The sequence below is a fragment of the Wolbachia endosymbiont (group B) of Camptogramma bilineatum genome (assembly GCF_947251825.1).
Taxonomy (GTDB): domain Bacteria; phylum Pseudomonadota; class Alphaproteobacteria; order Rickettsiales; family Anaplasmataceae; genus Wolbachia.
Window position 1 is genome coordinate 172352 of record NZ_OX366391.1, and the last position, 57671, is coordinate 230022.

Annotated in this window: 44 protein-coding genes, 2 tRNA genes and 2 pseudogenes (2 of these 48 running past the window's edge); 24 read left to right on the forward strand and 24 right to left on the reverse strand. The window is 34.6% G+C overall.

Features of this window, described 5'->3' with window-relative positions; genetic code table 11:
* A protein-coding gene (dapE, locus tag OPR44_RS00960; RefSeq protein ID WP_264377444.1) for a succinyl-diaminopimelate desuccinylase crosses the window boundary here: on the reverse strand, positions 1 to 303 show its start. The gene continues 894 nt to the left of window position 1, outside the view; 303 of the gene's 1197 nt are visible here — the first part of the coding sequence; its start codon is at positions 301 to 303; the stop codon falls past the left edge of the window.
* Positions 304 to 345: 42 nt separating this feature from the next.
* Between dapE and OPR44_RS00970 the strand changes: the two are divergent.
* Positions 346 to 1610 (forward strand): annotated as a pseudogene (locus tag OPR44_RS00970) (iron-containing alcohol dehydrogenase).
* A 554-nt stretch (positions 1611 to 2164) separates the two neighbouring features.
* Here the strand turns inward: OPR44_RS00970 and OPR44_RS00975 are convergent.
* The 6 genes from OPR44_RS00975 to dnaE form a co-directional block, all read right to left on the reverse strand.
* Positions 2165 to 2236 (reverse strand) — tRNA-Met (locus tag OPR44_RS00975).
* The gene (gene purB / locus OPR44_RS00980) at positions 2227 to 3528 is read right to left on the reverse strand and encodes an adenylosuccinate lyase (RefSeq protein ID WP_264375056.1); all 1302 of its coding nucleotides are present in this window, start codon (positions 3526 to 3528) and stop codon (positions 2227 to 2229) included. Before purB ends, OPR44_RS00975 begins: the two co-directional genes overlap by 10 nt.
* A gap of 112 nt (positions 3529 to 3640) precedes the next feature.
* A complete protein-coding gene (gene rplI / locus OPR44_RS00985; RefSeq protein WP_265015062.1) occupies positions 3641 to 4165 on the reverse strand; it encodes a 50S ribosomal protein L9 in 525 nt (174 codons plus the stop codon).
* A gap of 3 nt (positions 4166 to 4168) precedes the next feature.
* Positions 4169 to 4447: a 30S ribosomal protein S18 gene (gene rpsR, locus OPR44_RS00990; protein WP_010402759.1), complete on the reverse strand. Its 279-nt coding sequence runs from the start codon at positions 4445 to 4447 to the stop codon at positions 4169 to 4171.
* Positions 4447 to 5220 carry a 30S ribosomal protein S6 gene (gene rpsF, locus OPR44_RS00995; RefSeq protein WP_264377443.1) on the reverse strand — a complete coding sequence of 258 codons (774 nt, stop codon included), beginning with the start codon at positions 5218 to 5220 and terminating at the stop codon, positions 4447 to 4449. The genes rpsR and rpsF overlap by 1 nt, the downstream gene beginning before the upstream one ends.
* 48 nt (positions 5221 to 5268) lie before the next feature.
* Positions 5269 to 8598 carry a DNA polymerase III subunit alpha gene (dnaE, locus tag OPR44_RS01000; RefSeq protein WP_265015063.1) on the reverse strand — a complete coding sequence of 1110 codons (3330 nt, stop codon included), beginning with the start codon at positions 8596 to 8598 and terminating at the stop codon, positions 5269 to 5271.
* A gap of 200 nt (positions 8599 to 8798) precedes the next feature.
* Between dnaE and OPR44_RS01005 the strand changes: the two genes are divergently transcribed.
* Entirely contained in the window at positions 8799 to 10205 is a 1407-nt protein-coding gene (locus OPR44_RS01005) for an ankyrin repeat domain-containing protein (protein ID WP_265015064.1), read from the forward strand.
* Between the two features lie 198 nt (positions 10206 to 10403).
* Here the strand turns inward: OPR44_RS01005 and OPR44_RS01010 are convergent, their stop codons facing one another.
* Positions 10404 to 11372 carry an LD-carboxypeptidase gene (locus OPR44_RS01010; protein WP_265015065.1) on the reverse strand — a complete coding sequence of 323 codons (969 nt, stop codon included), beginning with the start codon at positions 11370 to 11372 and terminating at the stop codon, positions 10404 to 10406.
* Positions 11372 to 11989: a lipoyl(octanoyl) transferase LipB gene (gene lipB, locus OPR44_RS01015; protein WP_264685298.1), complete on the reverse strand. Its 618-nt coding sequence runs from the start codon at positions 11987 to 11989 to the stop codon at positions 11372 to 11374. The genes OPR44_RS01010 and lipB overlap by 1 nt, the downstream gene beginning before the upstream one ends.
* Before the next feature lie 298 nt (positions 11990 to 12287).
* Here lipB and OPR44_RS01020 point away from each other — a divergent pair.
* From OPR44_RS01020 to OPR44_RS01030, 3 genes and pseudogenes are all read left to right on the forward strand, one after another.
* Positions 12288 to 13462: pseudogene (locus OPR44_RS01020) on the forward strand (phage portal protein).
* Between the two features lie 52 nt (positions 13463 to 13514).
* On the forward strand, positions 13515 to 14507 hold the full coding sequence (locus tag OPR44_RS01025) for an ankyrin repeat domain-containing protein (RefSeq protein ID WP_264375047.1): 993 nt from the start codon (positions 13515 to 13517) through the stop codon (positions 14505 to 14507).
* A gap of 129 nt (positions 14508 to 14636) precedes the next feature.
* The gene (locus tag OPR44_RS01030; protein WP_265015066.1) at positions 14637 to 15068 is read left to right on the forward strand and encodes an ankyrin repeat domain-containing protein; all 432 of its coding nucleotides are present in this window, start codon (positions 14637 to 14639) and stop codon (positions 15066 to 15068) included.
* Positions 15069 to 15137: 69 nt separating this feature from the next.
* On the opposite strand, the gene OPR44_RS01035 is transcribed toward OPR44_RS01030, so the two are convergent.
* Both OPR44_RS01035 and murJ read right to left on the reverse strand, forming a co-directional pair.
* Positions 15138 to 17618, reverse strand: a complete 2481-nt coding sequence (locus OPR44_RS01035) for an AsmA-like C-terminal region-containing protein (protein WP_265015067.1) — start codon at positions 17616 to 17618, stop codon at positions 15138 to 15140.
* 396 nt (positions 17619 to 18014) lie between these two features.
* Positions 18015 to 19511: a murein biosynthesis integral membrane protein MurJ gene (gene murJ, locus OPR44_RS01040; protein WP_026092648.1), complete on the reverse strand. Its 1497-nt coding sequence runs from the start codon at positions 19509 to 19511 to the stop codon at positions 18015 to 18017.
* A 144-nt stretch (positions 19512 to 19655) separates the two neighbouring features.
* On the opposite strand from murJ, the gene OPR44_RS01045 reads away from it, so the two are divergent.
* From OPR44_RS01045 to OPR44_RS01085, 9 genes are all read left to right on the forward strand, one after another.
* Positions 19656 to 19731 (forward strand) — tRNA-His (locus OPR44_RS01045).
* A 160-nt stretch (positions 19732 to 19891) separates the two neighbouring features.
* Positions 19892 to 20452 (forward strand): hypothetical protein, encoded by a 561-nt coding sequence (locus OPR44_RS01050; RefSeq protein WP_265015068.1) that lies wholly within the window; start codon positions 19892 to 19894, stop codon positions 20450 to 20452.
* Between the two features lie 89 nt (positions 20453 to 20541).
* On the forward strand, positions 20542 to 22590 hold the full coding sequence (gene mnmG, locus OPR44_RS01055) for a tRNA uridine-5-carboxymethylaminomethyl(34) synthesis enzyme MnmG (RefSeq protein WP_265015069.1): 2049 nt from the start codon (positions 20542 to 20544) through the stop codon (positions 22588 to 22590).
* A gap of 1 nt (position 22591) precedes the next feature.
* Complete coding sequence (locus OPR44_RS01060) at positions 22592 to 24388, forward strand: aminopeptidase P family protein (protein ID WP_264377437.1); 1797 nt, start codon at positions 22592 to 22594, stop codon at positions 24386 to 24388.
* A gap of 94 nt (positions 24389 to 24482) precedes the next feature.
* Positions 24483 to 24848, forward strand: a complete 366-nt coding sequence (locus OPR44_RS01065) for a hypothetical protein (RefSeq protein WP_213863964.1) — start codon at positions 24483 to 24485, stop codon at positions 24846 to 24848.
* Positions 24849 to 24945: 97 nt separating this feature from the next.
* Positions 24946 to 25590: an alpha/beta hydrolase gene (locus tag OPR44_RS01070; protein WP_213863965.1), complete on the forward strand. Its 645-nt coding sequence runs from the start codon at positions 24946 to 24948 to the stop codon at positions 25588 to 25590.
* A 5-nt stretch (positions 25591 to 25595) separates the two neighbouring features.
* Positions 25596 to 26375 (forward strand): SDR family oxidoreductase, encoded by a 780-nt coding sequence (locus OPR44_RS01075; RefSeq protein WP_213863966.1) that lies wholly within the window; start codon positions 25596 to 25598, stop codon positions 26373 to 26375.
* A gap of 90 nt (positions 26376 to 26465) precedes the next feature.
* Positions 26466 to 27332 carry an ankyrin repeat domain-containing protein gene (locus tag OPR44_RS01080; protein ID WP_265015070.1) on the forward strand — a complete coding sequence of 289 codons (867 nt, stop codon included), beginning with the start codon at positions 26466 to 26468 and terminating at the stop codon, positions 27330 to 27332.
* Between the two features lie 50 nt (positions 27333 to 27382).
* Positions 27383 to 27538, forward strand: coding sequence for a hypothetical protein (locus tag OPR44_RS01085; RefSeq protein WP_265015071.1), 156 nt, complete (start codon positions 27383 to 27385; stop codon positions 27536 to 27538).
* A 254-nt stretch (positions 27539 to 27792) separates the two neighbouring features.
* Here OPR44_RS01085 and OPR44_RS01090 read toward each other — a convergent pair whose 3' ends face one another.
* The 8 genes from OPR44_RS01090 to OPR44_RS01125 form a co-directional block, all read right to left on the reverse strand.
* Positions 27793 to 30657: a hypothetical protein gene (locus OPR44_RS01090; RefSeq protein ID WP_265015072.1), complete on the reverse strand. Its 2865-nt coding sequence runs from the start codon at positions 30655 to 30657 to the stop codon at positions 27793 to 27795.
* Positions 30638 to 32992, reverse strand: a complete 2355-nt coding sequence (locus tag OPR44_RS01095; protein ID WP_265015073.1) for a VirB4 family type IV secretion/conjugal transfer ATPase — start codon at positions 32990 to 32992, stop codon at positions 30638 to 30640. Before OPR44_RS01095 ends, OPR44_RS01090 begins: the two co-directional genes overlap by 20 nt.
* A gap of 51 nt (positions 32993 to 33043) precedes the next feature.
* Positions 33044 to 33409, reverse strand: a complete 366-nt coding sequence (locus tag OPR44_RS01100; RefSeq protein ID WP_226079535.1) for a hypothetical protein — start codon at positions 33407 to 33409, stop codon at positions 33044 to 33046.
* A gap of 104 nt (positions 33410 to 33513) precedes the next feature.
* Positions 33514 to 34122 carry a DUF350 domain-containing protein gene (locus OPR44_RS01105; protein ID WP_265015074.1) on the reverse strand — a complete coding sequence of 203 codons (609 nt, stop codon included), beginning with the start codon at positions 34120 to 34122 and terminating at the stop codon, positions 33514 to 33516.
* Positions 34123 to 34146: 24 nt separating this feature from the next.
* The gene (locus OPR44_RS01110; protein ID WP_265015075.1) at positions 34147 to 34719 is read right to left on the reverse strand and encodes a hypothetical protein; all 573 of its coding nucleotides are present in this window, start codon (positions 34717 to 34719) and stop codon (positions 34147 to 34149) included.
* Positions 34720 to 34754: 35 nt separating this feature from the next.
* Complete coding sequence (locus OPR44_RS01115; RefSeq protein ID WP_265015076.1) at positions 34755 to 34964, reverse strand: hypothetical protein; 210 nt, start codon at positions 34962 to 34964, stop codon at positions 34755 to 34757.
* Positions 34965 to 35096: 132 nt separating this feature from the next.
* Complete coding sequence (locus tag OPR44_RS01120) at positions 35097 to 36092, reverse strand: NAD(P)H-dependent flavin oxidoreductase (protein ID WP_265015077.1); 996 nt, start codon at positions 36090 to 36092, stop codon at positions 35097 to 35099.
* Positions 36093 to 36097: 5 nt separating this feature from the next.
* Positions 36098 to 36619 (reverse strand): cytochrome b, encoded by a 522-nt coding sequence (locus OPR44_RS01125; protein WP_213863969.1) that lies wholly within the window; start codon positions 36617 to 36619, stop codon positions 36098 to 36100.
* A gap of 264 nt (positions 36620 to 36883) precedes the next feature.
* Here OPR44_RS01125 and OPR44_RS01130 point away from each other — a divergent pair, with 264 nt between their 5' ends.
* Entirely contained in the window at positions 36884 to 38056 is a 1173-nt protein-coding gene (locus OPR44_RS01130) for an NADH-quinone oxidoreductase subunit D (RefSeq protein ID WP_265015078.1), read from the forward strand.
* 18 nt (positions 38057 to 38074) lie between these two features.
* Here the strand turns inward: OPR44_RS01130 and recJ are convergent, their stop codons facing one another.
* On the reverse strand, positions 38075 to 39811 hold the full coding sequence (gene recJ / locus OPR44_RS01135) for a single-stranded-DNA-specific exonuclease RecJ (RefSeq protein ID WP_264375035.1): 1737 nt from the start codon (positions 39809 to 39811) through the stop codon (positions 38075 to 38077).
* A 660-nt stretch (positions 39812 to 40471) separates the two neighbouring features.
* Here recJ and miaB point away from each other — a divergent pair.
* Positions 40472 to 41794 (forward strand): tRNA (N6-isopentenyl adenosine(37)-C2)-methylthiotransferase MiaB, encoded by a 1323-nt coding sequence (miaB, locus tag OPR44_RS01140; RefSeq protein ID WP_265015079.1) that lies wholly within the window; start codon positions 40472 to 40474, stop codon positions 41792 to 41794.
* Between the two features lie 64 nt (positions 41795 to 41858).
* On the opposite strand, the gene OPR44_RS01145 is transcribed toward miaB, so the two are convergent.
* Positions 41859 to 42092 (reverse strand): hypothetical protein, encoded by a 234-nt coding sequence (locus OPR44_RS01145; protein WP_010402600.1) that lies wholly within the window; start codon positions 42090 to 42092, stop codon positions 41859 to 41861.
* Positions 42093 to 42230: 138 nt separating this feature from the next.
* Between OPR44_RS01145 and ileS the strand changes: the two genes are divergently transcribed.
* Together ileS and OPR44_RS01155 are read left to right on the forward strand one after the other, a co-directional pair.
* Positions 42231 to 45401: an isoleucine--tRNA ligase gene (gene ileS / locus OPR44_RS01150; protein ID WP_265015080.1), complete on the forward strand. Its 3171-nt coding sequence runs from the start codon at positions 42231 to 42233 to the stop codon at positions 45399 to 45401.
* A 44-nt stretch (positions 45402 to 45445) separates the two neighbouring features.
* Positions 45446 to 48466, forward strand: coding sequence for a hypothetical protein (locus OPR44_RS01155; RefSeq protein ID WP_265015081.1), 3021 nt, complete (start codon positions 45446 to 45448; stop codon positions 48464 to 48466).
* On the opposite strand, the gene pheT is transcribed toward OPR44_RS01155, so the two are convergent.
* Positions 48463 to 50802, reverse strand: coding sequence for a phenylalanine--tRNA ligase subunit beta (gene pheT / locus OPR44_RS01160; RefSeq protein ID WP_265015082.1), 2340 nt, complete (start codon positions 50800 to 50802; stop codon positions 48463 to 48465). The two genes, OPR44_RS01155 and pheT, sit on opposite strands and share 4 nt — an antisense overlap.
* 112 nt (positions 50803 to 50914) lie before the next feature.
* The gene (locus OPR44_RS01165; RefSeq protein ID WP_010402566.1) at positions 50915 to 51184 is read right to left on the reverse strand and encodes a hypothetical protein; all 270 of its coding nucleotides are present in this window, start codon (positions 51182 to 51184) and stop codon (positions 50915 to 50917) included.
* Between the two features lie 216 nt (positions 51185 to 51400).
* On the opposite strand from OPR44_RS01165, the gene OPR44_RS01170 reads away from it, so the two are divergent.
* The 6 genes from OPR44_RS01170 to OPR44_RS01195 are packed head-to-tail and all read left to right on the forward strand — an operon-like array spanning position 51401 to position 55946.
* On the forward strand, positions 51401 to 52126 hold the full coding sequence (locus tag OPR44_RS01170) for a F0F1 ATP synthase subunit A (RefSeq protein WP_265015083.1): 726 nt from the start codon (positions 51401 to 51403) through the stop codon (positions 52124 to 52126).
* Positions 52127 to 52185: 59 nt separating this feature from the next.
* Positions 52186 to 52413 (forward strand): F0F1 ATP synthase subunit C, encoded by a 228-nt coding sequence (locus OPR44_RS01175; RefSeq protein WP_006014985.1) that lies wholly within the window; start codon positions 52186 to 52188, stop codon positions 52411 to 52413.
* 3 nt (positions 52414 to 52416) lie between these two features.
* Positions 52417 to 52896 (forward strand): F0F1 ATP synthase subunit B family protein, encoded by a 480-nt coding sequence (locus OPR44_RS01180; RefSeq protein ID WP_007302046.1) that lies wholly within the window; start codon positions 52417 to 52419, stop codon positions 52894 to 52896.
* Between the two features lie 7 nt (positions 52897 to 52903).
* On the forward strand, positions 52904 to 53380 hold the full coding sequence (locus tag OPR44_RS01185; RefSeq protein WP_264377429.1) for a F0F1 ATP synthase subunit B family protein: 477 nt from the start codon (positions 52904 to 52906) through the stop codon (positions 53378 to 53380).
* Positions 53381 to 53385: 5 nt separating this feature from the next.
* A complete protein-coding gene (locus OPR44_RS01190) occupies positions 53386 to 54969 on the forward strand; it encodes a glycosyltransferase family 2 protein (protein WP_320157100.1) in 1584 nt (527 codons plus the stop codon).
* A complete protein-coding gene (locus OPR44_RS01195; protein ID WP_265015085.1) occupies positions 54951 to 55946 on the forward strand; it encodes a COX15/CtaA family protein in 996 nt (331 codons plus the stop codon). Before OPR44_RS01190 ends, OPR44_RS01195 begins: the two co-directional genes overlap by 19 nt.
* Here the strand turns inward: OPR44_RS01195 and OPR44_RS01200 are convergent.
* Positions 55929 to 57671: the 3' portion of an ATP-binding protein gene (locus OPR44_RS01200; protein ID WP_265015086.1), read on the reverse strand. 237 nt of this gene lie beyond the right edge of the window; the window shows 1743 of its 1980 coding nt (coding positions 238-1980); its start codon lies beyond the right edge, outside the window — the gene reads right to left on this strand; the stop codon is at positions 55929 to 55931. The genes OPR44_RS01195 and OPR44_RS01200 overlap by 18 nt on opposite strands.

Sequence of the window (57671 nt, forward strand, 5' to 3'; positions counted from 1 at the left end):
ATCAGCTGCTCCTCTTCCATATAGCATTCCATCTCTAATTTCTGGCTTAAATGGATCAGATATCCAATCTTTTAACTCACCTGGTGGTACAACATCAACATGTCCAGCAAAACACAAGTTTGGTACTCCATTTATATATTTCGCATAAAGATTTTTAACTTTATCACCAAACTCTAAAATCTCACATTCAAAACCACTTTTCTTGAGAATGGCTGCTATATGCTCTATTGCCCCATCGTCTTTTGGTGTTATACTTTTAAAAGAAATTAATTTCTTAGTTAGTTCTACAGGGTCAATCTTCATACCAATCTTGAAATACTAACATTACCGTATTGTAAACATTCTATGCGATATTTAAAACAAATATTACAGCACACAGAACAAGTTCTTATTAGGGAAGTAACAGTACTTGCTGATAATATCTATAAAATATGTAGACAATATGGAAATGACATTTTTCTGATTGCAGATGAAAATACAGCAAAACTTTTAAACAAAAACATACTTAATAAAGTTTCTCATTTAATTATTCCAGCCACACCTGTCATTCCAGCGCGTGACTATGATGGATCGCAGTGTCACGCTACTTGGATGACACCAAATAGACTGAACAGAGCTGCTTCCCTCCAAGCTGTAAACCTAGTTAGAAATAAAGCAAAAGATAGTGACTTAATGGTTGCATTTGCAGTGGCACTGTTAATGATATCTGTAAGTACGCAAGCTATTTAGAAGGCAAAGACTACATATCCTTTCCAACAGCTGCTTCCATGAATGGATACAGCTCTGCAAACGCTTCAATATTAGTTGATGGATATAAAAAATCGTTCGGAGCACATCTTCCAAAGGCAATATACATTGATACCGATATAATTGCCAACGCACCACCACGCCTCACATTAAGTGGATTTGCAGATTTCATCTGCCGTTCAACAGTACAAGCCGATTGGCTATTATCTCATCTATTACTTGGCACAGAATATAATGAACTCCCCTTTAAACTTGTTCGCAATCTGGAGGAAATTTTGCTCAGAGAACACTTGGCACTTGCTAAAAAAGATAAAAGAGTAGTTTTATTACTTATGGAAGCCTTATTGATTTCAGGACTCGGAATGGTGATGTCAAAAGGCAGTTACTCTGCAAGTCAAGGAGAACATATGATAGCTCATGCAATTGAGATGGTAACACAGGATTATTCCTCCTCGTTACATGGGGAAAAAATTGCTGTGACAACGATTACCATGGCTAACTTGCAAGAGGAGATATTGTCAATACGAAACCCGATTACCAAACCGATCACTTTAGATGTAAAACATATAACTCAGTGCTTTGGTAATACCGAATTTATAAAAATTCTAAAGCAGAAGCAAATGATGCAGCAAAAAATTCAAGAGATTATTTGCAAAGAATGGAGTAATATTTCTAGTTTAATTAAGCAAAATTTACTATCTGCAAAACACCTGCAGAAAGTATTTGAAGATCTATCAATTCCGTACTTACCGGAGCATCTTAATTGGAACAAAGAGCAATATTGCAAGGTAGTCAATCTTACATTTGCAACAAGAGATAGATTCACCTTTCTTGACCTGGCTGGTTGTATAGAAAAAAGTTAGATTTTGTGTATTCGTTCAGTAGGGTAGCAAAATAAGATAGACAAAAACACAGTAACAAATGGTGTCATGCAAGTAGCTATCCAGCCTTTCTTAACAACAAAAACTTAGCATGACTTTTGTGCTCAAAAAACTTCTGGATTCCAGCATCAAGTGCTGGAATGACATGGTAAAATATTATTCAAGTAGCCTCTATCCCAGTACCTATTCGGTGTCATTCAAGTCAACTCTTTTCTTGTCATCCCAGTGCCTAGACACTGGGATCCAGAAAACTTCACTTTAAATGAGTGCATTAGATTGTCTTTATATAGATGCCAGTGTCAGCTACTCGGATGAAATTCATTTAGTTGTCTTTTCTCATCTACCTTACCACTTTCTTGAACGGATACCATTAGCCATTCCCCTGAATAGATACAACAAATGTTGTATCTTTATCACTTCACATACATTATTCCATATACTATATGAACAACTGAAAAAAAACTTCAGTTAATTGACAATGAATCACGTTATTTTGTCAAATGCGCTGCTATCGCCAAACCATAGCTTAGCTTGAGTGGCTGAGGAGGGATTTGAACCCCCGACCAAGAGATTATGATCCTCCTGCTCTACCACTGAGCTACTCAGCCTCATTAAAAACCTTGCTATATATATGATCTACATGTTTCGTATAATACTTCAAATCAAACAAAGATTCAAGTTTTTTAGAGTTAATAACTTCAAGTAAGGATTTATCTTGTTTCAGTTCGGCCAGAAAATCACTATTGTTTTGTTTCACTTTCATTGCATTGCTCTGAACAATTTTATACGCCTCTTCCCTCGCCAAACCACTATTTACCAACTCGAGTAATACTCGTTGTGAAAAAACCAAGCCTTTTGAAGAATTTAAGTTCTTTTCAATGTTTTCCTTATTGATCACCAATTTATCTATCAAATCTGTTAATCGTACTAAAGCAAAATCCATTGCTATACAAGCATCAGGAGCAATGCATCTTTCCACAGACGAGTGCGATATATCTCGTTCGTGCCATAATGCAACATTTTCTAATGCAGGAAAAACATAGCTGCGTATTAAGCGTGAGAGCCCAGTCAAATTCTCACTTAAAATAGGATTACACTTATGCGGCATAGCAGAACTTCCCTTCTGACCAGTGGAAAAATACTCAGAAATTTCTCCAACTTCAGTTCTTTGCAAGTGACGTATTTCAACGGCAATATTCTCTATTGAACTTGCAATCACTCCTAAAACTGAAAAGAATATTGCGTGTCTATCACGAGGAATGACTTGAGACGATATGGTTTCAGGTATAAGTCCCATTTCTTTCGCTACATACTCTTCAACAAACGGATCAACATTTGAAAAATTACCTACTGCACCTGATATTTTACAAATCGAGATCTCTGTTTTCGCGCTAATTAATCTCTGATAATTGCGTTTAAATTCAGCATAAAATCTAGCAAATTTTAATCCAAGAGTTGTTGATTCTGCATGCATTCCATGACTGCGCCCAACACAAACAATATTTTTATAGTCCTCAGCCTTTTTTTTTAGTGCTGAAAGTATATTTTTTAAATTTTCGAGCAAAATATCACATGATTCCTTTAACTGAACCGCAAGGCATGTATCTAAAACGTCAGAACTTGTCATTCCATAATGAAGATAACGAACATCAACTCCCGCTTCTTCAGCAACATATGTTAAAAAAGCTATAACATCATGTTTTACAATGGATTCAATTTCGTTAATACGTTCAATATCAAATTCAATAACATCAGAGAGCTTCTGAGCAACACTATTTGGAATCACTCCTAACTCTGCTTGAGCTTCACACGCTAATTTTTCTATTTTGAGCCATATATTAAACTTATTTTTTTCTTCCCAAATGGAAGACATTTCTTTGCGGCTATAGCGTGGGATCATTAGATGATCCCTGTCTTATCTTTGAACATGCTAGACCCCAGTGTGTAACACTGGGACGACAGAAAAAAAAAGCACTGGAATGACAAGAGTAGTTGAAATATTTTATTCACTGCTATTCGTTATTTGTATCTTCTTGTTGCTCAGATTTCTGATTTTGCAACTTTACTTGCCTCAATTCATGTGCATCTTTTTCAGATCTTACAACGTATATAGTAATTGGAACTATCACTTTACTATGTAATTCTATATTTACTTGATACTCGCCCAAATTTTTGATACTTATTCCACAAAAAGATAAACTATGATGACTTATATCATATCCTTCTTGTAATAAAGTTTTTGCAATTTTACGTGTGGTTACAGAGCCAAAAATCTTTCCATCCTCTGAAGCTTGCTTTATTAATATAATAAATTTATCATGCAGTGATGATGCAAGCACTTTTGCTGCATTTAATTTTTTGATATTTTCTTCTTCCAATAATAAACGCTGTTCCTCTAACTTTATTAAATTTTCCTTAGTGGCTTTCATCGCCTTTTTTTGTGGAAAAAGAAAATTACGGGCATAACCTGGCTTAACTTTGACAACTTCACCAAGCTTACCTAAAGTTGTTATATTTTCCTTTAAAATTATTAACATAAATTACCTAACTTTTTTAGTACAGTAAGGAGCAAGAGCTAAAAAGCGTGCTCTTATAATTGCTAAGCGCAACTTTCTTTGTTTTCTTGCGCACACACCTGTTAACCTTCTAGGTAATATTCTACCATAGTCAGAGGTGAATTTGGACAATAAATCTATATTCTTATAGTCTATGTCCTCATCTTTAGATGCAGTAAGAGGACAGACCTTAGGACGCCTAAAGCCAGTTCTGTTATTTACAGACACGTAAGAATTATTAAAACTATTTCGTCTTTTCATCATTATGCACTTTTCTCCTCAATTTGTTTATCCAGCATGTAAGATTTACCTTTAAAAAACTCATTAACCCGTACAGACAAGTGGCGAATAATATTCTCATTCAGTTTTACTTTACGCTCAAATTCATCCATAATGCTTGAAGTAAAACTTATACACATCATACAGTAATGACCACTTTTCATCTTATTTATTGGGTATGCAAAATCCAATAGACCCCAATATTCATATTTTATCAATCCTGAAGCTTCAATATTTTTCAAAAGCACTTCCAGCGTTTTACTCAATTGATTTGAGTCTACTATTTTTAAACTTTTTAAAACCTCTTGAAGGGGCTTTATTAGATGTTGTGAAATATTTTCCTTAAAAGCATTTACTACATTATAGATAAATGCACTTTTAGTGTTAGCTCCTGGAAGGTCCATAAAATTTTGTTTTATTCCCGTATCACTTAGTTCATTTTTCAATTCTTTATCGATTCTTGACTTTATTTCTTTTAAATTTGAAAAATCTTCTTCCAATTCAACCCATAAAATTTTTGTCAGAGTTTCCAAAAAATCAGAGTAAACAATCAGACTTTTTTTAATGCTTTCAGTACTTGCCTCTAGCTCTTGTTTTGTAACTGTGCTATGTTCTCTTTCTATGAGACCTTTAAACTCCTGAGAAATAACATCTGCTTTAATATTTTTTAACAAAATAGCCAATTCTTGGACCATTTCTTCTACTTCTTGCTGCAATAAGTTCGGTTGTGCTATAAAAGTAAATTCATAGAGATTCACTATATCTTCCTTTAATATCAATTAAACACTTTATTATATAAAACTTTTTTATATAAGCAAGTTATTTGTATTAATTTCTACGCCTTCAATCCAACTTAAGTGAGATATTTCATAAATAGCTTGGGGGGTGATTGAATATGTACCTGGCAACAAGATGCTGACTTTATGTTTTTTGAGAAGAAACTTTAGCATTATTTTGGTTTTGCCTCCATTTTTCAACACTGAATTCAACTCCTCAGCAACTTTTTGCGAGTCTGCACATACAGCAGTTAAAACTAATCCTTTCATTAGAGAAGTAACCTTTTCTGTAAATTCAGATATGTCCTTTCCTGATAGTCTCGTTGTGTTTTCTGAAATTTCAAGATCAATTATCACAAATGCTCCAGGTGAAAATAGATTCCTTTTTTCTTCTATTATTTCATTATTGTAGAATGCTATTTCAGAAACATTGTGGGGATCAGAAAGTGTTAGGATAACAAATCTTCCACGTTCTGAGGTTCTCATACGCACATTTAATATTACACCAGCAGTTTTTATCGTCTTACTCTCTCCGATAAACCCAATATTTAATTTTTTCAAGAGAGTTCTAAACTTTTCAAGTGGATGATTAGTTAAGTAAAATCCCAATGAAAATAACTCATGCTCTAATTTTTCCTCTTCATTAAAATCTTCCACGTTCTCAAGTTTTGGCTTCAGAATATCAAGATTACCAAATAAAGCAGCTTGATTTGACTGCCTATTTTTATTTGCAAAGTAAATCAATGTGTCTATTGACTCGTATAACTGCTTTCTATTTTTGTGCACACTATCGAATGTTCCAGATTTAATTAAACTTTCTAATGCCCTTTTATTTATTATATGCCCCAAATTTTGAATGAATTCCCATATGTCCTTATAAGAACTTGAGCGTGCATTTACTATTCCTTCTGCTATAGCAAAACCAACATTACGCAAAGCAGCAATTCCGTAGCGTATGTGCTCACCCTCTATTGAAAATTCAGCCTTAGATTTGCTGATATCAGGCGAAAGAACAGCAACTCCACTGAATTTTGCAGCATGATAAAACAAATTCAGTTTGTCTCTATCATCAATGTTGAGATTCATCAAGGCCGTAAAAAATTCTAGCGGGTAGTTAGCCTTAAGGTAAGCTGTTTGGTAAGATATAATCGCATATGCTGCAGCGTGGGATTTATTAAATCCATAACCAGCAAATTTTGCAACAAGATCAAAAATATAACTTGCCCTGTCGTAATCAACACCGTTTTTTGTTGCTCCTTGAACAAAAAGTTCACGTTGTTTATCCATCTCTGCCTTAATTTTCTTACCCATGGCACGTCTGAGTAAATCCGCCTCTGCTAAGCTATATCCAGAGAGAATACGCGCTATTTCCATTACCTGTTCTTGGTAGATTATTACTCCGAATGTTTCTTTTAACACCTCCTCAAGCAATGGATGAATGTAATCTGGCTTTTCAAGTCCATGCTTTCTTGCAACATAAGTTGGAATGTTATCCATAGGCCCTGGGCGATAAAGAGAAATTAAAGCGATGATATCTTCAATGCAGTCTGGTTTTAGTTTGATTAAAGCTTCTCTCATTCCCGAACTTTCAAGCTGAAACACTCCGATTGAATCACCTCTTGAGAGCATTTCATAGGTTCTTTGATCAATCAAAGAAACCGAGGAAATATCAATTTTTTTTTCATCACGATTAATTAAACGACATACATGATCTATTAGTGTTAGCGTACCAAGTCCAAGAAAATCAAATTTTATTAACCCAGCTTTCTCTACATATTTCATGCTGTATTGAGTGATTGGCAGAGCCGAATTTGGATCATAATAGACGGGAACAAAATTTTCTAATTTTTGATCGCATATTACAATTCCAGCAGCATGAGTTGAAACGTGACGATATATTCCTTCGAGCTTTAGTGATATATCAAGAAGCTTTGCAATTACCTCATCACTATCTCGTTCTTTCTGTAGGTTTTGATCAAGCTCTATCGCTTGCGATAAAGTTACAGGATTTACTGGATTAAATGGAACCATTTTAGATATTTTATCCACTTGAGAGTAAGGCATTTGCAATACTCTACCAACATCACGCAATACTGCCCTTGCTTGCAATTTTCCAAAAGTGATTATTTGAGCAACATAACCGTACTTTTTCTGAACATAATCAATAACCAGGTCCCTTTTCTCTTGGCAGAAATCGATATCAAAGTCAGGCATCGATACACGATCAGGATTTAAAAATCTTTCAAAGATCAGACCAAACTTTATTGGATCAAGATCTGTAATTTGTAAGCTCCAAGCAACAATCGATCCAGCACCAGAACCTCTTCCCGGTCCAACTGGAATGCCATTTGCTTTGCTCCAACGAATGAAATCAGAAACTATCAAAAAGTAGCCAGCGTAGTTCATCGAAGTTATTACGCTTAGTTCGTAATTCAGCCGATCGTAGTATTGTTTAAGGTCTATGTCCGTTTCATTTGCAATGCGGAATTCTAATCCTGCAACTGCCTGCTCCCTCAGTTCTTCATTCTCAGTTTTATTTTCTCGACAAGGAAATTTAGGCAAGATAGGCTGCCTGCTTCTTGGCATGTAAGAGCACCGCTTAGCTATCACTAAAGTGTTATAAATTGCTTCGGGAATGTCGCTGAACAGTTCCTCCATTTCTTCCACAGATTTGAAATAATGTTCAGTAGTTAGCTTCTTTCTGTTATTCTCGAGAGCATAACTGCCCTCCGATATGCACGTTAATATATCATAAGCTTCATAATCAGATCTATTTGAAAAAAACACATCATTCGTTGCAACTAGTGGTATATTGCGCTGATAAGCAAAATCTATTAAAGCTTCTTCAAGCTCTAGCTCTTTATTCAGCCCATGACGCTGCAATTCAACATATAAATGACCATCGAATGCTGAGAGCAGTCTTTTTATCGTTTCTTTATCTTGCTTCAATAACAGTTGAGCCAATATGCCGTCATATCCACCAGTTAAGGCGATTAGGCCTGAACTTAAATTTAATAGCTCATCAAAATCAACGTAAGGAATATCGCTGTTATTCTTGCGCTTTTTAAAAGACTCACTCACCAAGGTGACTAAATTAGTGTACCCTTGTTCATTTTTTGCAAGTAGGAGTATTGATAAATTTTGTTCTAAGTGTCGAACGATAATATTGCATCCTATTATTAGCTGTATTCCCCTACTTGCTGCATATTCTGCAAATTCAAGTGAGCCAAATAAGTTACCTGAGTCAGTAACTGCAACTGCCGGCATTTTGTTCTGCAAACAAAGACCAATCAGCTCCTCAATTTTAACCGAACTCTCAAGCAGAGAATAAACGCTATGAACACGCAAGTGTATGAACATAAAAAACTTTAGATTAGCAATAAAAGGATAACATTAATTTGCTCGTAGGGATATGAAAAGGTCTAACACTGAAATAACACCAAAGAGGCTATTTGAATCTAATTTACTATTCACAATCCCGGTTATTAGCTTGTTTTAATTGACTTTTTATCATAATCATGTAATAATTAAACATATAGTTTAATATTGAAGGTAAAATCATGACAGGAGAATATGAATTACTGAAAAAAGTACTAAGTACGATTGAGTTTAAGGAAGGCTTAAATAAAGATAATATAATTAAGGAATTAAAAACCAAACTAGAGAAACAGGATCAAGGTCTATATAAAGAGTGGGAGAAAGATGAATTTGATGTAAATCATGGATTTAGCTTAAATATTTCAGGGATAGAGTACTCAAAGCTTCCATTATTAATAATAGCTGCTCGGAATGGTTACACAAAGACAGTAGAGGTTTTACTCGGAGTAGGAGCAGATATTAATGAGAAAGATAGTTTTAGTTGCACTGCTTTGTGCCATGCTGCTTTGTTTGGTCGCAAAGAGATAGTAGAGTTTTTAATCTCAAAAGGAGCAGATGTTAATGCGAAAGGTATTTTTGGGTGCACTGTTTTGCACAATGCTGCTTTGTGTGGTTGCAAAGAGATAGTAGAGTTTTTAACCTCAAAAGGAGCAGATGTTGATGCGAAAGATGTTTTTGGGCGCACTGCTTTGCACTATGCTGCTTTGTGTGGTCGCAAAGAGATAGTAGAGTTTTTAATCTCAAAAAAAGCAGATGTTGATGCGAAAGATGTTTTTGGGCGCACTGCTTTGCACTATGCTGCTTTGTGTGGTCGCAAAGAGATAGTAGAGTTTTTAATCTCAAAAAAAGCAGATGTTGATGCGAAAGATAGTTCGAATCGCACTGCTTTGCACTATGCTGCTTTTGATGATCACACAAATATAACAAAGTCTTTATTAAGAATAGGAGCAGATTTTGATGTAGACGAACCTCTTCTTTATGCTGCTTTTGATGATCACACAAAGATAATAAAGGCTTTATTAAGAATAGGAGCAGATTTTGATGTAGACGAACCTCTTCTTTTACATAATGATGATAAGAATGGTCGCGTCGGTATAGTAGGGATTTTATTACAAGAAGGAACAAATGTTAATGCAGTAGATAAATATGGAAAGACTCCTTTACATCATGCTGCTAAGAATGGTCACGTAGATATAGTAAATGCTTTAATCAAAGCAGGAGCAGATGTTAATGCAGTAGATAAATATGGAAAGACTCCTTTAGATTATGCTAAGAATCAAGACGTAGTAAAAGCTCTATTAGACGCAGGAGGACGTTCTTTTGTGAAAGCACGTAATAAGGCAATGATTGCTGGTGGAGTGAATACATTATTAGGCACTGCTATAGCAGTGGCACTTTTTACAACTGGAATAATTACAGCTGAGTTGATACCTATCGTTATAGCAGTGGTTGCAGTTACAGCAGCAGCACTGGTAGTTGGTTGTGCTACATATGAATTACTAAAGCCTAGTACTAAAGTTGATGGAGCAGAGAAATCATCTGCCGCCTTAATAAATGGACAGCAGGGAGTTACTAGCATTCCTTCATAGTAGAGCGCGTGACGCAGGTTCCTGGATCCCAGTGTCTGGGCATTGGGATGACAACGAAGGGGCTGCTTGAATAACAACGAAGGGTTATTTGGATAATAGCCGTACTTGATCTGGATTCCAGTGTCTAGGCACTGGGATGACAAGGGGGATACTAGGATGACAACGAAGGTGCTTGAATGAAAGGAGTGTGAGATAAAGCTACTTGTATAACTGTTGCACATCCATAAACTCCTTCTCGTCTTGAACGCTAATGGTAGCGTGAGTGTTGAAAGGTAAAGGGTCATTTATATGTCCATGACCTACCCCTTTCATTGTAAATACAGGAAAGTTAACACTCTTTGCAAACCTTTCTTTTACAATTTCAACAAGATTATCATTATAACAGTTAACAAAGTCACCGAATATTACTGCATGTACTCCATCAAAAATATGAGCTTGTTTTAGGTGATCTAGACTGCGCTCAATTGAATATGGATAAACTCTTATGTCTTCTAAAAATAGAATTTTGTTTTTTGCGTTTATTTGCCAAGCAGTTCCTATACTGTTTTCAACCAAAGTCATATTACCACCGATGATTTTAGACTCTAATCTGCCATTTTTTAGTCTAACTCCATTATTTATCATCTTTAAGTTGTCAAATCTGATAGAGTTGCGTTGGTTAAGAATTAATTCTTTTAATTTTTTAACAGAGCTTTCAGCAACAGAGTTATTTACTATCATTTCCAACATGGTGCCGTGGAGGGTTTGCCAGTCGTATTTAACTTGCAGATAAATATGTAAAGCAGTGATATCACTATAGCCTATAAGAATTTTTTTATTTTGAGCAATTCTTTCTTTTTTATCATTGGGTAACTTTTCTAGATAGGGAATTAGCCGAGAAGCCCCTTCTCCTCCTCTGATACACCAAATTATTTTGCTATCATCAGTGAGCGCATTAACCAAATCATTCGCTCTAAACTCATCAGAGTTAGAATAAAATGGGTTGTCATTACTGTATATTTTCTCCGAAATGTGAGGATTAAAACCTAAAGTTTTTACGTATTCTCTTATAGTAGGCAGATCTGATTCTTTTCCTTTCGAAGAAGGAGCAATAATATCAACTTGATTGATTGTGTGTGCAGGATTAGTGAGTAAAAGGCATAGAAAATAAAGAATAAAGGAATACATTAAAATATCTTATGAAACTCTTGCTTTAATATATCATCTAATTCGCAAAGAGAAACTTTTACTCCTAGTTTTTCCATTGATGTAACGCCGTAATCTTTTAGTCCACAAGGAATAATACCCTTATAGTGGGAAAGGTTTGGAGAGACATTAAGTGCTATGCCATGATAAGTTACCCATTTTCTCAAGCGAATGCCAAAAGCTGCTATTTTTTCTTCTACTCCGTTGTTGTTCACCCAAATGCCTATTCTATCTTCCTTAAATTCCCCAAGTATATTAAAGTGTTTTAAAACATTTATGATCCAATTACTTAGGTCTCTGATATATAGTTTTATGTCACATTTGTTTCTTTTTTTAAGATTTAGCATTAAATATATAATGCGCTGCCCTGGTCCGTGATATGTATATTTACCACCCCTACCTGTTTTATATATAGGAAATAATTTTTCAATAATGTCATCATCTGTTGCACTGATTCCTGCAGTATAAAGTGGAGGGTGCTGGAGCAGCCATACTAGCTCGTCAGATAAATTATTGTAAATTTGTTGAATTTTTGCTTCCATGAATTCTACAGCATTGTTATAATCAATAAGTTGGTTAGATATTAGCCATTCCGTCATATTCAATTTCTTTAGGTCTATCAATGTCATTCCAGTCTGGAATCCAGAAATTTGATTGTAGATAGCACACTGAACTGGTAAGCATAGCTGTTTTACGCTAAAAGGAACGTATTTGACTAAATTGTATAAAAAGATGGATCCTAGTGTCAAGCTACTTGGATGACAAATATGGGCTACTTGAATGGCACTATCGCAAACGAACTAGTGTCAGCTACTCAGATGACATCATTCTTGTAACACTAATTGATATAATTCAACTACAATTTTAAATTTTTAACAAAATTTTCAGGAGGCACATATGAATTTTAACATTTTTCAAAGAAAGAAAAGCAGTGAATACTCTGCTTTGCAACTAATGATGGAACCAAGTTGGAGTAGGCGCGATTATGCAAGTTTTGCTGAGGAAGGCTACATAAAAAATGTCATTGCCTTCGAGCAATTAATATGATCGCAAGTGCTGCATCTGCGGTACCTTTTACTCTCTGTCAGATTACTGACCAGGGAAAATCACAACTAAAAGCGCATCCATTACTGAAGTTACTTTATTCTCCTAATCCAATGACATCAAAATCGGAATTTATTGAGGGGATTGTGACTTATCGATTAGTTAACGGCAATTCTTATATATTGATGATTGAGCCGCAGAACAAACCAACAGAGCTTTATCTTCTGCGCCCTGATAGAGTTGAAATTATTCCAGGGAGAAGTAACGTTCCTTATGCCTATCGTTATACCGTAAATAACAACAGTTATGACTTTAAAGTTGATAAATTGACTGGGCGTTCAACAGTACTGCATCTTAAAACCTTTAACCCTTTGAATGATTGGTATGGACTTTCACCAATTGAGGCAGCTGCATATAGTATAGATCAGCATAATCAGGCTGGTGCTTGGAATCAGGCAATGCTGCAAAATGGAGCAAGACCAAGTGGTGCAATAGTTGTAAAATCAGAAAAGGATGGAAGTGGTGGAAACTTAAGTCAAGAGCAATATCAACGCTTAAAAGCACAGATAAATGATCATTACTCAGGTCCTGTCAATGCTGGAAGACCTATATTGCTTGAAGGGGGCCTAGAGTGGAAGGAAATGAGCTTATCACCGAGGGATATGGATTTTATTGAGTCAAAACATAGCTCAGCTCGTGATATTGCGCTAGCTTTTGGCGTTCCGCCTCAGTTGCTTGGCATACCAGGTGATAACACTTACAGTAATTTAGTTGAAGCACGTCTTTCCCTTTGGGAACAGACGATTTTACCAACGCTAGAAAATATTATCTGTCACCTAAATTCTTGGCTAGTGCCAAAATTTGGTAAGGATTTATGTTTGTCATACGACAAAGATGCAATAGAAATTCTAATGGAAAAAAGACAAAAGATGTGGAAATACGTGGAAAATGCAAGCTTCATGACGCTCAATGAAAAAAGAGAGGCTTTTGGCTTGCAACCGTTACCCGGTGGTGATAAATTGGGTTGATATTATTTTTTTTGCATATTAAATTAACTACAATGAAATTGTGGGGTAAATTATGAATGAAAGGGAACAAAGAGAATTGGATGAACTATTAATGAATTCTTCTAAAGGAGAGAATATACAGCAGATTACGGAGTTGATAGAAGCTGGAGCAAATATTAATGCAGTAACAACTGTGCAAAAGGAGACTCCTTTACATATTGCAGTTAGGTATGGTCATAAGGAAGTAGCAGAATTGCTGCTTGATAGAGGAGCAAATGTTAATGCAGTAGAAAGGCGAAAGTGGACTCCTTTACATACTGCAGTTAAAAGTGGCAAGATGGAGGTAGCAGAATTGCTGCTTGATAGAGGAGCAAATGTTAATGCAGTAGATAATCTGGATATGACTCCTTTACATTTTGCACTTAAGTATAATCGGGAGGAATTAGTAAGGTTGTTGCTTGATAGAGGAGCAAATGTTAATGCAGTAGACAAGAAAGGAAGGACCCCTTTATCTATTGTAGCTAGTGATGATTACCAAATAGGGTATTGCGATAAACCGATGGTAGTAAGAACTATAATTGCATATGCTGTGGTACATAGTGGTATCACAACGAAACCAGAGTGTATTGTCAAAAATAGTGAATTGTCCGAATTCTGGGATGATTATCAGAATGAGATGATGAACGTCAAGCTTAGTAACAGCACTATATCATTATATCAGTTCCTGCGAGAGACTGATGAGAATAAATTAGCAGGTTATTTGTCTGATAGAGAATATGATGAAATAAGATGTTCTGACGAATTGGAATATATATCAGAATTTCCTGAACACGCTGATACAATAGTAAGCCAATTTGATAAGGCATCGGACAGAAGGGATTTATTAGATAAAAGTAAAGCAGCTATAGAGAATTCTAATTTGTGGGTGTTACATCAAGTTTTTGACGAAGTAACTTATCACTTAACAGATAAAGAGTTAAAGAACATTATAGAGGCATTTCCAAGTCAGAATTTGGATAATCCAAGTGCTGAACAACTTCAAGCAGCTGCTCAAGCTCATAATTAGAGTAATGTACACAGGCCTATGCTCATTATAAAAGGAGAAACTTTTACCGTTACCCGGTGGTGATAAGTTGAATTGATATTTATATAGTGTAGATATTTATACTAAGCTGTAATAAATAGAGGGTATTTTATGTATCAAGAACAAGAAAATTTTACTCTTCCTCATATAGAATTGTTATCGACATGCAAAGCGAATGTTAATGCAGCAGATCATAAGGGTGCTACTCCCTTACATTATGCTGCTTGCGGAAACCGCTTAGAGGAAATGAAATTATTGCTTAAAAACGGAGCGAGTGTTAATGCAGTAGATCATAATGGCGCTACTCCCTTACATTATGCTGCTTGCGGAAACCGCTTAGAGGAAATGAAATTATTGCTTAAAAACGGAGCAAATGTTAATGCAGTGGACAATTCTGGTTTTACTTCTTTGCATTTGTCTGTTTGTGAAGGCTACAGGGAGATAACACAGTTATTGCTTGGAGATACAGAAAGTCCAAGCACAAGCTGCAGCGACGCAAGCATTGAGAATGTACAAACAATCAATCAGTTTTATCATTGGTGAGAGTAGAACATCTTTTACTAAGGTCTAACTTAAAGATAGATGGTCCCTTAAATCCTACATCTAAATGAGTTAACTATTTTTCTTGCTAACTAAGGTGTTGTAAATTTGGTCTACATCAAAACTCATCTTAGGGCACCAAATGGGGCCATCTAAGTGTGCCTCGATATAAAGAGGACTATTGTGATTTGGTAGTATGAAAAAGAGTCTGAATATAGAAGTTAAGGAGAAATTAGATAAGATTAAATTAGAAGAGATAGAACCTGATGCTTGATCGATACTAAACTGTGAACTAGTTGAACATACACCACTGTTAATACTTACTTTTCCATTAATATTTTCAAAAAGCGTACTGCCATTATATATATCAACGTAAGCAAGCTTGGAAATTTCAGGTTTATTCTTACTACTTAACAACTTAGTGATGAATGAATTAAAATCCACATTTGTAAACTCTATTTTCTGTGCTTGAAAGTTTACATTTCCTGATAAGTTACTAGCCCAATCATCAAAGCTTGTCCCTTGAGTTTTGATTTCACCACTTAAGCTTATCTTGCCATTTATGTTATTAACTCCTATAACTTCCTTGGTGTCCAAATTTGCAATAGAAAATTTTGTGTGAATTGAGCCTGCTTTTAGATAACCCTGAAAAAACATTTGTCCATGTTCTAGTATGTAACTTATCTGTTTGATAGTGATAGTGTTGTTTCTTATCACTGTATCCAAGTTAAAATCTTTTAAGACGTTTTGCCCAATTTTAAATTCTGTAGTTTTGATTTGCACGTTTGCATCAAAATCTCCTTTCTCATCTAAAAAATTAAGCTGCTTTGTTGACCATTGAATTTGATTTATTTCATTTCTTGAGTTTCTTTCTACCTCTAATAGTTTTGGTAATTTAAAGATATTTCCATTAAATTTATTACCTGTAAGGTTTACGTCTAATAAAGGCTTAGTGTATTTTTGATCCACTAATATTTTTACACTACCGGTAATGTCGAAATTTTCTCCGAATAACTTTATTTTATCTGCAACTAGCTTGTTCTCTTGTATTTTTAATGAAAAATCCAAATCTTCAATTTTTGTACCATTGAATATAGAATCTTTAACACTAGTTCTTATATTTACATCATATTTAAGATTTTTCAGCCATTGCACTTTGCTGAATAATGAATAATCATATTTATCTATATTAATGTTATGTATGCTAAATTTACTATCGATCATATTGTGTTTTTTTGTGTGATTTACCTTAATTGATCCTTGCCAAGATTCTTTGTTATTTAGCAATCTGATATCTGAAAGAGATAATATTCTAGGTGCTAAATATAGTTTAGAACTTGCTGTAAATTGACTTTTCTCTCTTTCTTGCATCTTGATAGAAGGTAAAATATGTGAAATGAACGACTCACCCTTTATCAATATATCACCATTAAATTCAGACAAGTTGCCATTGTTTGAAACTCTTCCTGATAAGCGAGATATATTATTGGTTCCAGGAAATTGAAGAAGAGTATCAACGTTTATTTCGCCATTAGCAAATTTTAGCGTAGCATGAAATTTGTCCAATATCCTGTTTTGATATTGAATATTTGAAGCTTCCATATTAAAATCCAAGCTCAGGTTCTTTGGCACAACCTCTCTAAAAGATTCTAAAAGACCCTTCATATCTGTTGTTTTGTGTGAGCCGTTTTTTAGGTCGACTTTACTAAAACTAATATTGATATTAGTATGATCACTTTTTCTATCATTTTGTATTATACCAGTGCCTTGCATGCTTTTGGACTCAATTTTTAAATCAGTTGCCGTAAACTCGCTTTCATTGAGATTGATATTGGATGATATCTCAATATTTTCGCTGGGAATCACATAAGAAAGGAAGCTAAGATTAATGATTTTTGCTAAATTGCTCACAGAACCGGAACTGTTATTGATTGTCAGTGTTAAATTACCCTGTTGATTTCTATTACCTTTAAATAGCAAATTTGCAAAATTTGAATCAACACTAATGTGTACATTATTTTTTGTGACATTAACCTTTCCAGAAAAATCGTAATTGTTGTCACCAATCTGTACTTCACCAAAAAACTGCTTATTTTTTTTTATAGCAACTTCCTTGATGTTAATAGTATCGGCGTTAAAACTTATTTGGCTGTCCTTTATTAATATATAAACTATATTATCATTGGCTTTCGTATTTATAATATTAAGTAAATTTTCTTTGTTGCTTTTCATGCCCAAAAATGAGATTGACTTTGGTTGCAATGACAATGAAAACAACGATGGCCTTATTTCAATTTTTTTTGCACTAATTAAATCTGATAATTTTTGTTCCTTGTTTTTGTTATATTGTACATATACATTGTGAATAGTAAGTTTTGGAGTAATGAGCGAAACTTCAATTTTTCCTCCAACATGTACTTTAGCATCATACGTCTTCTCTAACTCTTTTACGATATATTCTCTGTAGCCACTCCAATCCTTAAAAGTTGCAGCAACGTGTATGAGAATTAATAGAAACAAGATTGATGATATGGCGTATAAAGAAAGTTTCATAATAGACCTCTCATTCCAGCATCCCTTCTCTTCTTGTCATCCCAGTCTGGGATCCAGGAAATTTGATTAGACATTAAGTTAATTAGCAAAAAAGTAGCTATTCTTATGTTAAAACACAGCATTTTTACATGAGAAGCTGGTCTGATGAGCACTGGGTTCCCAGTGGAAATTGCTCTCAAACCACAACACTCATACAGTTGTGTGTGTGACACTGTGATCCAGTGTGACTTAAATAAGGTTTTCCAGATTATATAATCAACAAAATTTCTGGATCCCAGTGTCAAGCACTGGGATGACAGGAATAGGTGCTGGGATGACAGGAATAGGTTATGGGATGAAAGGAGTGGATATTGGAATAGTAGCTGAAATGACATATAGCAATACAAAGGGTGTAATTTATACATATTTCAAATTATTCAAATTTCCTCTAAAAATTAGGTAAAGAGTGCTAGAATAAATAATAACACTCAAAGCTATTAAAGTTACTAAATAAACAATACGAGCTAGCCCTCTATCGAAAAACAACCCTGCTGATAAGTAATTAGAGAGATAAAGAACTATTGACATAACCAATGTTGCAGTGAGAATTTTTACAATATTTAGTAATAATGCTTGGCTAATCTTATACATCTTATTTATTGTTAAATAATTAATCAATAAAATAGAATTTATCCAAGTGGAAATGGAAGTAGCAATAGCAATTCCTATATGTTGGTATTTGTTCATTAATATGAGATTTAGTATTACATTAATTCCAAGGCACGTTAATGAGAACATAGTTGGTATTTTTAGCTTTCCCCTAGCAAAGAATGTGGGTAGCAATACTTTATTTATAATAAATGCGGGTAAAGAAAGAGAAAATGCTACTAATGTAGGAACAGTTTGCTGCACTGCATAATAATCAAATCGGCCGTAAGAAAAAAGCGTAAGTAAAATTATGTCAGGAATAATGATAAAAGCAGCAGTTATTGGCATAATTAATATTAACCCTATATTAAGGGCCTTGTTCTGTATTTTGACTATATTCTCAGTATCATTTATTCGTTTTGAAATCAGAGGAAGAAGTACTGTACCAATTGCAGTGCCAATTACTCCTTGCGGTAGTTGATTTAGTCTATCGGCATAATATATATAAGAAACTGCATTTGGTATAAAACTCGCCATGATTGTGTCAATCCATACACTTATTTGTATTACACAATTGTTGATAATTGCAGGTATCACACGTTTAAAAAATAATTTTACTTCGTTACTTAATTCTAAACTAAAAGAAAAGAAAGCCTTTAATTTGTATGCACTAAATATTATTAAAAGTAGCTGCAAAATCCCTCCAATCAGGACGGCTATAGAAAGGTTATGAGCCGGTGTTTCAATGTAAGGTAAAAACAAACTGATGATTAAACAGAGGTTCAAAATGATTGGTGAAATAGCTGTTGAAGCAAAATGCTGTTTTACTTGCAACATTCCACCAATAAGTGATGCGATTGACACGAAGATTATGTAGGGCATCATAATTTTCGACAAAGTTACAGTAAAGGTAAATTTATTTTGGTCAAATCCAGGAGTGAAGATTTTGATCATGTAAGGGAAGAAGGTTTGTGTGATAAGGCAAAAAATTACTAGAATAATAAACGTAATGGATATTACACTACTTGCGAAATTAAATGCCTTTTTATTATCATATGACTCTGCAGAGTATAATGGTATGAATGAGGTAGTAAATGCTCCCTCTGCAAAAAACGATCGAAATAAATTAGCAAAGCGAAACGAGGAAAAGAATATATCTGCAAGAGAAGTTGCACCAATAACCGTAGCAATCAATACATCTCTTATTAGCCCTAAAATTCTTGAAATAGCTGTAAAAAAACTAAATGTGAAAATACTTTTAAACATATCACGATTTCAATACGATTAACTATAATGCTAAAAGCATAAATGAAAATGTTTATTCGCTAAACTTAAAACTCTATGCAAAAGTAGGTAGCTTAAATAATTAATTGACTATTTATGCTTGTGTGTTAGATATTTTATACCTTGGCGGGCGTAGCTCAGTTGGTAGAGCGTCAGTTTGTGGTACTGAATGTCGCCAGTTCAATCCTGGTCGCTCGCCCCAGTAAAATTTTCCACTTTACATAAATATAAACATTAGATATTTTTTTACGGCCGTTAGCATTCCTTGTTGCTCTAGTATTTAGATGGCGGAGGGGAAGTTTGCGATTTAGAGTAAAAATGATGCCTATTAATTAGTGATATTAATTAGTGAGAGGGATTGTATGTATATTTGTTTGTTAGCTTATAGTATAGTGTCAGCACTAGGAGTATTAGCTTGTTGGTTAAGTTTTGACACTTCATCACCTTTAGCCATAGGTGGAATTGCTTGTTGTATAGCTCCAGCATTGATTGCGGTTTTTTACGTAGGATGTTTGCTATATAAGTTTTGCAAAAGAGATCCTGTTGGGGAGGATCATGGAAAAGTAGCAAATTTTTTGAGTTTGATGATATCTACAAGCGCTGCAATTGGAGTTACACTTGCTGGAAGCATAGCTGCTATTTTTCCTAATCCAAAAATAGGATTTACATTAATAAGTGGAATGATAGGGCTGATAGCACCGATTTTAGGGTTCTTTGCAACTGTAGCTATAGTGCATTGTGTAGATGAAACAGCAATTAAATCTGCAGTAAGTGCAATTTCGATTACAGATTCTACATATGTCAAAATATCTCAGGAAGAAGAAGTAGATGAATGTATTACCTTTCCGGAAGAAGAAGTTAATAAAAGTATCATCTTTCCCAAAGTTGAAAAAGTTTTTTCTGCGAGAGAGACGGCAGTTTGAGCTAAGTTAGTGTGCAATGTTGTAATCTGTAAAATTTGACATCAATCACTGATAGTTGGAATATTATAGAGTAGGAATTACTCAAGAAGATGCATAAGTACGATGTAGTGGTAGTAGGTGGCGGTCATGCCGGGTGTGAAGCAGCTACAGCTGCAGCTCGCCTTGGTGCAAACACACTACTTATAACTCACAAAATTTCAACTATAGGAGAGATGTCCTGTAATCCAGCAATTGGAGGAGTTGCAAAGGGTGTTGTGGTGAGGGAAGTTGATGCTCTTGATGGAATAATGGGAAGAGCTATCGACCGAGCAAGCATACACTCGGTCGTTTTAAATGGCAGCAGAGGCGCAGCGGTATGGGGCCCACGTGCACAGGCAGACCGAAAATTATACAAAAAAGCAATACAGGAAATTATTCTAAATTATAACAACTTGACAGTAAAAGAAGAGTCAGTTGACGATTTTCTTATCGAAAGTGATAGCAATGGAGAATCTTATATAAAAGCTGTAATAACAGACTCAGGTGAACGTATACTGACAAGCAGAGTTGTTTTGACTACAGGGACTTTTTTACGTGGTGTGATTCATATAGGAGAGCAAACAACTCCTTCTGGAAGAATGGGAGATAAACCTGCAATAGAGCTTGCAAATACGCTAAAGAAGTATGATTTTAAACTGGGCAGATTACGTACCGGAACTCCACCGAGGCTTGATCGTGGCACTATAAACTGGTCGGTATTACAAGAACAAGTGGGTGACAATCCACCTACACCATTTTCTTATCTTACAGAGAAAATTAACCAGCCTCAGGTTTCATGTTTTATTACTCATACTAATGAACATACACACAAAGTAATTCGAGAGAATCTTCACAGATCAGCTTCTTCATATTTAGATAACGTTATTGCACCAAGATACTGCCCATCAATTGAAACTAAAGTTAAAAAATTTGCAGAAAAAAATAATCACCAAATATTTCTAGAACCAGAAGGGATTAATGATAACACTATATATCCAAATGGAATTTCAAATTCATTGCCCATCGAAGTGCAGTATGAAATGATAAAGAGTATAAAAGGGCTTGAAAATGCAGAAATATTAAGACCTGGATATGCAGTTGAATACGATTATATCGATCCACGAGAGCTATTTCATACTCTCGAAACTAAGAAAGTTAAAGGACTATATTTTGCTGGTCAAATTAATGGTACCACTGGATATGAAGAAGCAGCCGGGCAGGGAATTATTGCCGGAATCAATGCAGCATTCTCTTTATCTCAAAAAAGTTTTGTTCTTCCTCGTACAGACTCATATATCGGTGTAATGATAGACGACTTGGTCACTAAGGGAATTGCTGAGCCTTACAGATTATTCACCTCGCGTGCAGAATATAGACTGGCAATCAGGTCAGATAATGCAGATAGAAGATTGACACAAAAAGGTTATGACATCTCTCTTGTGTCGCATGGGAGATACTCTGTTTTGCAGGGTAAACTTAAATCCATTAAGCAACTTGAGGAGAAATTAGAGAGCCTAACAATTACTCCTGAGCAGCTCAGGTCCTATGGCATTAAAATATCTTATGATGGAATAAGAAAAACAGCATTAAATTTGCTCGGTTATCCAAATATTGACTGGAATAAATTACGAGAAATATGGCCAGAGTTAAACATGGATTCCAGTGTCAGCTACTTGCATAACACCAAAGCACCTCTTCCTGTCATCCAAGTAGCTGACACTGGGCTCCAGTACTTGAATGATGATAGAATGGATGCAGTTGACACTGAAAAAAATGTAGATTCCAGCGTCATGTGCTGGAATAACACTATAACTGATAGCATAGCCAAGAATGAAATATATGAAGCAGTTGCAATTGAAGCAAAATACAAGCCTTATTTAGTAAGACAAGAAGCAGATATGAAGTTTCTACAAGAGGAAGTTAATACTCAAATTCCAACTAATTTCAACTACTCACAGATTAAAGGCTTGTCAACTGAAGTGATAGAAAAGTTGCAGTCAATAAAGCCAGCAACAATTGGTATTGCGAAGCAAATACAAGGTATCACTCCAGCAGCGATAGTTAGCATATTAGTGTACCTTAGGAATAAGAAAACGAAAATAGCTGCTAATTCTGCGTAACATGTCAAAAATCGAAGAATTTCGCTCTTTTATGCACGAAATAAATGTTGATGCATTTATTTTGAATACTAAAGACGAGTATTTAAATGAATATTCAAAAGAGTTAGCAGAGTTATGTGGCTTCACGGGAACAAATGGGCTACTTATCGTTACAAAGAGTAATAAGTGCCCATTTTTTACAGATGGACGCTATATCACACAAGCTCGCAGTCAGCTCGATCAGGGCAGTTTTCGAGTATATAATATACAAGAAGAGGATCCACACAAATGGGTAAAAGCAAACTTAACATTGACTACCTCACTGGGTTACTATCCGCAATATTTTACTATGAAGGACATAAGAAAATATGAAGGCATTTGTAAACTAGTACCATACTTAATTAAAAAAGATAGTAGTCATAAAGCACAAACAATAGTCTCACATGTATCTGGTGAGAGTGGTAAGGATAAATGTGAAAGAGTAGCTAAAAACATAGAGGCTGAAGCAGTGCTTCTGACTGATCCAAATTCAATTTCGTGGTTATTAAATTTAAGAAATGAAAGTGCTGAATATACTCCTTGTATATTGGGTCGTGCTATATTGTATAAAAATGCCAATGTTGATTTATTTATTCAAGATAAAGAACATTCAACTATAGAAGCAAATTTTGATAACCATATAAATGTTTTTGATATTAGTGAGCTAGAAAATTCACTACATAAGTTAAATTTGGTGGTGATAGATCCAAGCACGACTCCAATGAGCATTATGAATGCAATAGATCCCTTGTATAACCATTATTTAAATGAAAAATCAGCTTCGGTGTCATTCCAGTGCTTGACCAGAAATAAAAAAGCATGGATCCCAGTGTCAAGCACTGGGATGACAATAAGTAATGAAAGAGGTCTAATAGAAAATAAGCAGATAATTGAGAAGGAGGATCCTTGTTTGATTCACAAAGCAGTAAAAAATCAAACTGAAATAACTGGAGCTATAAGTGCGCACATCAAAGATGGAGTAGCAGTTATAAATTTTCTATATTGGCTTGAAAACAATATTGACAGTGAAATTACTGAGCTTGAAGCTGAAGAAAAAGTTTTAGAATACAGAAAAGAGCAGAATTTGTTTAAGCAACCGAGTTTTCCAACAATTTCAGCATTCAACGAGAATGGAGCAATCATTCATTACCGTGCAAGCAATAAGACAAATAAAGTCATTCAAGAAGATGGGCTGTATTTAATTGACTCTGGTGGTCAGTACCTTGATGGCACAACCGATGTTACAAGAACTATAGCAATTGGTAGTCCAACCAATGAGCAACGAGCTCACTACACAATAGTATTAAAAGCTCACATTGCGATAGCAAGTGCGGTCTTTCCTTCTGGCACTACTGGTGGAGAATTGGACATATTAGCGCGTATACATTTATGGAAATTTGGAATGGATTACATGCACGGTACAGGACATGGAGTAGGAAGTTACCTTTCGGTACACGAAGGACCGCAAGCAATATCAAGAGGAAATAAAGTGGAACTCATTCCAGGCATGATACTTTCTAACGAGCCTGGTTATTATATTCCAGGAAAGTATGGAATAAGAATTGAGAATCTGATGTATATTGAAAGGCGAGAAAACGTCTTTTTAAGCTTTAAACAATTGACCTCTGTTCCTTATGATAAAAAGCTAATAGATATACAAATGCTTACTGAAGATGAAGTTAAATGGATAAATAGCTATCACCAATTTGTTTATAAAAATATAGAAAATGGCATAAAAGATAAGGAATGGTTAAAGAGAGTATGTGAACCTTTAAAATAGTTAATTTGTCATTTAATCAAGTATTAATATAGTTGTTCTTGTATTATTTTTAATTAAAAACAATATATAATATTAGTTTCAAATAGGTGTAATTATGACAGATAAAGTGCAAGATGATGAATTTATGAAGCAGTACATGGATACTTGCAAAGAGCAAATAGAAAAATTGGCAAGCGACCCTAATTTGCTTCAACAGACCTTAAAGCCATTCATGCAAATGTCTCAGCAACTTATGGCTGGTGGTATGCTAGAAGGAAATATGCCTAGCATGATACCTGATATGGGTGGTATGGATATCAACAAGATGATTGCTCAGATGAAGGAAATGTATGATTACATAAAGAGTAATCACAAAGAGCTCATGGGAAAAGATGCTTCACAAATTCAAGAGCTTGATGATTCCAGCAGAAGATTGAGAGGCTTGGTCAAGAAATTGATAGAGAAAATTGAAGCTAAGTAGTATTTATTCATATCAAAGAGCTATAGCAGTAGTGAGGTCTTGTTCCTCAAATTTAGTATTACCATAAAGTTAAATATAAACATAAAGGGATGAAGAGATGATTGAACTTAAAAGCCAAGAAATTTGTCCAAATGGAAATAAGAAAAATTTGATTATTTTTTTTCATGGTTGGGGCTCAAGTGGCGATAATTTCGTGCATCTTGCTAAAGTTATGAGCAAGTTTTTGCCTGATTCATGTTTTGTGGTACCGAATGCTCCGTTTGAGAGGGAAATAGGTGATGGTTATCAGTGGTTTAGTTTAGAGGATCGTAGTGAAGAAGCACTATATAATGGGGTGAAAAATGCTGCATCAATTGTAAATCATTTTATTGATACAAAATTAAAGGAGCTTAATTTAAAAGATACTCAGCTTTCTTTAGTTGGATTTTCTCAAGGGGCAATGCTTGCAATACATGTGGCTCTTACCCGGCTTCAGTCTTGTGCGTCAGTTGTTGCGTATTCTGGTAGATTTCTTTCGCCTTCAAAAACTGCACCGCAGATAAAATCAAAACCCAACATATGTATTATTCATGGTGACGCTGATGATGTGGTACCTTTTTCGTCCCTTGATTTAGCGGTTAAAGCTCTGAAAGAAAATGGAGTAAACGCTCAAGGATACCCAATTCATGGATTAGGCCATATTATTAATGAAGAAGGAATAAGGTTAGGGGTTGAGTTTATCAAGAAGAATTTTGGAAATTAATTTCCATGCACTTGTTTTGCTTTGGTTACGGATATGTAGCCAAATTTCTATCGAAAAAATTGCTAAATTTAGGCTGGAAAGTTAACGGTACATCAAGAAATAAAGATATACAACTTTTTGATTATGAAAAGGTTGATCAAGATCTGCTTAAAAGCGTAACGCATGTTTTAGTTTCTATTCCTCCAGACGGCGATGATGTTATGGAGAGATACGGTCATTGTCTGGAGAATATTAAATGGCTTGGTTATCTGTCTGCAACTAATGTTTATGGTGACCACTGTGGTAATTGGGTGAATGAGGAATCTGAAACAAAGCCTATAGAAATTAGAGGAGAAAAGCGCCTTGAGTCTGAAAAGAAGTGGCTAAGTAGCAAATTGCCTGTACATATTTTTCGTTTGGCTGGGATATATGGTCCTGGTAGAAATGCGCTAATTGACCTGCAGCTTGGCAAAGCAAGAAATGTGAAAAAAATTTTTTCTCGTGTTCATGTTGAAGATATATCGAATATTTTATTTTCTTCCATGCAAAATATAAAGCCTTATGAGATATACAATTGTGCAGATGATTTACCTGCTACGCAATCTGAAGTGGTCACGTATGCAGCCGAGCTTCTCAATATTAGCCCTCCAGAGCCAGTTGAGATTTCTTCCGTACCAAATTATGCACGGGGTTTTTATTTAGGGTCAAAAAAAGTAAGCAATACTAAAATTAAAAAAGATCTTGGTGTCTCTCTAGTTTATCCTGATTACAAGGTGGGTTTAAAGAGTTTGTATATATCAGAATAGAGAAAATAGATTGCCAGATGCAAAAATTTTTCTTGAATGTTCCTTGTTTTGATGTAATACCACTAGGCATACTATTATATAGAGGTAAATATGTTCAGCACTCAATCGCTCCCGGTTGAAAATATTCTATTACATCAAGCCGCTTATAATGGTAACATAAATGAAGTTAGGTTATTACTTAATGTAAAAACTGATATCAATATCAAGGATAAAAAAGGATTTACAGCCTTGCATTTTGCTGTTTATTCAGGACATTTAGACGTAGTAAAGTTACTAATCAGTAAAGAAGCTAATATTCATGCAAGAACTACTAAAGGCAGTACAGTTTTACACTTTGCTGTTGTAGCTAAAAGCAAAGCTATAGTAGAGGAGTTAATTAAAGCGGGAGCTGATCCCAATATAAAAGACTGTACTGATGGTAAGACACCTTTACATATTGCTGCTCAAAATGGACTTGTAGAAGTTGTAAAGGTGTTACTTAATACTCAAGAAATTGAGATTGATGCTAAAGACAATGAATTTGGTATAACAGCTCTGTACTTAGCCTCTCAGAACGGACATACTGAAATAGTTGAACTATTAATTAGCACAAAAAATGCTGATGTTAACATAGTAGATGAAAAAAATAATGTCACACCCTTGTATCTAGCTGCTCAGAATGGGCATGCAGCAGTAGTTAAGTTGCTTCTTGATAATGGTGCTAAAGTCAATGGCTGTGATACCAGTATGAATCCTTTGTGTGTAGCTATTGATAATGGCCATGACGAGGTAGCTCAATTATTACTTAGTGTAGAAGGGGTGGATGTCAATATTGGCAATCAGCTTGGCAATACACCTCTACATATAGCAGCTATGAAAGGTAATGAAAAAATGGCAAGATTACTGCTAGAAAAAGGTGCTGATCCTAATATTAAAACCTTTCAGGAGATACTTCCTTACAAGCTGCTGAATACGTAAGAAAAATTAGCTAGCATGATAATCCTCCAAATGTACAAGGAGGATTCTTCGTGTTAGTTGGCTCGAATGGAATATATTCATTTCAGCAATTTTATGAGCAAAAAAAAATTATGGAGCTTTTGGTACAACATATAAAGGACAGCAGACCTAGCTCATCAGTAGATGAAATTGACGTATCTGTTCAGCAGAGTAGCAAAATAAGATAGATGAGAAAACTAGTTTGTGACATTGGCGTCCAGTTAAATTTACATAGATTCCAGTGTCAAGCACTGGAATGACATTATGGAAGCTGTGATGACAAGGAAGGAAGCACTAGAAAGAAATGGGTGTCACGCACTGGGATGACATTATGGGAGCTGAGATACAAGAAAAGAAACACTGGTTTGACATGCATCTGAACAGATACTCTCAGTGATGTAAATTCAACTTTACCCCATTTGCAACCATCAGGGTCCTTTGACTATAATCCTAACAATTCTTTTCTAATTTCTTCTTTAATTGTATCAATAATCTTTTGATCAAGTTTATTTATTAAGGAATCATCAATACCTGTGATATCATCTGGATTTTGTATCATTTTTTCAATAGCATCATCTATTTTTTTTACTCTTTTTTCATTAATTTCCTCAAATATAGGTTTAATGTTTGCGTAACCAGGAGCGCCCTTGCTATAACTTTTGCTGCTTTCGTTGATACAACCACCAGCACCATATGTTTTATTCACGTAGTTTTTACTACATTTTGTTACATCTTTATACCCAATCTCACCATTTTCTATATATGCTATTTTATTATCTTTACTAGAGTTTAGCTTGTCCCCTTTCTTAATTTCTTCTTTTAATTTTAAACTTTGTTCATGAATTATTGTATCTTTGTAATCCCTTCCCCCATAGGTTCTGTATGTACCTCCGCCTGCAACAGTAATTAAATCTTTACAAATTGTTTCTGAAGAGTCTCTGCACATTTTTATTAAAGTTGGTCCCCCATCCTTGTTAGATTCATCATCTTCTTGTCCACCACCTCCTTCTGTCACTTTTACTTTAATATATGGATAACTAGGGTTGACTCTCAGTTTAGCTTTAATGTAATCACCTGGCATTCCTAGTCTACTTACAGTAGACTGAGCTTTATCAGCTATATGACCAGCTTCACCACCTCCCCATGCTTCTATTTCAACGTAATCATACATTGACAGATCATCTGTATAGCCATCTCCAAGCTCATAAAGTTTTTGATCCCTGTCTTCAATAATCTTCTTCTTATGTTTCAATTGTGCTATTATTATTTCACGTAATCTCTTTTTTAAACCCTCTAAATCGAACCTACACAATTTATCAGCATAAAAGACTTCTGTTCTATTTGCTTTAATCGGTTGATTTTTTAATTGTGTGCACTTTTGTATTTCACCTTTCTCGTTTTTTACTGTTTTACCATCCTTATCCTTGCAATCCACTTCTTCATATCTCAAGTAAAATAGTTTATCATTCTTATATACATACTGTGTTGAGCGACTACATACTCCATCAAAGCAGAGGCAACCATCATCACCGTGATTACAGTTTTTTTCTTCATACTTTCCATCTGTTAACTCATATACTATTTTGCATTTGTCACAATTTTGTTTTGTATCTACCTCTTTATCCTCTTTTGCCATGCAGTTATCTCTAGACTTATTTTCAGCAGGAATGGAAATATATCCTTTTTTATTAAATATTATTTCATTCAGTGCATCTTGTGGCTTTGCTAAAACCTCAATTGTTTCGTTACAGGGAAAATAATAAAGCTGATCAGACTCCTTTGAATAAACAGTATTGTATTTATTGTATCTTGCCCCCATTGATTTTAGCGATATTAGCTTACTTTCTTTTTTAAGAACAAACTCCTCTGGTTCTGGTTGCCACCCAGAAAGGCAGAGCATTTTACTTTTAGAATTTTCTTTATATTTTATTTCTACTTTTGGATATCCTGAGCCATCTAGTTTGCACTTACCATTCTGAAGCTCTTTACATTCTGTTTCAATATCGGGAACATATCCATATTTTTCTAGAACTTCAAATTGCGAATTATTTTTTAATATACCTTCTATTACGCTATCGATGTCGCTTTTACTGTTACTGCTATCAGTTGTTTTTGCCACTATTGCTGGCTTTACTACTTTTAAAGGTAGATGGCCAACATATGTAGGAGAATTTTTATTAACATAAAAAGTACAGATGCCATTACTGTGAGTTCCACGTGCGTCATAAGTACAAACGTTCTCACTCATCTTCATTTTTACTTTTAGCGTATTTTCGCCTTTACCCTCATTAGGCTTTGGTATGCTCACTTCTTCAATCTTTGGAGCAGGTGGCGCTGGGAAGCAGCGAGCAGGAAATTGTAATTTTCTTTTGGACTCTTCTCTCTCAGTACCATAATATTCAGTGCAGAGCTGACCTTTTTTTCTATAAGTTTTAAAGTGATGGTGGGTATCTTTATCTGGAATAGAGTATGTAGCACTTTGAATGTTTTTATTACTTGAAATAACGCGTGGAAAAGGTAGCTCTCTTCTTTCTTTCAGCTCACCAATAATGACTCCAACTCTTGGATGGAAATAATCATTTTCTTCATTTGTTATAGGAACAATTCTAACTTGTGGTGGTGACATCGCAAGTTGTTCACAAAATGCAGGTGGGCCAGGTGCAAGTTGCACAGGGGCACACTTTACTTTTGTTTGATAGCATGTATCACAAGCTTTTTCCATCTCTCCAGGACGAAAAATATTTTCCCCAGAAAATACTCTAGAGCCCCATGAAGAAATTCCTGGCATACAAGCCCCCTTTTGACTACAAGCGCATATTTTAGGGGCATTAGCAAATTTTACTTTTTCTTCATCAGTAACACCATCTGCCCATTCCCATCCAAGACCTTGGGCAATTTCTCCTCCAGCTTTTGTTTTATCTCCTTCCCAATCTATAAAAGCTGCTGCAGAAACTCCAGCTCCTGTACTCTGCGTTCCATATATCTGGCGGCAGAATGTTCCACTGGATAATATATAACAGTTGTCGTTCCCTTCGTAATCGCAGACCTTAATCTTTGGATCGAAGTAACCTTCTGGTCCCTGATTATTTACTGCTGTAACTTTAATAAATTGCAATAATTTTTCGTCAAAATCTAAATCGCTCCACTTGCCTTTAAAAAAATTCGCAATACCTTTTCCTGCTTTACTTCCTGTAGCTTCAATTTCAGTATTACTTTTTACAAATGTTGGACAATCAGCATATCCTTGATAAGAAAGACAAAATATCAAGGAGAATATCAATAAAAAATTAAGCTTTACATTTTTCATAGAACGCCGGTAACCACTTACTCACTTTTTCGCCTTTTTCCTTTATTGCTTCATACATATACTTTATAGTCTCTTTATTAGCTGAAAGTACATGTATTTCTTTCATATTCTTCAAATCTAGATTTAAAGTTACTAAACCTTTGTATTGCTTTATCAAAAATAAACCTTCCTGTGTTGGTGTTTGCAAAATGACATTCAGTTCCTCTTTCGACAGAGAAAATGCTTTCATGTATAACCTGTTTGCATTTATGTTCGGCATCAGGATCCTCGTATCGACATGCTTATCTAAATATTGAGTAAACTTGCTAGCAAATGCTAGGTTTAAGTTTTCAGTACTTAGAATCACCACAACATTGAGTTTTGTCATTCTTTGCATCCAATCGTCAAACTCTCCCTCTGTAGGAAAAATATTACTTACCTCCCATGCTTCATCCAAAACAAGTATTGCAGGTGAGCCATCACATTTTGCTTCGAAAGAGTATAAGAAATAGTAAAGTATCACGGACATACATTCTTTTTGCTTAGTGAGATTTGCAGTATTGAGGGATATAGTTTTTGTTCCCCAGTCAATATCTGACTCATCACCATCTTGGAATAAGTAAGCAAATTCACCTTCACCACACCATTTACTTATTTTGCCTCCAAGAAGTAAAAGCACTTCAGAAATTTGAGAAATAGAGCGCGATTCTCTTGGTATAGCAAATATAGAATCTACAATTTTTTTTGTCTTTTCTTCTGCGTCTACCAAACTTGCATCTGCAACCATCCTTTTGATCAATTCAACAAGCATATTGCGATTAGAAGCACTATCTTCAATGTTCAGTGGGTTAAATTTTAGACTTGTATCTTTATATTTTGGATCAATTATGTAATATTGGCCGCTTACTGCTTTAGTAAATATTATTGATTTTCCAGTATTATCCAGTATAACAATCCTAGGGTTAAATTTTCTTGATTCCGAAAGTAAGAAATTGATCAGTGAGGTTCTACCTGAATTTGGAGCTCCAAGTATTGTGGTATGACCATTATTTTTCTTTCCATGAAAGTTAAAAAAGTAAGGACTGCCTTTTTTTGAAAAAAAAACTGTTACTGCTTCTTTCCATCTTCCTCCTTTTAACGTACCTGATGTAAAATCATGCAACATAGCAAAGCTGCAAGCATATTTTTCTAATATATTTTTTGGTTGTGTAACAAAAGCAAAGTTTCCAGGAAGCTGTGCCCAAAAATGATTTTCCATGTGCAGATCAGTTCTAAACATCATCAACCCGATTAACGACATTACAGAGGATAAATCGCTGATATTTTTACCTAACCTATTCTTATCATCTGCAAAGATTGTAACAATAATTTTCTGTTGACAAAAATCCATAGCAGAAATTTTTTCAAGCTCTATTATTTCATTTATTCCTGAGTTTTGAAGTAAGGTATTGTCCTCACTGATTTGCAGTATATTAATTTGTTTTTTAAATTCTTTTACTGCTTTATTATTACTAGTAAATATTATTATTTCTGTGATGATAAGCTCAGAGTCAAGTTGCAAACACCTATCTATATTTTCTAAGGGGATTTCTCGATATTCCTTTATGCAAAAAATAGAACCAAACTTCTGTTGACCTTCAAACGATGTTTGAAATTTATTGAAACCGAAAGCTACTTTTAGGTTTTTCACATGCTGCGATAGATCCCTTTCACATATTGGATAATCTTTGTGCGTTAATGTAATAATGTAATGGAGAAATTCCATCATTTGAGAATATATTTTGCCTTCACTAGACCTAAGGCCCAGTTTTTTAGCTCCAAAAGGTTCTAAATCTTTTTGAATCAGGTCAGTTATTTTTTGTAATTCTTGATGATTTTTTTGTAAAAATAACTTGTGCCTATTCTTTATCCCGCCAAAAAAAAATGCATTATTAATATTTTTGCCAAAATCACTAAGTAACACCACAATGTACAATTCATTTATATACTGTAGTTTACTATCAACTAGTTTATTAAACCACGTTGAGTGTAGCTGATCGGAAAAGTCTGCAGTTTTATTCCACTGTAAGCTCAGTTTATTGCGCTTACGGACAGTGTGAATCCAAACGGTAAAATATAAACTCTTGATATTTTTTGATATACTTTTTCTAATTTCAGTTCTAAGATCACCATAGTTATCAACTGAAGAATAGTCTTCTAATTTGATTGTTTTTAATAATTCCCCCTGTTTTGTTAGTATAGTTTCTTCATCGTAGTGGCAAGCATAAGGGATAAAATCTAAATTAATACTTTCTAGTAACGCTAAATTGTTCTTTTTTTCAGAATTAGAGCTAGTGGCTGGTACTTTTGGTTGCATACAATATCATGCGTATTCAATAAAAAGATAATAAAGAATCATCTATCTTACTTAATCCTTATCTTCTTTTTTGTTATTGGATTGTAACTGTATGTCCTTTGCAAAGTTGAATTTTTCTTTCAGGTAATCTGTTGCCTTTTCTGTGCTTCCAAACATCATGATCAGTACGCCAAATATTATCATGAAAAAAATTAGGCCTCTGAACACTACTGCGAGTATCACTGTAGCTATACATAAACCTATAATTGTTGAGGGACTCATATTTTCTACAGTATCTTTAACTGAAAATGAAGAAATAAGTTCTTTCAACGTTCCTGGTATATTTTTCAATTCATCACTTGCTTTGCTAGAACACGACATGAAAATAAAACTTAACAGGGCTACAATAGCAAAAACTCTACCCAATTGAATATGCATCAGCTAAATACCTTTAAGATACTCCTCAAATGTAACAATTTTTACATCAATAGGCAAGAACCGAATTCACTTGCTCACCATAAGTAACTCATATTTAACTTTTATCACTGTGTTAGCCCTTTATTATCAACAAGAGGACTCACACTAATGGATGTCAATTTACTTGACAGAATATTTGAACAAAATTCAGCAGCTGCTGCTGTAGCAAACACTGCAGCCACCACAAACAGTCCTGCTCCTACTAATCCTGATGTCATTGCTCCTGCAACAATGCACCCTATTGCTAAGAGAGCAGAACTTGTTACAAGTGCGACGTGAAGATTTTTGTTTTTGATTTTACTATTATTTTCATAATTATTGGATTGCATTGTATCTTTTACCTTACTGCCTGTCACTGAGATCACACAATGAGGCCCTTCTTCAGTCTTCTTATAATGTTTAGAAGGGGATCTTCTTCCGCTTGGGCCTTTGGGCCTTGTTTTGTTCGGATGTGCTAATTTTGTTTTTCCTTCATCTTCTAGTTGCAAACTATTATCTTCCTCAGCAGGGTTTAATTTTAAGTGTACACTTTCCTCAGATGAAATGCTTGTTACTGAAGTTAAGCTGTTCCTTCTGCTACTTGATGCCAAGCTAGATGAATTTATTCGACTATCTAAATCACTACTACTGAGTTTAGAAGTATTTGCACCACTTGGCACTTCTACAGCATTCACAGTTATATTAGGCTTTTCATTTTTTTAATATTTACTATCAATCGAAAGATCAGATTGACTATTCAATTGTGATTGTGTGATCTTCTTTCTTGCTTGCGATTGTTTTGATGTAAGAATTGTTGAAGCATCATAACGACCTGAACTTCTCAAGGAATTATATATTCCAGGGGTTCCTTTTCCACTTACACCCTTAGCTAAAGAATCCTTTTCCAGAGGATTAATACCTGAATTTTTGGGAATTTCAACTTCACCAGAAAGAATTTGTTTGTTAAATAGTTCCATAGTATTATTTTGTCTATTTGCTTGATTACTTCTAAGACTTTTCTGATTTTGAATAGTGATACTAGAATGATCTTTATTGTTGCTCTTTTTAGTAATCTCTGAAATTATTTTTAATGTTTTCCCTCTTCTTGTTGGTGATCCTTGTGATTGTTCTATTTCATTCTTAAATACTGGAAGTCCGACTTCTGATCCCATTACTTCTTTTTCCAATTCTGGAAGAAATTTCTCGGTGTAATAATTATAATATTTTTCTTGCTCTCTCAGTAATTTTTCTAATTTAATTAATATGTTCGGATCAGCTCCTTTGTTGAACAACTCTATGCATTTTGCGATAGTTCCATCTCCCTTTTTTAGATTTTCATGATTATGTCTTTTTTTGTGACCTTTTTGTGTATAATTTCGTGCAACTCTTTCGTTTTTGATGCTGAAGAATTCCCTGTTTTCTCCTTTCTCTTATCTGAGATTTGTGAACTTCTGATAGGATCGCTAGTAGATGAGTAAGTATTGTTTCCTACTGCGCTATCAAATAGCACTCTTTTCTCATATGATGAATCAAACATAACATTCCTCTCATATAAATAAAATGTATGAATACCTCTTTAGCGTTAATTTTACATTAAAACTGGGCGGTTATGCCTTATTGCGAATAATTATAGCAATTTGCTAACTATTTTCTTTGCTGATTACTGATTTTACATTTCAACATAATTGCTTGCCTGTTGAACTAACATATCTATCACTTCTTTTACAGGCTTTTCTCTATCAACCATGCCAACACTTTGACCGGCCATTAAAGATCCTGTTTCAACATCTCCATCAATTACTGCCCTTCTTAAAGCTCCAGCCCAGAACTTTTCTATTTCAAGCTGCCCATCTTCTTTTGAGATTTCTCCATTTTGATATTTATCAATAATGTCTCTTTGATGCTCCATAAAATCGTCACTTGCTTTGTTAGCTATAGCCCTTACTGGAATTACAGGGAAATCAGCACTAATCTGCACAGAAGATACAGCATTACGCGCAGCTGATTTGATGAATACTTCTTTAAAATTTTTGTGAGCGATTGACTCATTCGTGCAGACAAATAATGTACCTATTTGACAGCCACTTGCTCCCATTTCTAGGTAGTTCACTATCATTTCGCCTCTTCCTATTCCACCTGCAACAAATACCGGTGTTTTCTCATTTTTAAAATGAGGTAATATCTCTTGTGCGAGAACAGAAGTGCTAACAGGACCGATATGTCCTCCTGCTTCCATACCTTCTATTATTAACGCATCTACTCCCATTTTTACTAACCTTTTCGCGAGGCTTAATGCTGGTGCAAAACACATAACTTCAATGCCCGCACTCTTGATTTTTTCTATATTAGGCTTCGTTGGTAGTCCACCGGCAAGCACTATATGGCTTACTTTCGTTTCAATGCACACATCTATCAACTCACTCAACTTTGGGTGCATAGTAATTAGATTTACACCAAATGGTTTGTTAGTTAATTTCTGTGTCTCTATGATTTCTTTTTTCAGTAAGTCTGGAAACATTGCACCGCAAGCAATCACGCCAAATCCAGCAGCATTTGAGATTGCTGAAACCAAATTTCTCTCTGAAACCCAGCTCATAGCACCACCCATTATGGCAAACTCACTACCGAGAAAATTTGTTCCTTTTTTCCAGAGGCTACTTAACATACAACCTATATCATACGTTTAAAAATGTTTTGTTTATCTATAAATGTGTGTTTTAAAGCACCAATTATATGCAAGGCTATAAAGAGTATCATAAAATATGCAAGTATCGAGTGTAACTGATTAGCTGCACTAGCTAGATCTTCATTATGGTTAATTAATAAAGGGATATGGAAAAAATATTTAATCTCTTTGCTAGAAGCAGAAGACATGACATAACCAGATAGTGGCATTAGCACCATCAAAGCATATAAACCAAAGTGTATCGTTTTGCTCGCATTGATTACAAATCGAGAAAAATTGGCTGGTAATGGCGGAACATAAGTAAAGACGCGAAAAAATATACGTACTATAATTAATCCAAGAACGGTGATACCACAAGCCTTATGAACAGCGTATATGCTGAATTTAATTTCACTGCTAATCGGCAAACTTTTCATGTACAGCCCAGAACAAAGCATGCCAATAATAAAAGCAGACATTAACCAATGAATGATCCTTAAACCTAAACTATATTTATTGTCTTTCATTGATTTTGATTACTCTAAAGTAGAATTTATATAGTAGAAAAACTATTTCTCAATCAAAATTATCTATACATAATTTCGCTGCCTTGATCAACATAAGTGCAATAATTGTATGTGACACATAAACATTGTCTATCAGATCATGAAGAAGTGGTGAAGTTTTTGAGAGTTTTTCTATTGTAACGATGAGTTATAGCTTGTACAAGAAGCCTATTGACTTTAAGCACATTTTACCCTATACAATTCCAATACCTTAAGCTACCAAGCATGCCTGATCTAAAGACAATGATGCTAAACTTTGGCCCTCAGCACCCAGCTGCACACGGGGTGTTACGTCTTGTTTTAGAGATGGATGGTGAAGTGATCGAGAGGGCAGATCCCCACATTGGACTTTTGCATCGCGGCACTGAGAAGTTAATAGAACATAAAACATATCTTCAAGCTCTGCCTTACTTTGACCGCCTTGATTATGTGTCACCAATGTCACAAGAGCATGCATATTCGTTGTGTGTAGAGAAATTGTTGCAATGTAAAATTCCAATTAGAGCAAAATATTTGCGTGTTTTGTTTTGTGAGCTGACAAGAATACTAAATCATTTACTAAATATATCTTCTCAAGCACTTGATGTTGGGGCGATGACTCCTCTTTTATGGCTCTTTGAAGAGAGAGAAAAAATACTCGAGTTCTATGAAAGGGCCTCAGGTGCAAGATTTCACGCAGCTTATATAAGGCCAGGTGGACTTGCAGCAGATATCCCAGAAGGTTTGATTGAAGATATTGCAAAATTTATAGAGCAATTTCCAAAGTATATAGATGATGTTGATGAACTTTTAACGGAAAATAGAATATGGAAGCAACGCACTGTAGGAATTAGTGAAATATCAATAAAACAGGCGCTTGATTGGGGCTTTAGTGGACCAATGCTCCGTGCTGCTGGGCTTGCTTGGGATCTGCGAAAAAGCCAGCCATATGAGATATATGATCAGCTAGATTTTGATATACCAATTGGCCAAAATGGTGACTGTTATGACCGTTATTTAGTAAGAATGGCGGAGATTAGGCAATCTATCAGCTTGGTGAAGCAATGCGTAGAGAAGATACCTGAAGGGCCAATAAAAACTGAAGATAGAAAAATTTCTCCACCGCCAAGAGCAGAAATGAAAACATCGATGGAGGCTATGATCCATCATTTTAAGCTTTATTCAGAAGGATATAGTGTACCAGAAGGTGAAGCTTACACAGCTGTTGAGGCACCAAAAGGCGAGTTTGGAGTATATATAGTTTCAGATGGTACCAATAGACCTTATAGATGTCGAATAAGAGCACCTGGCTTTGCGCATTTACAAGCCTTAGACTTCATGGCAAAAGGACATATGCTTGCTGATATTGCAGCAATTATCGGTTCACTCGATATAGTCTTTGGTGAGATTGACAGGTAATTATTGTAAAATAGTAACTCAACTAATGGTCAATACATCCTCTATTAAAAACTGCACAAATTCATTTCCATTCCAATAATTCATAGAGATTTTACCTAAAATTGATTTAACATTTCCCTGCATGATAGCAGAGCCAAGCTCGGTATTTGCAGAGCGAAACGCAATAGCTTTTACCATAACATTATCATCAGCAATAAAACATTTTATATGATCAACTCCTATAACTTCCGGCTTTCTTATCTTTGCTCCTTGGATGATAAATCTCGGTTCAGGATTGCCAACACCAAATGGCTCTAAGCGTTGCAATTGATTCCACAGGGATAAGTTTATTGCTTTAGCTGTTACTATACCATCAGCTTTTATAGTTTTATCGTTTGTGGAGTTTGCAAATCTTTCAGTAAAGAAATCATGTAGATCACTTATTTTATCTTCCTTAATCGAAAATCCTGCTGCCATACTGTGACCACCACCTTCAATGATTAGGTTGGTAAATTTTGCAGAAAGAACCGCAGCACCAATATCTACCCCAGAAATTGATCTGCAGCTTGCTTTTCCTATTCCATTATTTAAAGATATTACTATCGTTGGTAAGTGAAATTGCTCCTTTAGTCTTGATGCAATTATACCAATTATTCCCTGGTGCCAGTTGCCACTTACCATTATAAAATTTACACCTAATTGTGCAAATTTTCCTGCTTGTGTTGTAGCTTCCAAAATAGCCTCATTTTCTAGCATTTTTCTTGCATTATTTAAATCTATTAATTTTAGCGCGATTGAATGTGCATCATCATCATCGGTGGAAAGCAACCTTGCACCGAGCGATGCTTCTCCAATTCTTCCTCCGGCATTTATGCACGGTCCAATGCTAAACCCTAATCGTGAAACACTTGGTTTTTCAAGGATTCCCAAAGCGTCAAACAAAACACGTAAGCCAACATTTTTTCTTGCTGACATAACTTTTAATCCTTGTAAAACAAAAGCCCTATTTAGGCCTGTAATCTGCATAACATCGCAAACAGTTCCAAGAGCAACCAAATCCAGTAGATCAAATAAATCTGGTTCTTTTTTGTTGGTAAAAAATCCTTGCTCACGTAGGCTTCTATTAAGAGCAACAATTAGCAGAAATGACACTCCAACTGCTGCAAGATTAGTATAAGGAGAGCTCTCATCAAGGCGGTTGGGATTAACAACTGCTACAGCACTTGGTAATTTTTCTGTTCCAAGGTGATGGTCGACAACTATAATATCAAGTCCAAAGACTTTTGCATCTTCTATTGGTTGATATGCAAGCGTACCGCAATCAACAGAAATACATAAATCAATACCATTCTTTTTAAGTTGTAATAAAGCATCTGTGTTCAATCCATAGCCCTCATCAACACGATCTGGAATATAGATTATAGAGTGTGTCCCAATCGCTCTTAGGTACCTATTAATCAATGCTGATGACGTTGCACCATCAACATCGTAATCACCAAATATTGCAATATTCTCATTATTGTTTATTGCTTTTATTATGTGAGAAACAGCTTTATCCATATCAAGGAGGTGAAAGGGATCTGGTAATAGCGATCTGATTAGTGGGTGTAAGAAGTCATGTGCATTTTCTATGTTAACACCACGAGCAACTAATATTCTTGCTAATATTTCTGGCAACTCAAATCTCTGTATAAGAGTAAAAATCTCCCTTTGATCTGCTTCTTGTAACTTCCACAGTGCATTTGTTATGCTGCGTTTTTCAATATCAAGTAGCATATTTTTTGTAAATAAAACTACTTTACCAGAACTTTTACGCTTGTTCTATAATTGTGTTAGACTTCTGTATAACCTAAAGAAAGATATAGGAGAGTGTCACTCGAAAGGAATCACATTTATTTTGACAAAGAGCATCTGTAAAATCTGATACTTCTTCTTGCATAACATGCTCTTTAATTAGTATATATATCTATATTAGCATATAAGTGTGAATATTATATTAGTGTAATTACTTTTTGGTATACATGACAAATTTATGCCTGGAAACAGTTTTTGGTTACTCAAACCTTTTCTACCTTTATTTCATATTCTTTAAAGTATTTTTTGCACTTTCTTTATAAAAACCATAGGTACCAATCGGTTTTTAGCTTAAGAATAAAGGTTAAGTATCTGGAATTCTGGACATAAAATCCTCCTGAAAGATTAGAAAGAAAATGCAGCGCACATACAACAGAATTTGAACACGTGCTGAAGAGTACGTTTTTTGTTGAAAAATTGACTAAAAAGTCTGCAGACGAAGATAGATTTTTGAGCTCTTAAACTACCTCTACTGTTAGAGTAAGGAAAGCGAGAAGGTTTGTCAAGCAATCTTTATTGGCTGTTGTACTAGAATTCAGTTTTTCGTATAATTTGCTAGAATTTGTGTGAAGAATTTTAAATATGAAAGGCCTATATATTAAAACTTACGGCTGTCAGATGAACGTTTATGACTCCATTTTAATGGAGAATATAGTTAAGCCTTTAGGGTTCAACGTTGTTAGTGATGCAGAACAAGCTGATTTGGTGATATTGAATACTTGTCATATTAGAGAAAAGGCAGCAGAAAAGCTTTACTCAGAGCTTGGAAGAATCCATTCATCACAAAAAAATAAGGAAATGACCATAGTGGTGGCTGGATGTGTAGCGCAAGCAGAGGGAGAAGAAGTGTTCAGAAGGGCTCCTTTTGTTGATATTGTTGTTGGTCCGCAGAGTATTTCTGCTTTACCGGAGTTAATAGTCAAAGCAAGCAGAAGTAAAGGTCATGTAATAAATACTGATTTTCCAGAAGTTGCGAAGTTTGATAAATTGCCAGATGAATGCTATGGCAATAGCCAGGGGTCTTCTGCGTTTCTTGCCATACAAGAAGGTTGTGATAAATTTTGTACGTTTTGTGTGGTACCATATACACGCGGGGCTGAGTATTCACGACCAGTAAATGAAATATTCCGTGAAACATTGAAGTTAGTTGCAAATGGGGCAAGGGAAATCAATTTGCTCGGTCAAAATGTTAATGCTTATCATGGAGAGTGCGAAGGAGAGGTGTGGGATTTAGGAAAATTAATTAGTCACATTGCTAAAATTGAAAAGCTAGAAAGAATCCGCTACACAACTTCTCATCCAAGAGATATGCACGAATCTCTCTACTTGGTACATGCGGAGGAATCAAAACTCATGCCGTTTGTTCACCTACCTGTGCAGTCAGGTTCGAATAAAATATTGCATGCAATGAATAGAAAACACACGGCAGAGGAATATTTGGGAATAATAGACAGATTGCGCAAATTGAAACCTAAAATTGAATTTTCTTCTGATTTTATCGTTGGCTTTCCTGGAGAAACTGAAAAAGATTTTGAAAAAACTATGAAATTAGTAGAAAAAATAAAATATGCTCAGGCTTATAGTTTTAAATATAGCCCAAGGCCAGGAACGCCAGGGGCGGAAAGAAAAGATCAAGTACCAGAAGAGGTTAAAACAGAGCGCCTTCTTCGTTTACAGAAATTAATTAGTGAACAACAACTTGAATTTAACCAGAGTATGATAGGCAAAACTGTATCTGTTCTATTCAGTGATAAAAAAGGTAAACACCAAAATCAAATTATTGGTAAAAGCCCATACATGCAATCAGTATGCGTTGATGATCCTGACGATAAATACAAAGATAAAATAGTAAATGTAAGGATATTGGAAGCTCGGCAAAATAGTTTGTTGGGATGCGCTGCCTAATTAGAGAAAAGTGCTCCTATGCTCTCATGTAGAAGCACTTTGTGTGTTTTTATAAGTTTATAAGCTATCTAGATTTAATCCTTAAGGGACTACAACTCTCTGTTACGCAATCATATGAGACTTGATATAATAGATTTGCGGGATTTTTTTTCTTTTCCCACTGATAGTGTACTTTTTCAACCTTTCCAGAATTATTATATTCATAAGAAAGCGATCTCCAAATAACGCTGCTTTTACTATTATTTTTGTTAGCATCGTGAAATTTCTGATAAGGCCAACTGTTATTGTCTTTATTCATCTTTAACTTAAGTAAATAAGTCTGATTTATTAATATGCTGTATAATAATGTCAATACCTATCAATGTTTATAGAAACAGAGTTTTTGGATTTGTAATTTTCCAGAAAGCTCTATATTCTTTGATTTTATCCAGTTAAAATGAATATGAAGTATTATCCTGATACAAGCAGCAGTCCTGATTTTTCATTGCTAGAAAAGGAAATCATAAAATTTTGGCAGGAAAATAAAATTTTTGAGCAGTCAGTCGAGAAACGTTCCAAGGATCATTGTTTTGTATTTTATGATGGGCCTCCGTTTGCAAATGGACTTCCGCATTACGGACACTTGCTTACTGGTTTTATAAAAGATGCATTTGCAAGATATCAAACTATGCTGCAAAAAAGGGTTGAACGCAGATTTGGTTGGGATTGCCATGGGCTACCGGCTGAGATGGGCGCGGAAAAGGAACTTAGAATATCTGGTAGAACTGAGATAGAGAAATTTGGCATTGAAAAATTTAATAATAATTGCCGTACTTCTGTGATGAAATTTTCATCAGAATGGGAGAAGTATGTAAATAGACAAGCAAGATGGGTAGATTTTCACAATGACTATAAGACTATGGATAAGTCATTCATGGAGTCGGTCATGTGGGCATTTAAGCAGCTTTATGATAAAGGTCTGGTGTATGAATCAATACGCGTTGTTCCCTATAGCTGGGCGTGCGAAACTCCACTCTCTAATTTTGAAACAAGGCTTGATAATGCATATAGAGAAAAAATTAGCAAAGCTGTAACTGTTGCTTTTGAACTTTTAGAAAATCCAAAGCAATTTAAACAAAAATGTAGATTACTTGCTTGGACTACAACGCCTTGGACGTTGCCGAGCAATCTTGCACTGGCAGTAGGGGAGGATATTGAGTATTGTATGGTGTTAGTAAATGGTGAAGTCTGCATCTTTGCTGAAAGTTATTTAGAGAAATTTGTCAGCCACTGTGAACAAAGCAATATTCAATATGAAAACTGTAATACAAAACTTAAAGCGAGTGATCTTGCAGGTCTTCCTTATAAACCACTGTTTGATTACTTTAAAGATACAAAAAATGCGTTCCGTGTTTTCATTGCTGATTATGTTACAGGAGAAGATGGTACTGGTGTTGTGCACACTGCTCCTGGATTTGGTGAAGAAGATTTTTACCTTTGCCAAAGCCATGATATTCGAGCTGTTTGTCCAATTGATAACGGTGGGAAATTTACTGCAGAAGTTTCAGATTTAACAGGAGTTCATGTTTTTGATGCCAATGATACAGTAATCAAGAAATTAAAAAGGCGGGGGAGCTGGTTTAAAACTGAGCAATATATTCACAATTATCCACACTGCTGGAGAACTGACACTCCTTTAATCTACCGCACTATGCCTTCTTGGTATGTTGCCGTTACAAAATTCAAAAGCAGAATGGTAGAGCTAAATAAGAGAGTTAATTGGATACCAAACCACATTAGAGATGGTCAATTTGGAAAATGGCTTGAAGGAGCGCGCGACTGGTCTATTTCACGCAATCGATTCTGGGGTACTCCAATTCCTGTGTGGAAATCAGACGATGCAAAATATCCAAGAGTGGATGTGTATGGCTCAATAGCAGAACTAGAGCGAGACTTTAATGTTAAGATAGATGACTTGCACAGACCGTTTATCGATACTTTGACGAGACCAAATCCTGATGATCCAACAGGAAAATCAGTTATGCGTCGTGTGCCTGATGTGTTTGATTGTTGGTTTGAGTCTGGCTCGATGCCGTTCGCGCAAGTTCACTATCCGTTTGAAAATAAAGAATGGTTCGAGAAAAATTTCCCTGCGGATTTTATCACTGAATATATAGCACAAACAAGAGGATGGTTCTATACGCTTTTTGTGCTTTCCACTGCTTTATTTGACAGTGAGCCATTTAAGAACTGCATATGCCACGGTGTGGTTCTTGATGTGAAAGGGCAGAAATTATCCAAACGTCTTAATAATTATGCAGATCCAATGGAGGTTTTTGACAAATATGGTTCTGATGCGCTGCGTTTTCTTATGCTGTCTGGTTCCATTGTTTGCGGTGGTAATTTACTACTCGACAAAGAAGGAAATTTAGTGCGTGATGTTCTAAAAAACGTAATAAAACCTATTTGGAACAGTTATCACTTTTTTACTATGTATGCAAATGCAGATGGAATTAAAGCTGAGATTTGTCAAGATTATCAAAGTACTATTGATCGCTACATGATTTCAAAATGTTTTGAAGCTGTGGAAGGCATCCAAGCTTCTATGAACAACTATAACTCTCAGGAAGCTTGCAAAATCTTGACAGATTTTTTTGAAGTGCTAAATAATTGGTATATTCGTCGCAGTCGCGAGCGTTTTTGGAAAAGTGACTTAGATCAAGATAAAACCGACGCTTATAATGTGCTATACACAGTTTTTTATTACATGCTTCGAGCTGCAGCTCCTTTGTTGCCACTCATAACAGAGACTATATGGCAAGGGCTTAAGTACAAAGAAACATCTGTTCATTTGGCTGATTTTCCACAATCAGATAGATATGACAGTGAACTCATTGCCAAGATGGATTTGGTAAGAGAGATATGTAACTCTGCATTATCCATCAGAAATACGTTTAATATACGCATCAGGCAGCCACTTGGCAGTATGACCATTTATCATAGGTCTTCCTGCGATTTCCTTAAAAATGAATATCAAGAGATAATAAGAGATGAGGTAAATGTAAAAAAATTAGAATTAGTAAACAGACTTGAAGATATTGCATCACTAGAGCTAAAACTAAATTTTCCGCTACTTGGTAAGAAGATTGCAGATAAAATCAAGAAACTAGTTCAATATGTCAAAGAAGAAAAGTGGAAGCAAATTGAGAATGAGCAAATATTTCTGGGGGATGAAACAGAGAACTATACTATAGAAAAAGGTGAATATGAACTATTGTTAAAAGCAAACAGTGAATATTCTTCTGTATTTGATAACAATAAAGGGATTGTTATTCTGAGCACTGAGCTCGATGATGAACTAATTCTAGAAGGGCTTGCGAGAGATGTTGTGAGGCTTATTCAAGAAACTAGAAAACAAGCTGATTTTCATATATCAGATAGAATCAGAGTAATAATTAAAGCAGAAGATGAAAAAATTAAGGAAGCAATAAATACATGGGTTGAATATATAAAAGATCAGACCCTTGCCTTATCTTTGGACACTAATAAAGAGATTGAGGCCGATTTCTATTCTAAGGAATACCAAGGTTTGACAGTTGGTATTAAGTTAATAAAGTTGCAAAGTTAGTAATGTTTATGCTATACTTAAATTGCTTTAAGTAGGGTGGTGATATGAATCAAGTTGTTGCAGATGGTCATAGAGAAGTTATTGATTTAAATAACAACAGTGATGGTTCAGGTGAAGTAAAATCTACTTCCGATGTTACTTCGGAAGAAGAAGAGGAATTTTTTGATGCTGTGGAAGCTGTTTCTAATGTAGAAGAAGGAAATAATTTAAGTCTTGCTACTTCAGAGGAGAAGGAAGAGTTTTTTGATGCTATGGAACAACAAGAATCTACTTACGATTTAGAGGAAGTGGAAGAATTCTTTGATAGCAAGGCTGCTACTTTTGATATTCCACTCAGTATATTTCATTATAAAGATTATAATTCTGACTTTTTTACCTCCTGGTATAATATGTCAAGCGAAATATTGAAAGAGATAAACAGAGCTTGCCCAGAGAAGAAAATATTAAATTTAGCTCTGTCAGTTTTAATGCTCCCTTATATTGCTTTTACTGCGCTGGGGTTAGTCATATACAGTAGATTTAAAGCAAATAGCAAGACACAAGAAGGTGTAGTGGAAGATAAGACAAAAAAGAGTGAAACAGGTGTGCCAAAAAGATTGGCATATGGCGCTCTTGCTGCAATGGCAATTTTTGTTAATGTGACTGTGCTTGTAGCCTTAATCGTTCCTGCAACAGTTGCTTTGGCTACTTTTTATCTTTTAAATAGAGAGTTATCTCACTCTTTAGTTACTGCTCTTAAAATAAGTATGGGGCAGTATTCTAATAAGCACCAAAATATAGAGGTATCTTTTCATGAAATGGAGGTTTCTGAGTCAAGCATTGCATATGATATGGAAATAAAGTTTCCACCGCAATTTAAACAATTACTTAGAGACTTATGTGAGAGTGAAAATAATCAGTGGTTTAGTGTAACGCGGGATTCAGAGCGCAATATCGTACTAAAATTGTCAACTAACATCAATTTAAAAAATGGTCTTAAGCCCTTACATAGTGAAATCAAGAATGTGCTTGCAACTTCGATTCAAGAATGCGCAAGAACTATGGGAAAGCTGGTGAGTCCAAAAAAGAAAGATACACATGATAAACCGAAGGAATTATTGAGTAAATTCAGGCTGAAAGTGGTGAGTAGCATAGATTCTAAGTTGACAACTCACTTAATAGAAAATGCTTATCAAGTTGCTTTTATACAAGCAATTAAGTTTCAGCAAAATAGACGGGGAAAAGATTTTGCACTGGAGGATGAGCTAAAAAATACTTTAGTGAAACAGAAATTAGAAAGTCAAGGTAAGGAATTACCAAATGAGAAAGAAGTGATAATCAAAGATTTGAGAGAAGCAGGAGCAAAAGTACCAGATATCTTAGAAGATAGTGAGCTTCCTGTATTTAAAGCAGAATGGGAACGGCTTAAAGAAGAAGGGAAAATAGCTGAGAGGGCAATTATTGATGTTTATGAGGATATAAATCCTGAAAAAACAGAAGAAGCTCTAAATAATGCTAAAAAAGGAATTGAGGATTTAAAGAAAAAAGGAGAAGAAAGATATACTAAGATACATAAAGAACTGAAAAAAGTATATGATGAAGAAAAAAATAACTTCACAAACGATAATTTAGAAAAGAAATCAAAAGATTTTTTAGAAGAGGAGGGACCAGATGGGATACACGAAAAATTAAAAAAAATATTTAAGGATATAAAAGAGAATAACTCAACATATGGTGTTTTAGAAAGCAAATTAAGAGATTTTTTAAAAGAAGCAGGAGAAGATAAGGGACATGCAAAATTGAAAGGAATATACGAGATTATAAAAAAGAATAGCTTAGCGGAGGATAATTTAAAAAGAAGATTAGAAGGTCTTTTTAAGTTCGAATATGGTAATCAAGAAGTTAAGCGAAGACTAGTAAAATCAGTAATGAGAAAAGCAAAGGGTGAGTTAAGCCTGTTAGGAATATTAAGCTTAATAGACCAGTTTCGAGATTTAGAAGAGGAGATAAAAGGTCCTTTGAATGGGGAAAGTTTAGAAGAAGCTTCAGGTAAAGTGAATGATTTTATAGCAAAGATGTATTTAGAAATAACGAAATGTAAAATGCAAAATTTATTTAAAGGTCAAGCAAAGGGTATAGAGAATTCATGTAAGTTATTAGAAAGGGAGGCACCAGATCTAGTAGAAAAGATTAATTCACATCGAGTGAGAATTGAAAAATACTTAAAAAGACCTGAAAAACCTATGCTATTGAGAAAAATAATAGAAGGGAGTAAGGATTTAAATAAGTACTTAAAAGATGAGCAAGAGAGAAGAGGAGAAAAGCATCCAAATACAAAGCTAGTACAGAAGCACTTAGAAAATAACAAAGAAATTCTAAAAACATTAGAACAGTTGAAATTGGAAGAAAAAGGATTATTGATAAATGAAAAAACAATAAATGATTATAGAGAAGAACTAGAATCTCGTGAAAAAATAAAATTTGCAATAATAGAAGATGATTTACTGAAGGCGTTCGAGCATGAAACTTTTAACGAAGAAGCAATTAAGAAATTATTAGAGAGAGCAGAACTTGAGTACTATTTTGCAGAAAAGTGCATAAAAAGTCCTGTGATTAAGACAAAAGACAATATCAAACATTTTTGTCAAGATTTATTGTCTCCTTTAATAAATAGGTTGGTGGAAAATATAGTAAATAATGTACCAAAAAGTGATAAGAGTTCATGGCTGCAGCCTATAAAAGCTATTAGGACAGGCTTGGGATATATTCAAACAGGTCTTGCCGTTGCAATGCGTGGGGATAAGAGCACAGAAGGGAAAGCATTGAGTGTGGCACATGATACTCATAAGGAAGTAGAGACATTTCTTCAACATTTTCAATCAAGTTATGAGGAAGTAGGAGTTTTTTTGGGTAATTTATTTTCTGATGATGGAACGACATTTAAAAATGATGTATGGCCTAAAGTAGAAGAGCATTTGCATGGAATGTGGGATAGGTTTTTCAAGGATATTGAATTCAAGATAGGGAATAAATTGGATGAAGTAAACGTGACACAGCAAAATCAGGAAACGGCGATTACGGCTTAATGATGAGCTCTCAAAGTTCCTTCAGTATTTTTACACACTAAGTTGACTATCATATTTGATTCTTTTTGGATTTCCTCTTCAGTTAAAGTGTGAGTTGGAGAGCAGAAAGTAACTGAAAATGCTATAGACATCTTATTCGATTCTATATTGTTTCCATGATATACATCAAATATCAAAACTTCTGTGATGAGCTCTGAGCTTTTTTTCACCATATTGATTATACTGCCTGCTGCTACATCTTTATTTACAATAAATGCAAAGTCGCGTTTTACACTTTGATATTTATAATCGATAAATTTTTTTCTACTTATAGGTAAATTTTCGATATTTTCTAATATCAACTCAAAGCCTACAATTTTTTGTTTGATGTTAAAAAAATCCAATATACTCGGATGCAATTCTCCAAAATAACCAACTATTTTACTTCTAAAAGATAAGGAGCCTGATTTTCCTGGGTGATAATATTCTTTTTCTGCTCTCTCTATTGCTAAATTATCACAATTGACATTAAAAAGTTCCAAAGCTGTTATGAGGTCAGCCTTTGCGTCAAAAATATCTATTTTTCTATCAGTGTTATAGTGGTTTTTCGGCGAATTATTTCCTGATCTAATTCCACTTAAAACGTACTTAGACTGAGCCTCACCATTATAAATTGGTCCAATTTCAAAAATTGCGAGATCAGATATCCCGTGAGCAATATTATCTGCAGTGACTTGCAACAAATTTGGTATGACACTTGGCCTCATTATATTGAAGTTATTATTAAATGGATTATCGATAATGAATAACTTATTCAAGTAACCAAACTTTTCAGCTATTGATTCACTCATAAAAGACCAAGTTATCACTTCATGAAACCCTCTGCTTGTCATTAAAATGCGCAAATCATCTTGTGTCTCTTCTTCTACTGTAACGTCTTCTGCTAGTTGCTCTTCCTTTATTTTATCATAGCCGTATATTCTTACTACCTCTTCAACTAAGTCAGCAGGTATGGTTACGTCCGGTCTCCAGCTTGGTACTTGTATATTCCAATTACCTTCGGTTTTTTTATCGATACTAAACCCTAGCTTTGTTAAAATATCGAATACCTCATTAGGTGATGCAGATACACTTCCAAGTTTGTTTGCATCTTGATAATCAAAATTTATCTTGGTATCAGCCTTATTCAAATTGCCAGCAGACACTATGCTTGACACTTCTCCGCCACATAAATCCAAAATCATTTTGGCTGCAAGATTGAGTCCATCAAGGGTAAATTCAGGGTCAATTGAACGTGCAAATCTGTAACTTGAGTCTGTGGAGATGCCTAGCTGCCTTGAAGATTTAGTGATGGAGATGGGGTCAAACCAAGCAGACTCTAAAAAGATATCAGTAGTTTTAAGTGTACATTCGCTATACTTGCTGCCCATAATTCCAGCAATTCCATGAACATTTTTATCATCAGAAATAACTCTTATTTCTTTATTTAATGAATATTCTTTACCATTTAAACCAATAAATTTTTCTCCATCATTTGCTTTGCATACTATGAGCTCACCTTCTATTTTCTTTGCATCATATGCGTGCATTGGGCGGCCAAAAGATATCATGATGTAATTAGTAATATCAACTATTACAGAAATGGAGCGCATTCCTATCGATTCCAATTTATCTTTTAACCATTTTGGGCTTTCTTTATTTTTTACATTGGTGATGTATATTCCACTAATAAAGCTCTCCCCGTCAGTAACTTTGACGTTTACTGGTGAATTTATAGAGCAGGCAAGTTGTGGAATGTTTGAAGCCTTTAACGTTCCAATTCCAGTTGCTGCTAAATCTCGAGCTATTCCATATACGCCTAAGCAATCTCCACGGTTTGGAGTGATGTTTATGTCAATTACAGGATCGCAATTGAAAAATTTATCTCCTGTTTTATAATCATCAGAAAGCTCGATTATTCCTTCACTTTCATCTTGAGTCAGCGAAAGCTCAGAGGCAGAGCAGAGCATCCCTTCACTTAGCACTCCTCGTATTTTTGTAGGCTTAATTGTAAAGTTGCTTTCTGGCAATGTGCTACCAAGAGATGCAAGTACAGTCTTCATGCCTTCTTTAACATTTTTTGCTCCGCAGACTATCTGCAGAACTTTACTTCCATCATTTACTCTACATAATTTTAATTTATCAGCATTTGGATGAGGTGCGATTTCTAATACTTTTGCAACAACAAACCCGGCCAATCTGGAATTGTCGATCACATTCTCTACTTCCAACCCTATGTGAGTTAATTTATCAGTAATTTCCTCTAAACTAGCATTGGTTTCTAAGTACTCTAATAACCAAGATAATGTGAACTTCATTTATTTAACAGAAAATAAAAAAGTTATTGTAATGTAAAATATAATGATTTTAAAGCTTGTTGTAGTGAGTAGCTTCTCTAATTGTAAAAAACGAAGGAGAAGCCTACTTTTTCTACAAAGAAAGAATTTTCTTTATATCACCTTTGCAGTCCATTTCCATGCAGAGTTGAATGTTCATATTGTGATCATCTATATGGAAATTATAAATGTAAGCATCACCAGTGAAATTTCCTATAACATCATGGCTTTCATTTAGCATTTCACCTGCCATGTGGAAAAGACCAGTGTCTGAGTTAGAAGAATAATCTGTAAACTTGATGTACCCGTTACCACATTCCTGTTCTAAATTTAAAGGTGGATTGGTAAAATCTATTTCGTTCATAATTGCCCCATATTAAAATTAAATTATAGTTAAAATAAGATGTTAAGTCAAGAATTTAGAATAAGATTGGTAGCTGACTATAATTTGCATTTTAATTGTATATTTTGTTAATATGTTAATGCTATAATAATACAGAGCTCCTTATCTTAATTCTTGACTTTATTTTATAAAATTTATACTTTATTTACTGCTGCAGTTTAAGTATACAGGGTCAAAATGGCGTTAAATCCGCTAGAACAATTTAAAGTATATACAATAATAGAACTACCAAAATTATTTGGGTATGACATAAACTTTACCAACTCATCTCTTTTTATGATGATCTCGGTGATATTAATGGTACTGTTTTTGCTCCTTGGAATAAGAAAAGGTGCAGTAATACCAGGATATTTGCAAGCTGCAGTTGAATATGTATATGATTTTGTTGTTTCAATAATAGAAAGTAACACTGGAAGCAAAGGTTTGGAGCACATTCCTTTGATATTTACAGTATTTATTTTCATTTTATCGTGTAATTTAGTTGGTGTTCTTCCTAATAGTTTCACAGTTACAAGTCATGTGATAGTTACCTTCGCTTTATCAATGGTGGTTTTTACTTATATAACGATTGTTGGGTTTAAAGAAAGAGGAGTAGAATTTTTACGCATATTGCTACCAAAAGGAACTCCTTCGTGGCTTGCACCTATAATCATCATTATTAAATTATTTGCTTATTTAGTAAGACCGATTAGTTTATCAATAAGGCTTGCAGCAAATATGATTGCGGGTCATACAATCATCAAAGTGATAGCAGGATTCGTCATAAATATGAACATATTTTTTACACCTGCACCTTTTTTGTTTATAATTGCACTAATAGGATTTGAAGTATTTGTTGCAGTTTTGCAAGCTTATATATTTACTATATTAACATGTGTATATTTGTCAGATGCAGTAAAGTAATTGACTTCCTTGCAGAATATTTTACAATTATATTATAAAGAAATAGTTAAAGGTAATATATGGATTTAGTGGCTTTAAAATTTATAGCAATTGGTTTGGCTGTATTTGGAATGCTCGGTGCTGGTTTAGGTATAGCTAATATCTTCTCTGCTATGTTAAATGGGATTGCGAGAAATCCTGAGTCAGAAGGTAAAATGAAAAGTTACGTTTATATTGGTGCTGCCATGGTTGAAATCATGGGGTTGCTTGCGTTTGTACTTGCAATGTTATTAATATTTGCTGCTTAACAGATGCCACAGCTTGATGTTTCAACTTTCTCTTCTCAAATTTTTTGGTTTTTAATTTTTTTCTCTTCACTTTTTTTTGTAGTCAGTTGTTTGTTTTTACCGAAGTTAGATGAAATAATAAGCACTAGAAGTAAAGAAGTGTTAGATTCATTTAATAGTTCTATTCACCTTTTAAGACTTACAGAAGAGCAAATTGCCAAGTATAATGCAGCTTTAAATCAAGCTAGAGTACGGGCAAAAAAAATCATAGATGATGCATTTGCTCAAGTAGAAGAAATGAGAGCGAATGTTAAGGATATATTGGAAGAGGAAGACAAGAAGATGATTAAACTTGTTGAAGAAAAGGTAGTACAATTTAAATCTAAGTATATTAGTGAATTAAAACAAATGGCTACTAGTATTGCTTTGATTTACTATACTAAGTTAACCAATTCTGAAATTGAAGAGGAATTTGTTGCTGACTTGGTGTCAAAAGAATTTTAGGGTTTTTATGTCTACATTACTAGTTATAAGCCTTGCTTTTTTAGTAGGTTTTATCCTCTCATATAAATTGTTAAGGAAGGTAATAAAAAACGTGCTTAACAATAAACGTAACAAAAGCAAGTTTTCAAGTGAAGAAACTGAAAAATTCAGAAAAGATATGTTGGAGTATTACAAAAAATCTTCTGAAAAATACAAAAGATTAGATGCAGAAGTTAACAAAATGATGAATGAAGCACTTGATAAGGCTAATAGTATTATTAAGCATAATAGACAGCAACTCGATCAAACGTTAGATGAAAATGCCCATTCTAATTTGAAGAAAGTTACTGACCAAGTTGAAAAAGCTCTTGGGGATTTACAAGCTAACACAGCGAGTATAGCTGCTGATGCTGTAAAAAAAATAATGCATGAACGTAAAGATGATAAGCGTAGTAGTGAGGTTATATCTTCGTTTTCACGTGACTTGAGCAAAAAGTTGCATTAAGTTTAATGCCTGTACTTCAAACTGATAATGTAGAAAAAATTAAATTTGATTCTAGTTTATGCAAAGAACAAGAGAAACTTTTCTACTATAGGTTTAATATAATTCCTTGGCAAAAATTAAATGATACTACTTTTTTTATGGTTGAAGACATAAGCCAAGATATCAACCTTTGGGTCGAATCTCATTACGGTATTGAATATGTATTGATAAAAGTAGATAGCAAACAGATTTTAAATCTTCTTAACTCACACTTTGGTATTTCAGAATTCGCAAGTAACTACTTATATTATAAGAATCCTAATTTTTCAGCTAAAAGCATTAGGCTCAGTTCAATCTTTTTTTCCTCTTTCTTTGTTATGATTTCGACTTTAACACTGACAAAAAAATATGCATATTTTGCTTTGGTGTTGATATTTATAATCGGGTGTTCTAGTTCTTTATTCAAATTTTTAACTAAAATTTTTGGCTTGCGTAAAATTTCTAACCAAAAAGCAGATTATGATAAGATGAATGAACCTATATATACTATTTTATTGCCTGCTTTTAAAGAGAATGCGGTTATAAAGCAATTGATTAAGAGCATTGAAAGTTTGGATTATCCAAAATTAGATGTAAAGCTTGTGATAGAGAGCGATGACCAAGAAATGTTAGCAGCTATAGAAAAATGCACCTTACCGCAGTATTTTGAAGTAATAAAAGTGCCTCATTCTCTGCCTAGAACAAAAGCTAAGTCATGCAATTATGCTATGAACTTTGTTAGAGGAAAGTATGTGGTAATATATGATGCAGATGACAAGCCAGATCCGTTGCAGTTAAAAAAAGCACTAATTGAATTTAATAAGGGCGACGAAAAGTTGGCTTGTGTACAGGCGAAATTAAATTACTATAACTTTGGTTGCAATTTTCTTACAAAATTCTTTTCTCTCGAGTATATGAACTGGTTTCAATATTTTTTGCCTGGATTTCAAAAAATGAACATGCCAATACCTTTGGGTGGTAGCAGTAACCATTTTTCAGTGAAAATTTTAAAGAAAGTGCTTTTTTGGGATGCTTACAATGTCACTGAAGACGCTGACCTTGTTTTGAGACTTGCGCAAATGGGATATAAAACCAGGATTATTGATTCAGAAACATTGGAAGAATCACCAATTACTGTGTTTGCTTGGATCAAACAAAGAGCACGCTGGATTAAAGGTTATATGCAAACTTATATCGTTCATTTAAAAAATATAAAATTACTTTTTAAGCACACTGGGCTTAAGGGAGTTTTGCTATTAAACCTTTTTGTTGGTTCCTCAGCTTTTATATTTTTCACGACTCCTTTTTTGTTACTTTCATTGGTGCTGACTCAAATTTTCAATGAATTATTCTTATATTATTTTATAATAGTATACGGTATTAACTTGATTTTTTTGATAATAGCTATCAGACAACAAAAAATGCCTTTTTATTTTTATATAGTATCAATATTTTTTCCCGTCTATAGTCTACTACATAGCGTTGCAGCTTTTCTCGCTTTGTGGGAATTTGTTATTCACCCTCAGCAATGGAATAAAACTCAGCATGGATTATGGAAGCAAAACCTGTAGCTATTTGGCTTTTTCTCTGCTCTCTCATGGTGATTTGCATGGTGGGAATTGGTGGATTTACCAGACTTTCAAAAGCAGGATTGTCAATCACGGAATGGAAACCAATTACCGGAACATTGCCACCGCTGAGTGAACAAGACTGGCTAAAAGAAAAATCAAAATATGAAGCTACACCTGAATATAAAGCATTTAATTATGGTATGAGTATGGAAGAGTTTCGCACCATATACTTAATAGAATATGTGCACAGGTTAATTGCAAGGCTGACAGGTTTAGTTTTTATCTTACCATTTATATACTTTACACTAAAAAAAAGAATACCTAAAAATGCAGTAATAAGGTTATCTACAGCACTATTATTTGGAATTTTACAAGCTTTTGCTGGTTGGTATATGGTAAAAAGCGGTTTGGTATCTAATCCTCATGTTAGTCACTATAAGCTCGCACTTCACTTACTGCTTGCGTTGGTTATCTTTGCATTATTGTCATATCAATTTTTTGATTACCAAATCAAACCAAAACAGATAATTAAAATTAATAGCAACATTACATGTTACATATGGATAATTTTAATCCTAGTGACAGTACAAATAATCTTCGGTGCATTTGTTGCAGGGCTAAATGCTGGTTTAATTTACAATACCTTTCCACTGATGGATGGACAAATTGTTCCGGAAGATTTATTTTACTTACAGCCTGCTTGGCTAAATATCTTTGAAAATAGAGTAACAGTGCAATTCATACACCGGGCATTGGCATTGCTGATATTAGTTCTGACAGCAATACTCACAATAAAAAATGCCAGTATAAAACCATTATATGTTATGCTATTCTCCGTCATCATTCAGGTAATTCTAGGAGTAGTCACTTTGTTGCTGCATATACCAATGGCCGTTGCTATAGCCCATCAAATGTTTTCATTTATCTTATTTGGGGCAAGTTTATACTGCTTATGTTATTTAAGAAACCAGATCTAATACTAAATCACCAGCATGTATATTTTTTCCTTCTTTAACAGGGATATTTTTTATCACCATTTCTGATTCAGCACATATTATATTTTCCATTTTCATTGCCTCTACAACAAATAGAGGTTGTCCTACCTCTACCTGATCTCCAGCATTGACGTGTAATTTAACCAATAAACCGGATATTGGAGATTTTACAGCGTCTACTGAAATCCCTTCTGTTTTGTTGTTTAGCATTAATTTGCTTAGTTCAGCTGCATAAGGTTTCAATACACAACATTTAGCTTTCATACCTGCGTGTCTTATAAAGTATTTGCTGCCTTGCCTTTCTATTTTAAGTGCTATATTGGTATCATCATTAATTGTTATATATAACAACCTGTAACTTGGTTTCCACTTACCTACCACGGAGTATTTATTGTGGTTATATACTGTTGTTAATGTGTTATCTTGATATTTTGCATTTACGGAGTACTCATTATCGTCTATTTTCACTATGAATGCTTCATCTATTGACTTACTGTAATACTTTCCCTCATTTTCTAAGTGAATATACAGTGCAGTAAAGATAAATATTTTAATATATTCCTCTGTGATAAAATCGCCTTGAAACCCGCTAGGGTAATGATCTGGAATGAATCTCGTGTGAAGCTTTGCTGCAATAAAATTTGGATTATGGAAGATGGATTCTAGAAATTCTATGTTGTTTATTACTTCCCCTATATAGCACTCAGACAAAGCTTTTTGCATTCTGCTGATCGCCTCTATTCTATCTTTTCCATAGGTTATAATTTTTGCAATCATTGAGTCGTAGAACATGCTGATTTCTGAACCGCTAGCTACTCCATCATCTATTCTTACATAATTATTTTCATCCGGTTTATCGTAATATTTTATTCTTCCGCTGGAAGGGAAAAATTTCTTTGATGGATCTTCAGCGCAAATTCTGCTTTCTATTGCAGAACCAGTAAGTTTAATATCATCCTGATTGAATCTCAATTTTTCTCCACAGGAAGTTCTAATCATTTCTTCTACTATGTCTATTCCAGTTATAAATTCTGTTACTGGATGCTCAACTTGTAATCTCGTATTTACCTCAAGAAAATAGAAGTTTTGGTCTTTATCTACAACAAACTCGACAGTACCTGCTGAAAAATAATCAACTTGCCTTGCCAAAGAAACACATTGAGCATACATTTTTTGTCTTACTTCTTCACTAATAAATGGGCTTGGTGTTTCTTCTATTATTTTCTGGTTATTCCTCTGTACCGAGCACTCTCTCTCCCCAAGACACACTATATTGCCGTATTTATCTGCAATAATTTGTATTTCGATGTGTCTTGGTAGTTCTATATATTTTTCTATGAAAATACTACCATCTTTAAAACTTTTCTCTGCTTCATTTGTTGCTGATGTAAATGCTAGTTCAATTTCTTTTTTGGAATATACAATTCGCATTCCTTTGCCACCACCACCTGATGCAGCTTTGAGCATAACGGGAAAACCAATCTCTTCAGCAACGATGGCTGCGTGGGCAGCATCTTCGATCTTACCCATATATCCTGGCACTACATTTACTCCAGCTTTTCTTGCCTCTTCTTTTGCTGTTATTTTATTGGCTGTAACTTCTATTGTTTCTGCACTTGGACCAATGAAATCTATGTTATGTTTTTCCAGAGCACGGGGAAAATCTGGATTTTCTGCTAAAAACCCATAGCCAGGATGAACCGCCTC

What these genes read in the sequence shown, in the direction of transcription:
- purB (WP_264375056.1), bottom strand. Translation starts at nt 3,528, where the DNA reads ATGATCCCACGCTATAGCCGCAAAGAAATGTCTTCCATTTGGGAAGAA.
- rplI (WP_265015062.1), bottom strand. Translation starts at nt 4,165, where the DNA reads ATGTTAATAATTTTAAAGGAAAATATAACAACTTTAGGTAAGCTTGGT.
- rpsR (WP_010402759.1), bottom strand. Translation starts at nt 4,447, where the DNA reads ATGATGAAAAGACGAAATAGTTTTAATAATTCTTACGTGTCTGTAAAT.
- dnaE (WP_265015063.1), bottom strand. Translation starts at nt 8,598, where the DNA reads ATGTTCATACACTTGCGTGTTCATAGCGTTTATTCTCTGCTTGAGAGT.
- OPR44_RS01005 (WP_265015064.1), top strand. Translation starts at nt 8,799, where the DNA reads ATGACAGGAGAATATGAATTACTGAAAAAAGTACTAAGTACGATTGAG.
- OPR44_RS01010 (WP_265015065.1), bottom strand. Translation starts at nt 11,372, where the DNA reads ATGTATTCCTTTATTCTTTATTTTCTATGCCTTTTACTCACTAATCCT.
- lipB (WP_264685298.1), bottom strand. Translation starts at nt 11,989, where the DNA reads ATGACGGAATGGCTAATATCTAACCAACTTATTGATTATAACAATGCT.
- OPR44_RS01025 (WP_264375047.1), top strand. Translation starts at nt 13,515, where the DNA reads ATGAATGAAAGGGAACAAAGAGAATTGGATGAACTATTAATGAATTCT.
- OPR44_RS01030 (WP_265015066.1), top strand. Translation starts at nt 14,637, where the DNA reads ATGTATCAAGAACAAGAAAATTTTACTCTTCCTCATATAGAATTGTTA.
- OPR44_RS01035 (WP_265015067.1), bottom strand. Translation starts at nt 17,618, where the DNA reads ATGAAACTTTCTTTATACGCCATATCATCAATCTTGTTTCTATTAATT.
- murJ (WP_026092648.1), bottom strand. Translation starts at nt 19,511, where the DNA reads ATGTTTAAAAGTATTTTCACATTTAGTTTTTTTACAGCTATTTCAAGA.
- OPR44_RS01050 (WP_265015068.1), top strand. Translation starts at nt 19,892, where the DNA reads ATGTATATTTGTTTGTTAGCTTATAGTATAGTGTCAGCACTAGGAGTA.
- mnmG (WP_265015069.1), top strand. Translation starts at nt 20,542, where the DNA reads ATGCATAAGTACGATGTAGTGGTAGTAGGTGGCGGTCATGCCGGGTGT.
- OPR44_RS01060 (WP_264377437.1), top strand. Translation starts at nt 22,592, where the DNA reads ATGTCAAAAATCGAAGAATTTCGCTCTTTTATGCACGAAATAAATGTT.
- OPR44_RS01065 (WP_213863964.1), top strand. Translation starts at nt 24,483, where the DNA reads ATGACAGATAAAGTGCAAGATGATGAATTTATGAAGCAGTACATGGAT.
- OPR44_RS01070 (WP_213863965.1), top strand. Translation starts at nt 24,946, where the DNA reads ATGATTGAACTTAAAAGCCAAGAAATTTGTCCAAATGGAAATAAGAAA.
- OPR44_RS01075 (WP_213863966.1), top strand. Translation starts at nt 25,596, where the DNA reads ATGCACTTGTTTTGCTTTGGTTACGGATATGTAGCCAAATTTCTATCG.
- OPR44_RS01080 (WP_265015070.1), top strand. Translation starts at nt 26,466, where the DNA reads ATGTTCAGCACTCAATCGCTCCCGGTTGAAAATATTCTATTACATCAA.
- OPR44_RS01090 (WP_265015072.1), bottom strand. Translation starts at nt 30,657, where the DNA reads ATGAAAAATGTAAAGCTTAATTTTTTATTGATATTCTCCTTGATATTT.
- OPR44_RS01095 (WP_265015073.1), bottom strand. Translation starts at nt 32,992, where the DNA reads ATGCAACCAAAAGTACCAGCCACTAGCTCTAATTCTGAAAAAAAGAAC.
- OPR44_RS01100 (WP_226079535.1), bottom strand. Translation starts at nt 33,409, where the DNA reads ATGCATATTCAATTGGGTAGAGTTTTTGCTATTGTAGCCCTGTTAAGT.
- OPR44_RS01115 (WP_265015076.1), bottom strand. Translation starts at nt 34,964, where the DNA reads ATGTTTGATTCATCATATGAGAAAAGAGTGCTATTTGATAGCGCAGTA.
- OPR44_RS01120 (WP_265015077.1), bottom strand. Translation starts at nt 36,092, where the DNA reads ATGTTAAGTAGCCTCTGGAAAAAAGGAACAAATTTTCTCGGTAGTGAG.
- OPR44_RS01125 (WP_213863969.1), bottom strand. Translation starts at nt 36,619, where the DNA reads ATGAAAGACAATAAATATAGTTTAGGTTTAAGGATCATTCATTGGTTA.
- OPR44_RS01130 (WP_265015078.1), top strand. Translation starts at nt 36,884, where the DNA reads ATGCCTGATCTAAAGACAATGATGCTAAACTTTGGCCCTCAGCACCCA.
- recJ (WP_264375035.1), bottom strand. Translation starts at nt 39,811, where the DNA reads ATGCTACTTGATATTGAAAAACGCAGCATAACAAATGCACTGTGGAAG.
- miaB (WP_265015079.1), top strand. Translation starts at nt 40,472, where the DNA reads ATGAAAGGCCTATATATTAAAACTTACGGCTGTCAGATGAACGTTTAT.
- OPR44_RS01145 (WP_010402600.1), bottom strand. Translation starts at nt 42,092, where the DNA reads ATGAATAAAGACAATAACAGTTGGCCTTATCAGAAATTTCACGATGCT.
- ileS (WP_265015080.1), top strand. Translation starts at nt 42,231, where the DNA reads ATGAATATGAAGTATTATCCTGATACAAGCAGCAGTCCTGATTTTTCA.
- OPR44_RS01155 (WP_265015081.1), top strand. Translation starts at nt 45,446, where the DNA reads ATGAATCAAGTTGTTGCAGATGGTCATAGAGAAGTTATTGATTTAAAT.
- pheT (WP_265015082.1), bottom strand. Translation starts at nt 50,802, where the DNA reads ATGAAGTTCACATTATCTTGGTTATTAGAGTACTTAGAAACCAATGCT.
- OPR44_RS01165 (WP_010402566.1), bottom strand. Translation starts at nt 51,184, where the DNA reads ATGAACGAAATAGATTTTACCAATCCACCTTTAAATTTAGAACAGGAA.
- OPR44_RS01170 (WP_265015083.1), top strand. Translation starts at nt 51,401, where the DNA reads ATGGCGTTAAATCCGCTAGAACAATTTAAAGTATATACAATAATAGAA.
- OPR44_RS01175 (WP_006014985.1), top strand. Translation starts at nt 52,186, where the DNA reads ATGGATTTAGTGGCTTTAAAATTTATAGCAATTGGTTTGGCTGTATTT.
- OPR44_RS01180 (WP_007302046.1), top strand. Translation starts at nt 52,417, where the DNA reads ATGCCACAGCTTGATGTTTCAACTTTCTCTTCTCAAATTTTTTGGTTT.
- OPR44_RS01185 (WP_264377429.1), top strand. Translation starts at nt 52,904, where the DNA reads ATGTCTACATTACTAGTTATAAGCCTTGCTTTTTTAGTAGGTTTTATC.
- OPR44_RS01190 (WP_320157100.1), top strand. Translation starts at nt 53,386, where the DNA reads ATGCCTGTACTTCAAACTGATAATGTAGAAAAAATTAAATTTGATTCT.
- OPR44_RS01195 (WP_265015085.1), top strand. Translation starts at nt 54,951, where the DNA reads ATGGAAGCAAAACCTGTAGCTATTTGGCTTTTTCTCTGCTCTCTCATG.